The organism is Streptomyces sp. NPDC057963, assembly GCF_042887155.1.
GTDB lineage: Bacteria > Actinomycetota > Actinomycetes > Streptomycetales > Streptomycetaceae > Streptomyces.
In genome coordinates this window covers 1-43,557 of the sequence record NZ_JBHVPX010000006.1, presented here as the reverse complement: position 1 = coordinate 43,557, position 43,557 = coordinate 1, and the positions used below count along the sequence as shown (strand labels likewise).

The following is a 43,557-nucleotide window of genomic DNA, read 5'->3' as shown; positions in this document are numbered from 1 at the left end:
GGGTTTGTGCCCCTCTACGTTATGGTGGGGGGCCCCCCCCCCCGGCCCCCCCCGCACTTCTGTCCGCCCGTGCGCGGCAGATTCTTCACTCCGCGCACAGACAGAACGGGTTTTTCAGCCCGTACACAGACAGAACGGATGTCCCGCAGGGTCCGCGTACACGCGGAAGGTCCGCTTCCGGTCCTCCGCGTCCAGTACGGTCGCACCTCGCGCGAGCACCTCCCGCTCCGCCGCGTCCAGATCCGGCACGGTCAGGTCCAGGTGGAACTGCTGCGAGCCGTCCGTGCCCGGCCACCGCGGCGGTACGTGACCGGGCGCGGCCTGGAACGCGAGGAGCGTGCCCTCGGCCCCGGTCAGCTCCACCCAGCCGTCACCGCCATCCTCGACCTTCCCGCCGAGCAGCCCGGCGTAGAAGCCGGCGAGGGCGGCGGGGTCGGGGCAGTCCAGAACAACGGCACCCAGTGCGGCCACAGCCATGGCATGTCCTCCTTCGAGTCCTTGGAGCTCCTGCGAGCTCCGTCGGTTACCGCTATACCGTCTCAACCGGTAACCGTGACTGCATGCTGCCCCATCGGAGGTAACGTCGCAACCATGAATGGGAAGGATTCCGCGCCCGGTGGACTCGCCCTGATCGAAGCCCTGGTCAACACACTGGACGTCGAGACCGGTGCGGACACTCTCGACACCGCGGACGGGCGCGCCGCCTTCGGTCTCGCCGAGCCGGACATTCCGGACGCCCGCGTCCTGCGCGAGGCGCTCCGTACCGCCTGCCTCGCCCACGCCGGTCATCGCCCGCCGGACGGCTCCGCGGCGCCCCCGCTCGACCGGCTCCTCGCCGACGCCCCCCTGCGCGTCACCGTGGACGCGGCGGGTGCCGCCGCACTGCGGCCCGCCGCCGAACCGGCCGGGCTGACCGTCCGTGTCGCGGCAGCCATCGCCACCGCGGCGGCCGACGGCACCTGGCTCCGGCTCAAGGCGTGCGAAGCCGAGGACTGCCGATGGGTGTATTACGACCGCAGCCCGGCGGGGCGCCGCCGCTGGTGCTCCATGTCGGTGTGCGGCGCCCGCGCCAAGATGCGCACCTACCGCGCGAAGAGCGCGGAGAGCGCGGAGAGCGCGGAAAGTGTGAAGAGCGCGGAGAGCGCGGAAAGTGTGAAGAGCGCGGAGAGCGCGGAAAGTGTGAAGAGGGCCTGAGGGCGTCCACGGCCCCGGACGCGTCAGGCCTTCGGGCGTCCCATCGCCCGGTACGTCCAGCCGGCCCCGCGCCACAGCCCGCTGTCGAGCGCGTTGCGGCCGTCCAGGATGATCCGGCGCGCGGCGACCTCGCCCAGCGCCACCGGGTCCAGCTCGCGGAACTCCCGCCACTCCGTCAGGTGCAGCACCACATCCGCGCCGCGCACCGCGTCCAGCGCCGAGTCCGCGTAGCCGAGGGTGGGGAAGAGCCGCCGGGCGTTGTCCATGCCCTTCGGGTCGAAGACGGTGACCTGGCCGCCCTGCAGATGGATCTGCCCGGCCACGTTGAGCGCAGGCGAGTCCCGTACGTCGTCCGAGTCCGGCTTGAACGTCGCGCCCAGCACCGCCACCCGCCTGCCGAGGAACGAATCGCCGCCCACGGCCTCTCGGGCCAGTTCCACCATGTGGCCGCGGCGCCGCATGTTGATGGAGTCGACCTCGCGGAGGAAGGTCAGTGCCTGGTCCGCGCCCAGCTCACCGGCGCGCGCCATGAAGGCCCTGATGTCCTTGGGGAGGCAGCCGCCGCCGAAGCCGATCCCGGCGCGCAGGAACTTGGACCCGATCCGCTCGTCGTGGCCGATCGCCTCGGCCAGCTTCTTCACATCGCCGTCGGCGGCCTCGCAGACCTCCGCCATGGCGTTGATGAACGAGATCTTCGTGGCCAGGAAGGAATTGGCCGCGGTCTTCACCAGTTCGGCGGTCGGGAAGTCCGTCACCACGAACGGCGAACCCTCGGCGACCGGCACCGCGTACACCTCGCGCAGCAGCTTCTCGGCCCGCTCGCTCGTCACACCGACGACGATCCGGTCCGGGTGCAGGGTGTCCTTCACGGCGAAGCCCTCGCGCAGGAACTCCGGGTTCCAGGCCAGCTCCGCGTCCGCCCCCACCGGCGCCAGCTCCGCCAGCCGCGCCGCGAGCCGGGCTGCCGAGCCCACCGGCACGGTCGACTTCCCGACGACCAGAGCGGGCCGGGTCAGATGCGGTGCCAGCGACTCGAAGGCGCTGTCGACGTAGCTCATGTCGCAGGCGTACTCGCCGTGCTTCTGCGGGGTGTTCACGCAGACGAAGTGCACATCGCCGAAGGCCGCCACCTCTTCCCACGAGGTGGTGAACCGCAGCCGCCCGGTGGCGCCCTCGATGCCGTCCACGTGCTTGCGGAGCAGTTCCTCCAGGCCCGGCTCGTACATCGGGACCCGGCCCGCGCCCAGCATCTCGATCTTCTCTGGCACGATGTCGAGGCCGAGCACTTCGAAGCCCAGTTCCGCCATGGCCGCGGCGTGGGTGGCGCCGAGGTAGCCGGTGCCGATCACAGTGATCCTGAGGGCCATGGGTGCTCCTGGGAGATGCGGACAGACGTGCGGTGAACGAGCATAGTCGTGCCCTCGGAAGCCCGGTTTCCGGCTGCCTGCGCAGCTTCTCCCACCCCTGTCGCCAAGCTCACGCACGCAGTGCATAGGCCATTGCGGGAGCCGGGCCCTAAAATTGGGTTACTTAACGGTAGTTAGCTTCTTTGGGGAGTGAGCGTCTTGGCGGGTTCGACCGATTTCGACCTGTACCGTCCGGCCGAGGAGCACGAGATGCTCCGCGAGACGGTGCGTGCGCTCGCCGAGGCGAAGATCGCCCCGCACGCGGCAGCGGTCGACGAGGAGGCGCGCTTCCCGCAGGAGGCGCTGGACGCCCTGACCGCCGCCGACCTGCACGCGGTGCACGTACCGGAGGAGTACGGCGGCGCGGGCGCCGACGCCCTTGCCACGGTCGTCGTGATCGAGGAGGTGGCCCGTGTCTGCGCCTCCTCCTCCCTCATCCCGGCCGTGAACAAGCTCGGCTCGCTCCCGGTGATCCTCTCCGGCTCCGAGGAGCTGAAGAAGAAGTACCTGGGCCCGCTCGCCAAGGGCGACGGCATGTTCTCGTACTGTCTCTCCGAGCCCGACGCGGGTTCCGACGCGGCGGGCATGAAGACCCGGGCCGTGCGCGACGGCGACTTCTGGGTGCTCAACGGCGTGAAGCGCTGGATCACCAACGCGGGCGTCTCGGAGTACTACACGGTCATGGCCGTCACCGACCCGACCAAGCGCTCCAAGGGCATCTCGGCGTTCGTAGTCGAGAAGTCGGACGAGGGCGTCTCCTTCGGCGCCCCGGAGAAGAAGCTCGGCATCAAGGGCTCTCCGACCCGCGAGGTCTACTTCGACAACGTCCGTATCCCCGCCGACCGCATCATCGGTGAGGAGGGCACCGGCTTCGCCACCGCGATGAAGACCCTGGACCACACCCGCATCACCATCGCGGCCCAGGCCCTCGGCATCGCTCAGGGCGCCCTCGACTACGCCAAGGGCTACGTCAAGGAGCGCAAGCAGTTCGGCAAGCCGATCGCCGACTTCCAGGGCATCCAGTTCATGCTCGCCGACATGGCCATGAAGCTGGAGGCGGCCCGCCAGCTCACCTACTCGGCCGCCGCCAAGTCCGAGCGCCTCGACAGCGACCTCACCTTCTTCGGCGCCGCGGCCAAGTGCTTCGCCTCCGACGTCGCGATGGAGATCACCACCGACGCGGTCCAGTTGCTCGGCGGCTACGGCTACACACGGGACTACCCGGTGGAGCGGATGATGCGCGACGCGAAGATCACGCAGATCTACGAGGGCACGAACCAGGTCCAGCGCATTGTGATGGCACGGAACCTGCCGTAGCAGGGTTTTCGCAGGTCAGCGCCCAGGGTGGGTGCTGACCTGCACGCAAGTGCACGAACGGCCACACCCCTCCACGAGGGCGGCCCGCACTGCGGTCGCGTACTCGCAGGGAACCGTGGGGACACATCACGTCAGTGCTGCGACCGGGAAGGTCCACCGGGTCGCGGGTTTCCGCGACCCGGTGGAGCGGCCGTGGGACGAGGCCGATCTCGGCCCGGACGGTCTTGCGCGGGACGGTCTTGCGCGGGACGGGTCCGACGGCGATGTCCCAGCGGTCGGCGAGTGCCTCGACGATCAGCGGACCGCGTCCACTCTCCGTGTGCCGGTCGGGGGCGGACCCGGCCTGCTCCGCCCTCCCGCAGCAGCACCCCTCCTGCGCAACGTGACACTCAGGCTCCCACGTGTCACGTTCGCGGTGAGAATTGCCTTCTCCAGGTCGGCGACCCCCGCGTTGTGCAACGTGACACTGGCCCCACGACCTGTCACGTTCGCGGTGAGACCTGCCTTCTCCAGGTCGGCGATCCCCGTGTCGTGCAACGTGACACTGGCCCCACGACCTGTCACGTTCGCGGTGAGACCTGCCTTCTCCAGGTCGGCGATCCCCGTGTCTTTCCAACGTGACACTGGCCCCACCACCTGTCACGTTCGCACCGACACCTACCTCTCCTCCGCCGGCCATCCCCACGCCGTGCGTGGCCGGGGACGCTCCTGCCGCGCTCGGCGCAGAGGAGCTCGTTTGTGGGGCAGCGTTGCAGGCCGCGGAACCGTTCCAGTGCCCGCAGTGCGGAATTGGGTGTCGACCGGCAGCCCGGACAGGGCCGCGCAGCGGGCAGTGCCACCACTTCCCGGCACGTCAAGCAGCCCACCCCGCCCGCGTACGACGGCTCGTGTCAGCCCTCCTCGTCCTCGCCGTCGAAGCGGTCAAGGGCCGCCTCCGTGCGGGCACGGAACAACGCGGTCCGGCGATCGTCACGGAGGATGATCTCGTCGTGCGCGTACCAGCGTGAGCCCGGCTGCTGGCCGGTCGGGTATTCCGGGAACGGCAGGCGCTGGAAGGTGCCGGTGATGTCCTCGGGCAGGCCGGTGTCGCCGAGGGGTACCCATCCCATCAGGTCTTCATCGGCGCACAGGGCCTCGGAAAGCACGATCTCGATGAACGCGACGCTGACCCGGCCCAGCCACGCGGTCCAGTCATCGGCGGTGGGCCGGACGAGATCGGCGCGGGCCACGACAGGCGGGTCGTCCTGGTCGAGGTCCGTGACGCGTATTCCCCAATAGGCGCAGGACTGGTTCTCGACACGGAAGACCAGCACGCCGCGGTCCTCATCGAGGTAGAGGTCCTGCGGGGCGAGCAATGCATCGTGATTGTCCGTCAGGTCCACGCGTTGCCCGAGTAGTTGGTATGCCTCGCGCAGCGCTGCGGGCAGAGGCAGGCCGATCCGGGTCTGGGCCGCGTCGAGTTCGGCGGGGGTGCAGCCGTCGGTCCCGGTGAGGGGCCGTTGGCCCCAGTCGCGGGCGAAGGCGCGGATGAAGCGCCATGCCGCCCGTCTGTCGGGGTGCTCGCCGACGGCCGCGCTCAGCGCATCGAGGTCGAGCGCGAGGCCCGGGGGCTGTGACTCCTGTGCCATGCGTGTGACTATAGGCACCGCCGCCGACAAGGTTCCGCGCCCTCCTCCCTGTTGCTCGATGGGCCGGCCCTCGCTGCGTCCGCTCCAGGGGTGCGCGCTCCAGGGAAACGTGTTCCCGCATTCCCCGCACCTTCCTGCCGTGACCTCGGCACACTGGGTGCATGAGCGATCACTATCAGGCACCGTCGGATCACCTCGTCATCAACGTGCAGCACCGGGACGACCCGGTGTCCCTGGTCACCGAGGCGGACGCGTTCGCCTCGTCCCGGGCGTACGGGAAGATCGTGGTCCGCGGGCCGCTCTTCGGTATCGCCGAGCAGCGCCGGGGCGAGCGGCCGCGGTGGCGGCTGCTGACCGGCATGGACACCGGATATCCGCAGGACGCGCGCGACGAGCTGAACTCCCATCTCTGGTTCAAGGCCAAGGACGACACGGACGACCCCCGCGAGCGGCGCGTCCTGCTGGACGCGGTGGCCCGGCTGGAGACCGAGCCGCTGAATGAACTGACCGTCGGTGATACGCGCTACTGCGTCGTGCGCGCCGACGAGTTCGCCCGGACCGGCGGGGGGCGTCTGGAGCCGCCCAGGCCCACGGACGTCGACTCGGAGGGCTGGGACGTCCAGGACCGCACGCCCTCGACCACCAAGGGCTTCGTCGTCGACCACGCGGCGGCGGTGGGGCTGACGGAGGGCCTGGACCGGGTGGGCCTGCTGCCGCTCTCGTACACCTCGGAGCGCTTCCCGCCCGACGTACTGGCGGATTCGCAACGGGCGTTGCGGACCCATCCCGGCGTGGTGCTGCTGCCGGTCGTCTACCGGGTGATGGAGCGCAAGGAGAAGTCCTGGTCGATGGCGTCGAGCCAGCACCCCACCCCGCAGGCCGCCCGGCGCTCACTGGCCCGCTACCTGAAGGAGGTCGTGCCGCTGCTCGGTGAGGTGGACGAGGAGGAGGCCGCCGTGTACGCGCGGGCGGCGGAGGCGTTCACGCGGCGACTGCGGCCCAACGAGCTGAACGTACGGGGGCGTTGCTTCGAGATCGTCCGGATCGAGCGCATGATGCGCATCGGGCCCGCGGGCCCGGAGGGTCCACGGCGTTCGGACACCGACATCGAGGAGCCCATGCAGATCCACCCCGCGATGGACGAGTGGGGCAACGTCCGTTCCAACGCATAGCGGCGGGCCGGCATCCGGCCGGTCGTGCTTCCGGCGCCGACCCCGGCATGGTGGAGCCGACCCGGCGCGCCGCACCCGGGGCCGACGTCCGGTGCGGCACGCTTCCACAACTGGACGAGGACGGCGGGCTCGACGCCGTCGTGGCGAACTTCGTGCTCAATCACGTCGGCCGTCCGCTGGACGCCCTGGCCGAGCTGAGCCGAGACCGCGCGGCCGGGCCGGGTTTCCCGGGGCCGCCGCACGGAAAGCGGGGCCCGGACGGCGAACCGTCCCGGCCCCGCTCCGTGTCTGCCGTCAGTTGCCGGAGACGGTGACCTTCTCGTCGTTGTTGAGCTGGTCCACCAACTGCTTGACCTTGGCCTTGTCCCAGACCAGATTGCCGCCGGTGGAGCCCGAGATCGGCATGTTCATCGATGTGCCGTCGCCGCCCGTGACGCCCTTCATGGCGAAGAACATCTGCCCCAGGGACCAGAGCGACATGTCCTTGTCCACGATCAGGGTGTCCAGACCGGCGCCCATCGTCGGGTAGAACTTGAACGGGTTGAGGATCGTGGAGGGCGTCGCCGTCTGGCTCGCCAGCGCCGCGAGGAACTTCTGCTGGTTCTTCGTACGGGCCAGGTCCGACTCGGCGAACGCGTACCGGGTGCGGACGAAGGCCAGCGACTGCTCGCCGTTCAGCGTCTGCGTGCCCGCCTTGAAGTCGGCGCCGGACTTCTTGTCCTTGAACCCCTTGGGGATGTCCAGCTCCACCCCGCCGATCGCGTCCACGATCTTGGCGAAGCCGCCGAAGCCGATCTCGACGTAGTGGTCGATGTGCAGCCCGGTGTTGAACTCGACGGTGCGGACCAGCAGTTCGGGCCCGTCCATGGCGTACGCGGCGTTCAGCTTGGTGAAGCGGCCGCGGGCCGGGTAGAGCTTGCCGGAGTCGGAGCCCTTGAACGAGGGGATCTCGACGTTCGAGTCACGGGGCAGGGAGACGAGCGTCGGCCCGTTCGACCCGTCGTGCAGGATCATCATCGAGTCGGTCCGCTTGCCCTCGGCGGAGCCCGTGTGGAGCTTCTTCTTGTCCTCGGCGGTCATGCCCTGGCGGCTGTCGGAGCCGACGATCAGGTAGTTGGTGCCGTCGCCGGCCTTCGGCCGCTCGATGACCTTGGAGAGGTCCACCTCGCGCTTGAGTTTGGAGTCGGCCCAGAAGTACGTGCCGATGGAGACCGCGAGCACCACGACGACCAGGGACAGCGCGCCTATCTTGATCCGGCGGCGCCAGTCGGGCGCCGGACGCCCCTGGACGTAACCGCCGTCACCCCGGCCGCCGCCACCGTGGCCGCTGCCCCCGCCGCCGTAGACCTGGCCCGTGTTGTATCCGCTGCCGTACTGGCCGCCGTCGTGGCCGCCGGAGTACTGCGCAGACTCCGGCATGCGCTGCCGGGGCGGTGCGGGGCGCTGCTGCGGCGGCGCCGGGCGCCGCTGGACGTGCCGCATCGCGCGGGCGCTCTCGGGCCGGTCGCTGTCGCTGCCCTGCCCGTAGCGATTGCCGCTGCGGTTGTCGTCGGTCCAGCCCTCGGGCCTATCGTTCATGCGATCCAGTGTGCAGGCCGGGTGCCCTGCTATTACAGGGTGTACGGGAAATCGCATCAGGGCTGTTGCGAAGCTGATGCATTGCCGTCGGCCGGAAGCCCCCGCATAAGGTGGACGGTATGACAGATCAGGCCCCGCGCCCGGAGGGCGACCTTCCGGGCAAACCGACCGCCGCTTCCCGGACCACCCTCAGCCACATCATGACCGGCAGCGACACCAATCTGCTGGGTACCGTGCACGGTGGCGTGATCATGAAACTGGTCGACGACGCGGCGGGCGCCGTGGCGGGCCGGCACTCCGGCGGACCCGCGGTGACGGCCTCGATGGACGAGATGGTCTTCCTGGAGCCGGTCCGCGTGGGTGACCTTGTTCACGTCCGCGCCCAGGTGAACTGGACCGGCCGCTCCTCGATGGAGGTCGGCGTCCGGGTCATGGCGGAGCGATGGAACGAATCCACCCCCGCCCAGCAGGTCGGCAGCGCGTACCTCGTGTTCGCCGCGGTCGACGCGGACGGCAAGCCGCGTCCCGTACCGCAGGTGATCCCGGAGACGGAGCGCGACAAGCGGCGCTACCAGGAGGCGCAGATCCGCCGCACCCACCGCCTCGCCCGGCGCCGCGCGATCAAGGAACTGCGCGAGAAGCGCGTGGCGGACGGCATCGACGTCGGCTGAGCGCGGCCCGGCCACGACCACGGACCCGGCCACGGACCCGGTCACGGGCGATCGCGGGCGCGGGCACAGGCGGTCACGCGCGATGGCGGGCGGTCACGGGCACGCCACCTGGTCGCCCGTGACCGCGTCGAACTCGCCCCGGCTCGTCTCCTTGCCCTGTACCTGCCGCACCTGCTCGAAGTCCGTGCCCGCCGTCACCCTCATCGTGGCGCCCTGCCCCCGCACCGCCCGCAGTTCGGCCCCCGGCAACGCGCCCGCCAGGGACTTCGCGGACTGGTCCCAGCGGGGGTCGTAGCTGATCAGCGTGTGCCGGAGATCGCGCGGCTCCCCGTTCATGGGGGCCCGCGTGGTGTCGAAACCGGTGGTACGCAGTGCGTCGTCGACCGTCTTGCCGAGCCCGTCCTTCGGGGTCCCGTTGTAGACCTGGACCCGGATCTGCTGCGGGGCGACATCGACCTGCACGGCCTTGGGCCGGCCGGCCCGCACCGGGGCGAGCGGCTTGTCGTCGCGCAGCGCCTGGAAGAGTTTCTTCGACTTCTTCTCGTCCCACTTGACCGTGGAACCGATGCCCTTGACCGGGTAGGCGACGTTCCCCAGCGGCACGGAGGCGAACTCGGACGAGGCGGGGGAGAAGCCGCGCATCGCCTGGCCGAGCTCCAGCATCTGCTCCGTACCGAACCCCTTGTCGGCCCGGACCGAGCTCAGCGTCGTCGAGGCGACGTCCTGGAACTTCACCGGGTTCAGCAGCACACCGCTGCGGGTCATCTGCTTGATCAGTGAGGCGAGGAACTTCTGCTGGCGCTGCATCCGGCCGAGGTCGGCGGCCCCGTCGATGTGCCGGGAGCGTACGTACTGGAGCGCCTGCCCGCCGTCCAGGTCATGGGGGCCCGCGGCGAGGTCGAGACCGGTGTACGAGTCCTTCAACGGCCGGGCCGTGCAGATCTGCACCCCGCCCAGGGTGTCCACCGTCTTCATGAAGCTGGTGAAGTCGACCTCCAGGTAGTGGTCGATCTTGACGCCCGTCATGTGCTCGACGGTCCGCACGGTGAGTCCGGGCCCGCCCTCGGCGTAGGCGGCGTTCAGCTTCACCGCGTGCGCGGAGTGCGTCTCGCCCGTGTTCCGGTCCTTGTGCTCGGGAACCTCGGCGTAGCTGTCACGCGGCAGCGAGACGACGCTCGCACGCTCCTTGTCCGCCGACAGATGCACCAGCATGACCGTGTCGGTGCAGTTGCACGGCGCACCGCCCAGCCGGTACTTCTCCTTCTCCTCCTGGGTGATCCGGTCGCGGCCGTCGGTGCCGACGAGCAGCAGATTCATGCCGTGGCCGCCCCGGGGCCGGTTCTTCATGTCCTTGAACGGGTCGACCCGGTTGATCCCGGTCTCCAGGCTGGTCACCACCGCGTGACCGATCCCGCCGGCCCCGAGCACCAGCACGGAGATGCCGGTCACCACCCGCATGCCCCAGTGCGGCCGCTCGTCCTGCCTTCTGGACCTTCGCTGCGGCGGAACTGCGCGCGAGCGCGGTGAACGGGGGGAGGGGCGCGGCGTGGGCACGGGGGGAACCTCCGCGGTGCAAGGGGGACCGTTCGCACAGTAGGTCCATACGATCTGCACTCCGGTGAACGACCCGGCGGCGCGCGCCGGTGTCCCCCATTCGCGGTAACGTGGCGGCCGAATAACGCCGCCTGGTGGGGTGCGAACCCCCGGCGCCCCCGAGGACCACCCGAGGACCACCATGTCTGCCGCGCAGCACCCCGCCGTCTCCGTGATCATGCCGGTGCTCAATGAGGAACGTCATCTCAGGAACTCCGTCCGGCACATCCTGGAGCAGGAGTACGCCGGTGAGATGGAGGTGGTGATCGCGCTGGGTCCCTCCACGGACCGTACGGACGAGATCGCCGCGGAGCTGGTGCGCGAGGACCCCCGGGTGCACACCGTCCCGAACCCGACCGGCCGCACCCCGGCCGCCCTCAACGCCGCGATCAAGGCCTCCCGCCACCCCATAGTCGTGCGGGTCGACGGCCACGGCATGCTCTCGCCGAACTACATCGCGACGGCCGTCCGCCTCCTGGAGGAGACGGGCGCACAGAACGTCGGCGGCATCATGCACGCCGAGGGCGAGAACGCCTGGGAGGACGCCGTGGCCGCGGCCATGACGTCAAAGATCGGCGTCGGCAACGCGGCCTTCCACACGGGCGGCCAGGCGGGTCCGGCGGAGACGGTGTATCTCGGCGTCTTCCGCCGCGAGGCCCTGGAGAAGGCCGACGGCTACAACGTGGAGTTCATCCGGGCCCAGGACTGGGAGCTGAACTTCCGCATCCGCGAGGCGGGCGGTCTGATCTGGTTCTCGCCCGAGCTGAAGGTGCAGTACCGGCCCCGGCCCTCGGTCGGGGCGCTCGCCAAGCAGTACAAGGACTACGGCCGCTGGCGGCACGTCGTCGCCCGCTACCACTCCGGCTCGATCAACCTGCGCTACCTGGCGCCGCCGACCGCCGTCTGCGCGATCGCGGCGGGCATCGTGGCCGGTGCGGTCGTCACCCCGTGGGCGTTCGCCGTCCCCGCCGGGTACGTCGCGGCGATCGTCGCCGGCTCCTTCCCGGCGGGCAGGGGCCTCTCGCTGAAGGCGCGGGCGCAGATCCCGGTGGCCCTCGCGACGATGCACATGTCGTGGGGGTACGGCTTCCTGACCAGCCCGCGCTCGCTGGCGAAGAAGGTCATCGCCAGCCGGCGCCCGGCCGTCACGGTGTAGCAGCCGGCACAGCACGGTGTAGCAGCCGGCACGGCACGTTGCGGGGGCCCTCCGGTGTACCGGAAGGCCCCCCGCAACGTGCCGTGCCCGGTTCGGTGCTACCAGCCGAACCCCGGCTGGATGTCCATGCAGGCCGTTTCGTCGTCGCCGTTCAGGGCGCGTGCGCTCTCCGGAGTCTTCTCCGCGGCGCTCGGAGCGGGATAGTCCCCGCTCTCGCGCCAGTCGGCCCCCACGGTCAGCGTGATGCCGGAGACCGCGGTCGACTTCTTCACCGCCGACAGCGGGATGCCGAGCGCCTTGGCGACGGCCTGGGCATTGCCCTGCATGTCCACACTGGGGAAGAGCACCCCGGTCCGTGCCACCGCTTCGGTGTTCTGCGCGTCGACCGAGGCGCGGGTGAAGCCCTTCCCCGCGAGCAGCTCCTTGACCGCCGAGGCGCGGCCCTTGACCGGGTACGCGGTGCCGGTGCGGGTCCCGTTGCGGACGCTGACCGGGATCTCGGCCACGGGTGCCGTGGGCTTCTTGGCGACCGGGGCCTTGCGCTTGGACGCCTTGCCGTCGAGCGGGACGTCGTCGCGGACCATCTGGAAGAGCTGCTCTGCCTCGCCGGGCTTGGGGAGGACTCGCTCCCGGTTCACGCCCGTCCCGTAGACGTTCGGCATCGTCGTCATGGTGATGCGCTTGGTGGGCGCCTTCTTGAGCTCCTCCGCGAGGTCGTACAGCTTCTTGACCGTGTCGAGGTCCTTGTCGACCGTCAGCGCGTCGGTCGCCGCCTCGGCGAGACCCATCAGCTTGCCGGGGTCCGTGAGCTTGGTGCCCTTGCGCAGCTCACGGACCATCGAGTTCATGTACATGTGCTGGGCATGGGTGCGGCCGAGGTCGGTGCCGTCCTCGAAGCCGTAGCGGGTGCGCAGCCACTGGAGGGCCTGCTTGCCCTTGACCTTCGTGGTGCCCTTCTCCAGCTTCAGCCCGGAGCCCTTGCCCGCGCTCGTGTGGGAGTAGACATTGCCCTTGACGCAGACCGGGACGCCACCGATCGCGTCGGCCATCGAGACCACACCGGAGAAGTCGATCATCATGAAGTGGTCGATGGTGATGCCGGTGAGCTCGTACCAGGCGGCCACGGAGCATCCGGGGCCGCCGCGGCCGAGCGTCTCGTTGGTCATCTCCAGGCCCGTGGTGGCGGGGTAGACGTGCTTCGTCTTCGGATCGGTGCACTTCGGGATCTTCAGCAGCGTGTCGCGCGGCATGCTGATCACCGACATGTTGCTGCGGTCCGCGGAGAGATGGAGCAGCATCTGCACATCCGCGAGGGGCGGTGCACCGAAGGTGTCCTTGGCCCCGCCGAGCTTCTGGTTCGCCTTGGAGTCCCGCGCGTCCGAACCGATGAGCAGGATGTTCAGCGGGGTCTGACCGGCGGCGTTGGCCTTGTGGTCGGCCATCTTCTTGTCGCCGAGCGTCAGGTCCGCCTTCTTGAGGTTCCCGTTGAGGTGCTCGTAGTAGAGGTATCCGGCGGCGGCGCCGCCGACTATGACGAGCGAGACGACCGAGGCGACCCAGCGCAGCACGCGGCGCTTGCGCGTCTTGCCGTGCCGCTTCGCCCCGCCCTGCCCGGGGCCGCCGTCCGCCGCCCCGCCCTGCCCGTGGCCGCCGTCCGCCGCCGCGGCCGGACCGCCGTCGGCACCGGAGTCCGGACCCTTCTCCGGCGCGTCCTCGTAGAGGCCGTCGTCCCAGCCGAGTTGGCCGGCATGCCGGACGCGTGGTCGCGTCCCCTCCCCGGGCGTACTGCTCCGTCCCACCAGGACCCCCCTGTTGCTCAGACTCGTGGTTTGGCGCAGTGACCCGGTGTCACTTGGCGCACTCTGCCTTGTCGGCGTTTGCTTGCTGGATGTCGGCCGGCACCTTGGCCGGCCCGGTGATGGGAGTGCCCGCGCCCTTGAAGTCGTCCCCCAGGGTCAGGACCATCGCCTGGAGCCCTTCGGCGTCTGCGGTGCCCTGCTTCATGGCCGAGCCGGGCAGGCCCATCATGGCGGCCAGCGCACGGGCCTGGTCCGCCTGGTTCGGCGCGTACTCCAGCGTCGTCTTCGCGGCCTTCGCCGGGGCGTTGGCCTTGTTGGTGGACTTGAGCACACCCTGCTCGTTCTGGAGCCAGGTGACCGTCGCCTGCGCGGCTCCCGGGACCTTGCCGCCGTTGTACACATCGACGCGTACGTCGCCCGCGGCGGCCTTGGAGCCCTTGAGGAGCGCGTCCTGCTTGCCCTTCGCGGCCTTCTTCTTTGACTTCACCTCGGTCAGCGAGGTGTCGTCGCGCATCATGGCGAACAGCTGGTCGGACTTGGCCGGGTTCAGTACGACGGTGACCGGTGTCTTCTCGGCCGGGTTGTCGAGCACCGGCACCGTGGCGAAGGTGATGTTCTTGGTGTTGACCTTGCTGAGCTCCTGGGCCAGCGAGGCCAGCTTCTTCCCCGTGCCGATGCCGGTGTCGACGGTGAGTGCCTTGGTCGCCGCGTCCGCCAGCTTGTAGAGCTTGGTCGGGCTGGTCAGGGTGGAGTCGGACTGCATCTGCCGGATCATCGAGGCGATGAACTGCTGCTGGACCTTGATCCGGTCCAGGTCGCCATGGTTGCCGAAGCTGTGCCGGGTCCGTACGAACGCCAGGGCCTCCTCGCCCTGGATCCGGTGCTTGCCCTCCGGCAGGTCCAGGTGCGAGTCCGGGTCTTTGACCGGCTTGGCCAGGCAGATCTCGACCCCGCCGACCGCGGTGGACAGCTCCTTGACGGCGTTGAAGTCGACCATCATGAAGTGGTCGACCTTCAGGCCGGTGATCTCCTTGACCGTTTCCATGGTGCAGCCGGCGTTGCGGTCCTCCTGGCCGAGGCTCTGGTTGAAGCGGACGTTCTGCGTGCCCGGGACGACCTTCTCCGAGCCGTCCGGCTGCTTGACCTTGCACTCCGGGATGTCGGTGATCAGGTCGCGGGGGATGCTCAGCGCCGTCGCGTTGGTGCGGTCCTCGGAGACGTGGAAGAGGATGTTGGTGTCGGCGTGGCCGACGCTCCCCTTGTCGCCGTAGCCCTCGTTGCCCTTGCCGGTGCGCTTGTCGGTGCCGATGATCAGGATGTTGATCGGGGCGTCGTTGTCGAAGACGTTCTTGTTGCCGGCCCCGCCCACGTCGACCGTGTTCAGGTTGCCGTTGAAGTGCTGGTACAGCGCGTACCCACCCACCGACAGGCCGACCAGGACGAAGGCCATCGTGCCGCCGGTCCACAGCAGCGCCTTCTTGCGGCGCGCCTTGGGGGCCTTGCGGCTGCGGCGGCCCGCCGTCTCGCCACCGGAACTCTCCTGACCGCGCGGGCCATTGGCCGAACGGCGGCCGCGCTGCCCCGGCACCTCGCCGCGGCGACCGGACCCGCGTCCGTCAGGGGACTGGTCCCGGCGCTCGCCACCGCCGTCACGATTCGTGTTTCCGTGTTCGCCGTCACCGTCGCCGACCGGTTCTCTGCGACGGGGGATACGCGGGCCCGATGCCTGGGAAGCACCGGCCGAATCCCCTCCGGAATTATTCAGTCGCAGTTCGTAATCGCCGGTGTGCGGGTTGAGGACCCACTGGTCTGCGGGGTCGAATTCATCCGCCCGCCCACGGCTTTGCGCATCCACGGTTGCTTGGGTCCTCCGTCGGTGCCACGCGAGGCGCCTCCCCCGGTCAGGCGCTCGATCTTTCGCTCCAGAAGTGCGCGGCCTGGCGGCCGACAGCACCGGATCGCGTCACACTATCGGCCCGGTTCCGAGTCGGGCGACGAGCGTGACAAATTCCACGGTCCTTACAACTGGTCATTCTGCTCAATACACGCCGATCACCGGCTTCTGCTTGGGAATTGCTTTACTGCTTGCACAGGTCCGCCGCCGCGTTGTTGCCCGAATAGGTCGGTGTGGGACTCGGGCCGGAGGCCCCCGGCGTATCGGCCGAGGCATTGTTTTTCCCGTCGTTCTTCCCACTGCCGTCCCCGTTGTCGTCCCCGTCGCCCCGGTCGCCCTTGAGCCGGTCCGCGGGGACCACGGCGACGGGGGTGTCGTCGCGCAACCGCTTGAAGAGCCGGTTCGCATCGGGCTGGACCAGTTCGTCCCGGTTCGGGTCGGCGGTGTACGGCTGCCGGGGCACGGTCAGGAACTGCACCTTGTCGGTCGGTACGTCGCGCAGGCCGCGCACCAGCTCGTACAGGTCCTTGAGGCTGTCCAGACCCGGGTCCGTGGTCAGCGCCTTGGTCGCCGCGTCCAGCACCGGGTAGAGACGGGTCGGATTGAGCAGGACGCCGTTGCTCTGCACCTTGTTGACCAGCGCGCCCAGGAACTGCTGCTGGCGGTCCATCCGTTCGGTGTCGCTGCCGTTGCCGATGGACTTGCGGGCGCGTACGTACCCCAGTGCCTGTTCGCCGTTGAGCTTGTGGCGCCCGGCGGGGAGCTTGAGGTGGGCGTCGGGGTCGTCCACCGGCTTCTTGAGGCAGACCTCGACCCCGTGCACGGCGTCGACCATGTCCTTGAAGCCGTTGAAGTCGACGACCATCTGGTGGTCGATCCGGACGCCGGTGAGCTTCTCGACCGTACGGGTCGTGCAGGCGGTGCTGCCGAACTCGAAGGCCCAGTTGAACTGGGCGAATTGTTTCTTCGTGGCCGTACCGTCCGCCTTGTGGCAGGCCGGGATCCACACCATCAGGTCGCGTGGCAGGGACACCGCGGTGGCGCTCTTCCGGTCCGCGGCGAGGTGGAGCAGGATCGTGGTGTCCGAACGCTGGCTGCCGCCGTCGTCACGCCCGTACTCGCGGTTGTGGCCGGCCCGGCTGTCGGAGCCGATGAGCAGGATGTTCTCCGCGTCGTGCACCACGGAGGCGGGCCGCTCCCGCTCGTACACCTTGAGTTCGGCGGCCGCCGAGGTGTCGGTCCGGATGTTGCCTTCGAGCTTCCGGTACAGCCACCAGCCGCCGCCCGCCGCGACCAGGACGACGAGCGAGACGCCGAGCGCGGCCCAGCGCAGCCAGTGGTGCCGGTGCCCGGCGAGGGGCTCCGGACCGGCGCCGGAACCGTCCCCGGTCCGCGCCCTGTCCTCGCCCGCGGCCGAGTCGTCGGAGTCGTCCGGCGGGCCGGCGCTTTCGCTCACGTCTGCGTCCATCCTTCACGTTCGGCGGCGCGCTGGGCCGCCGGTCGCAGGAGTAGACGGCTGAACCTCACGCTTGGTTGTGTCCCGAGTGGTCTGTACCGCCGATGATGTACTGGAGTTGACGCACAGCCCCGAGGACTCGACCCGGTGTGGGCCGGACGAGTGAGCCTCAGGGCTCTTGTCATACCGCGGTGTTGGTGACCCGTTCACTCTCGACGCGCTGCGCGAGACCTTCCTCGCCCAGCTGTCCCAGGTGCCGGCACAGGACCACGGAACCCCCGGCGGCCAGCGGTGCGAACAGCCCCGCGCTCAGGCCCTCCCAGGTGTCGTACGCACGTCCCGTCAGCAGTCGCGATCCGGCGGTCAGGCCGAGACCGGCCGCGTCCTCGCGGGCCCGCGCCACCAGGTGCGCCGCCGTCAGCTCGACCCCGTCCACCGCCAGCGCGGGAGCGTCCGGATCCACCGGCGCGAACGGGGCGAACCGGTCGCCCTGGCCCGGCACCTCGACCGCGTAGTCCGCGAAACCCTCGGGCGGCTGCGGGAACCTGCCGCCCAGCGGGCGCAGGGCCAGGGCGATCCGCTCGCCGCGGCAGGCGCGCGCCGCCTCCAGCGAGTCCGGGCCGCTGACGACGAGGTCCGCACCGGCCGGGTCGCCCTGCACATCGGCGATCACGCCGACCGAGGAACAGGCGAGCAGCCACACCGCGGACTGCCAGTGCGCGGGCAGCAGAAGGGCGAGCCGGTCACCGGGCTCCGCGGCGAGATCGCCCTGGAGGAGGTTGGCGGTCTTGGCCACCCAATTGGCGAAGGTGGCCACCGACAATTCGACGCGTTCTCCGGTGGCGTCGTCGTAGAAAGTGACCAAGGGGCGGGCCGGATCCGCGGCGAGTGCGGAACGCAGCAGGTCGGCGGGGGTGCGGTCGGTGGCGTTCATCCGCGCAAGGGTACGCGGCGGTGCCGGGCCGGGTGGGGCGGACGGGCGCCGGGTACACCGGTTCGGCAGACGGCCCGTCAATGGTGCCGAGATGCACCGGTAGCCGGAGTTGTCGGATTGAGCCCAGGATCATGCGTATGCGTGCCTTCATTGCATCCTCGATCGGTGCCACCTGCGCGGCGGTTCTCGTGCTGCCGGCGGCCGTGCCCGCGGGCGCCGCCCCCACCGCCCCTGCTGTCCCCACCGCCCCTGCCGAGCCGGCCGAGTCCTCCGGGGCGGCCGAGCCCTCCGACATGCCGGGTTCGACACAGTCCCTGCCGATGTCGCCCCTGCCGGAGGCGTCCGGCCGGGGCGCCGACGAACCCGCCCGGACCACCGAGCCCGCCGAACAGGGGCTGCCCGAACGCGAGGTCCGCCCGTTCTCCCTGGTCGGTGTCGTCTGGGACGACGCCGGCTCCGAACTCCAGGGCACCGTCCAGGTCCGCACCCGCGCCGCGGGCACCACCCGCTGGTCGGACTGGCAGGACCTGGAGACGCACAACGCCGAGCACGCCGCCGACCCCGGGACCGACGAGCGCGAATCCGGCACCGTACGCGGCTCCACCGCCCCGCTCTGGGTCGGCGAATCGGACGGCGTCGCGGTCCGCGTACGCCCGGAGGCATCCGATCCGCAGGACCGGAACTCCCCCGCCGTACCATTGCCCACCGGCCTTCGCCTCGAACTCGTCGACCCCGGCAAGGACCCGCAACAGCTCCCCGCGGCGGGCGCCGAGGCCGCCGAAGACGCCAGGGATCCCGGAGACCCGGGAAACACCGGGTCCGGGGACCCGTCAGGCGCGGGAAACACCGGGTCCGGGGACCCGTCAGGCGCGGGAAACACCGGGACCGGGGACCCGTCAGGCGCGGGAAACACCGGGACCGGGGACCCGACAGGCGCGGGAAACACCGGGACCGGGGACCCGACAGACGCAGGCAACACCGAGAACAGCGGAGACACCTCGGACACCTCGGACACCGCCGACACCGACGGCCGCACCACACCGGTCGGGGCGAGCGTGCTCCCCGCCCTGAGCAAGGGGGAGTCCGAGGCACTCGGTGAGGCGGAGGCCGGACTCGCGCCCGGCGCCCAGCCGTACATCGGACCCCGCCCGCGCATCATCACCCGCAAGGGCTGGGGCGCCGACGAGAAGCTCCGGGAGCGGGCCTTCGTGTACACCAAGAGCGTCAAGGCCGCGTTCATCCACCACAGCGCCACGGGCAACAACTACACGTGCTCCCAGGCACCCTCGGTCCTGCGCGGCATCTACCGCTACCACGTCAAGAGCAGCGGCTGGCGCGACATCGGCTACAACTTCGCCGTCGACAAGTGCGGAAACATCTACGAAGGACGTGCCGGGGGCGTGACGAAGGCCGTCCTCGGAGCGCACACGCTCGGCTTCAACACCAACAGCATGGGCATCGCCGTGCTCGGCACCTTCACCGCGTCGGACCCGCCCGCCGCCGCAGTGAACGCCGTCGCGAAGCTCACCGCCTGGAAGCTCGGCCTGTTCGGGGCCGACCCGAGCGGCAAGGTCACGCTCGTCTCGGGCGGCGGCAACAAGTTCAAGAAGGGGACGAAGGCCCGGCTCAACGTCATCTCCGGCCACCGGGACGGCTTCGCAACCGAATGCCCCGGAGCGCGTCTCTACAAGAAGCTCGGCTCGACGCGGACCAGCTCGGCCCGCCTGCAGGGCCGCTGACCGGGGACGACCGTGCCGGTCTGCATACACTGGCCAGCCGAAACCAGGCCAGGCCCCACCAGGAAGCAGAGTCAGTGCTGTGACAGAGGCAAGAGAAGCGATCCTCCTGGTCGGCGGCAAGGGAACCCGGCTGCGCCCGCTCACGGTGCACACTCCCAAGCCCATGGTTCCGGCCGCGGGCGTCCCGTTCCTCACCCATCAGCTGGCGCGTGCCCGGGCCGCCGGGGTCGAGCACATCGTGCTCGCGACCTCGTACCTGGCGGAGGTCTTCGAACCGTACTTCGGGGACGGCTCGTCGCTCGGCCTCCACATCGAATACGTCACGGAACGCGAACCGCTCGGCACCGGCGGCGCGATACGCAACGTCGCGCCCCGTCTCACCGCGGGGCCCGACGAACCGGTGCTCATCTTCAACGGCGACATCCTCACCGGCCTCGACATCCGGGCGCTGGTCGCCTCGCACACCACCAGCGGAGCGGACGTCTCCCTCCATCTCACCCGGGTCGAGGACCCGCGCGCCTTCGGTCTCGTCCCGACGGACGGCAACGGCAGGGTCACCGCGTTCCTGGAGAAGCCCGAGACCCCCGAGGAGATCGTCACCGACCAGATCAACGCGGGGGCGTACCTCTTCCGCCGGTCGGTCATCGACACCATCCCGGCCGGCCGGCCGGTCTCCGTCGAGCGGGAGACCTTCCCCGGACTGCTCGCCTCCGGCGCACACCTCCACGGCATGGTCGACTCCACGTACTGGCTGGACCTCGGCACCCCGCAGGCCTTCGTACGCGGCTCCGCCGATCTGGTCCTGGGCCGCGCCCCGTCCCCGGCCGTCCCCGGCCGGTGCGGCGACCGGCTCGTCCTGCCGACGGCCTCCGTGGCCGCCGACGCCAAACTCACCGGCGGTACGGTGATCGGAGAGGGTGCCCTGATCGGCGAGGGAGCCCGGATCGACGGTTCCGCCGTGCTGGCCGGGGCGGTCGTCGAGCCGGGAGCGGTGATCACGGACTCGCTGGTCGGAGCCGGTGCCAGGATCGGCAGCCGTACGGTGGTCGAGGGCGCGGTCATCGGGGACGGGGCGCAGGTCGGCGCCGACAACGAACTGCGCGACGGCATCCGCGTCTGGTGCGGGGCGGTCCTGCCGGACGCGTCGGTGCGCTTCTCGTCCGACGAGTAGGACGAACGGCCCGACGCACAGCCGGTCAGCCGCCACTGCGCTTACCCTCGACAGGCACCCCCGACGACCGAGGACCTCACCGTGGCTGGACGATTCGCACCCCGCAGCGCCCCGCGCGGGGCCGTCCCGCAGCAGGCGGTGGCTCCGGCGACGGACGTGCTGACCCGCGACTGGACCCCGCCCGGCCCGCTCGACCTGCGCCTGGTTCTCGGACCGCTGCGCCGCGGCCCCGCCGACCCCACCTTCCGGACGACCCGGGACGGCACGGTCTGGCGGGCCGGCCGTACGCCCGCGGGCCCCGGCACCCTCCGCATCACGGCCCGGGGCGGCCGGATCGAGGCGGCGGCCTGGGGACCGGGCGCGCCCTGGCTGCTGGAGCAGTTGCCGACGCTGCTCGGCGCGGCGGACGACCCCGACGCCTTCCGCCCGCGCCACCGGCTGCTCGCCCTGACCCGGCACAGCCGCCCCGGCCTGCGCCTGCTGCGCACCGGCCTGGTCATGGAGTCCCTGATCCCGTCGATCCTCGAACAGAGGGTCACCACCGACGAGGCCTACCGTGCTTGGCGCTACCTGGTCCGCAAACACGGCACCCCGGCCCCCGGCCCCGCGCACGAAGCCGGTTTCACCGCCCTCGGCCTGCACGTCATGCCGGACGCCCGCACCTGGTCGCTGATCCCGTCCTGGGAGTGGCACCGCGCGGGCGTCGACGCCCAGCGCTCGGCCACGATCCTGCGCGCGGTGCGGGTGGCCCGCCGCCTGGAGGAGGCGGCGGCCATGGAGCTTCCGGAGGCCATGGCCCGCCTGGAACTGATTCCCGGCATCGGCCCCTGGACCTCGGCCGAGACCCTTCAGCGGTCGAACGGCGCGGCGGACGCGGTCACGGTCGGCGATCTCCACCTCCCCGGCATCGTCGGCCACGCCCTGGCGGACAACAGAGACGCCGACGACGAGGAAATGCTGGCCCTCCTCGCCCCCTACGAGGGCCAGCGCCACCGGGCGACCCGCCTCATCCTGCTCTCGGGCCGCATTCCGCCCCGCCGCGCCCCACGCATGACCAGAGGCGACATCGCCCGCCTGTGACGGCGGCGGCACCTCCACCCAGCCCCGCCTCACCGCACCGTGACGAACCCCTTCGCACCCAGCCCCGCCTCACCGCACCGTGACAAACCCCTCCGCACCCCGCTCCGCGCGCGCCGCAGGGGCAACCGCCGGACGCCCCACCGCGACCGCGCCCAGCGGATCCCACGACTCGGGCAGCTCCAGCACCTCCCGCACCACATCGCGGCAGAACATCGTCGACGACACCCACGCCGAGCCGAGCTGCTCGCCCGCCAGTGCCACCAGGAAGTTCTGGATGCCGGCCCCCGCGGCGACCACGAACATCTCGCGCTCCGCCGTGTCCCGCCGCTCGTCGCCGTACGTGTGGGAGCCGTCCATCACCAGGCACGGCACCACCAGATACGGCGCCCGGCGCAGCACATCGCCCCGCCGCACCCGCTTCGCGACCGACTCCTCGCTCCGCCCGTCCCGGCGCAGATCCGCGATCCAGGCATCCCGCATCGCGTCGAGCAGCCGGGTCCGCGACTCCTTGGACTCCAGCAGGACGAACCGCCACGGCGTCGTGTGGTGCGGCGCCGGCGCCGTCACCGCCGCGGCCACGGCCCGCCGCACCGCCCCCGGGTCCACCGGATCGCCGGTGAACTCGCGCACCGTACGCCGCAGGGTCACCGCCTCCCGCACCGCCTCGGACGTACCGAGCCGGAACATGTCGTCGGCCGCGACCCGCACCATCGCCCGTGCCCCGCCCGCGGCGTCCGCCGGGTCCACGACGTGGCCGAGGCCCCGCACCACCGCGACCGGCAGCCCCGCGGCCTTGCCCTTGACCAGATCTCCGGCGGAGGCCAGCTCGTCGGCGGTGGCGACCACGGTCGCGCTCAGCGGATTGCCGTACGTGTCCGTACCGCCGCGCAGATCGTCCAGCACCAGGACCCCGGACGCCCCGATCGCGACATCGGTCAGCCCGTTGCGCCACGGCCGCCCGAAGGTGTCGGTGACGACGACGCCGACCTCGACGCCGAGGGTGTCCCGCAGCCCGTCCCGGATCGCGCGCGCCGAGGCGTCCGGGTCCTCCGGCAGCAACAGCACCGTCCCGGCGGGGGTGTTCGACGCATCGACCCCGGCCGCCGCCATGACGAGCCCCTGCCGGTTCTCGACGATCCGCAGGGGTCCGCGCCGCGCCACCACCCGCACCGTCTCGGCGTCGATCGCCGCCTCCCGGTCGGTGGCCTCGACTGTCCGGCCCTCCGCCTTGGAGACGATCTTCGACGTGACCAGCAGGACGTCGCCGTCGACCAGCCCCGGTCCGGCCGCGGCGATCAGCTTCGCCAGGTCGTCCCCGGCCTGCACCTCGGGCATCCCGGGCAGCGCCCAGACCCGGTAGGACAGTGCTCCGCCCGAGGCCGCGTCGGCGCTCACGCCTGGACCTCCCCGGCCAGCACCAGCGCCTGCCGGGCCATCTCCGCCGTCGCGTCGGCATCGGTCATCATCAGCGGCACGGAACGGCAGCGGATGCCCGCGGCCTCCACCTCGTCGACCGCCCCGGCGTCCACCGTGTCGACGAGCCACCCGTCGAGCAGCCCGGAGCCGTAGTGCCGGGCCACGGCCGACGCCGTCGACTCGACGCCCACTGCGGCGAGCACCTTGTCCGCCATGCCGCGCACGGGCGCGCCCCCGACGATGGGGGAGAGGCCGACGACCGGCACCCCGGCCTCGGCGATGGCCTCCCGGATCCCGGGCACGGCAAGAATCGTCCCCACCGACACGACGGGGTTGGACGGCGGGAAGAGGATGACATCGGCCTCGGCGACGGCCTCCAGCACGCCCGGCGCCGGCTTGGCCTGCTCGGCGCCGACCGGCACGATCGCCCGGGCCTCGACCGAGGCACGCAGCTTCACCCAGTACTCCTGGAAATGGATCGCCCTGCGCTCGCCGTCCAGGTCGACCGCGACATGCGTCTCGACCCGGTCGTCGGACATCGGCAGCAGCCGGACCCCCGGCTTCCAGCGCGCGCAGAGCGCCTCGGTGACGGCGCTCAGGGGGTAGCCCGCGCCCAGCATCTGCGTACGCACGATGTGCGTCGCGAAGTCGCGGTCGCCGAGCCCGAACCACTCCGGCCCCACGCCGTACGCCGCAAGCTCCGCCTTGACGTGGAAGCTCTCGTCCGTACGCCCCCAGCCCTGCTCCTCGTTGATGCCACCGCCGAGGGTGTACATCACGGTGTCGAGGTCGGGGCAGACCTTCAGCCCGAACAGATGGATGTCGTCACCGGTGTTGCCGATCACCGTGATGTCCGCGTCGGGCGCGGCCTGCTTGAGGCCACGCAGAAAACGAGCACCACCGATACCGCCGGCCAGAACCACAATGCGCATGCACAGCAGTTTGTCAGGCGGGTACGACATCCACGGCCGCCGGGGCGCATTGCGCCGCGTGCATCGGCATCTCGGTCAGACCCGGGTAATAGATGTGCAGACTGACGGCCGGTTCGATGGAGTCGTTGACCACTTCGTGGACATAGCCGGGTGCGAAGACGCGCTGCGCACCGGGGTCCAGCGTCCGCGTGCCGCGTGCGGTGTGCTCGGTCAACCGGCCGTCCAGGACGGTCAGTACGCCGGAGGAAGGGCCGTGGTCGTGGCGCCCGCTGCCCTGACCGGGCACCCAGCTGAGCAGCCACACCTCGTACCCGGGCAGGACCTCCCCCGCCCGAGCGGAGCCGGGGGCCGGGGGAACGGAGCGCAGCCGGTGGTACCAGCGGCCGGCGGTGTCGTACCGGACGAGCGGTGCCCACTGCGCGCGGTCGGCGGCGATGGAGCGGGCGAGTCCGGCGAACTCGGCCACGGTGGAGGGGTGCTGGCGGGCCGGCTGCAGGAGGTGCTGGACCTCAAGGATGTCGCCGGCGATCTGAAGGTCGCTGTCGCTGTTCATGGAAGCGGTGGTTCCTCGGCATGGGGGTGCATGTGCGGGGTGTCGCGGAGGGGGACCGGAGAGCCGGGGATGCGCGGAGAAGGAGCCCTGCGGAGACACTCTGCGGTGAAACTCTGCGAAGAGGAGCTGGGTCAGAGCCGGTGCTCTACGGCATCAACAGCTGTGACAGCTGGAACAGCAACAGCGGGCCTGGACAGCGGTGCGGAACCCACGGACGTGGGTGGCGTACATCGCTGCGGTCGCTGGCATGCAGTCAAGGAGACCGGCTCGATCCGCCGCTGTCAACTCGATGCCCGATTTGGGGGTAATGTTTCACCTCATCCGGTTACTGGTGACGAGGAAAGGTTTGTGCGGTCACCGTGGCGGAGATGTGGCGCATCAACCGTGTCCGCAAACGCCGTTGGAACCTTGTGACCCGACTGTGATCTTGATCGCTTCGGTGATCGAATCGAAACATGAGGGTGGCCCCGGTCGTCTCACTCGGTGAGAGGAAGGGGTGCGGTGAGACCGATGGCATATGTCAGGTTTTTGGTGATTTGCACACTTTCCGCATACCCTTGGTTCCGCAGAGTGAATACCGGGGCCAATAGCAGATCTTCGCTTGACTGGCCTGGAGCTACACACTTGTAATTTCACTCGTGTCGTTCGGCCGCAATCAGTAACGGCTGCATCACGGGGACGCAAGAGACAGACGAGGGGCGCACATGACCGAGCTGTTCCAGCAACTGCTGGTCGAGGACGCGGACGAGGAACTCGGCTGGCAGGAGCGCGCGCTGTGCGCGCAGACCGATCCCGAGTCCTTCTTCCCCGAGAAGGGCGGATCCACCCGAGAGGCCAAGAAGGTCTGTCTCGCCTGTGAAGTCCGGTCCGAGTGCCTTGAGTACGCCCTTTCCAACGACGAACGGTTCGGAATCTGGGGCGGCCTTTCGGAACGTGAACGGCGCCGCCTGAAGAAGGCCGCCGTCTGACCGCGGGGCGCCGCGACCACCGAACCCCGTGCGCCGGAGCGCCACGAACGCGCACCGGAGCGCCACGACCCGCGCACCGTACCGGACCAACCATGGCCCGCCGCCTGCATCCTGCCCGCAGGCGGCGGGCCATCACCGTGTCCGACGTCCCTGCCGACGGCCCTACGACGTCCCTCCGCCGCGGCCCCGTCGCCGCCCTCGTCCAACCGCTCGGCGCCGCCGCGGTTGTCCGTACCGTTAGTGTGGGGCCCCGTCCGAGACGCGCCAACGCCCCGACGGAGCGCGCGTGTACACCGATGCAGCCCCCGGGGGGACATCCCCCGGACCCGGCCGGAGGGCCCGTACCTCGATGTCCGTGCACAGCCAACCGGCGGCGCCGTACGCGGCCGCCGCCGCCCCAGAGTTCCCCCGGCATGTCGTCACCGCCGTGCTCGTCTCCCACGACGGCGCACGCTGGCTGCCCGACGCGCTCGCCGGGCTGCTCGGGCAGGAACGCCCCGTACAGAACGTCGTCGCCGCCGACACCGGCAGCGCCGACGACTCCGCGCGGCTGGTCACCGAGGCGCTCGGCGCGGAACGCGTCCTCCACCTCGCGCGCCGTACGAGCTTCGGCACGGCCGTCGACGAGGCGACCCGCACGGCCGGCGTCCTCACCCCCGAGGACCTGCCGTACCTGAAGCGCCCCAGCAGCTGGGACCCCGTCAGCAGGACCTGGCGCGACGACGCGTACGACCTTCCCGACCTGCCGCACGGCGAGCCGGTGCAGTGGCTCTGGCTGCTCCACGACGACTGCGCGCCCGAACCCGACGCGCTCGCCGAGCTGCTGAGCGTCGTCGACGCCGACCCGCACGCCGCGATCGTCGGCCCCAAACTCCGCGGCTGGTACGACCGCAAACAGCTGCTCGAAGTCGGCGTCTCCATCGCCAACAGCGGCCGCCGCTGGACCGGGCTCGACCGGCGCGAGCAGGACCAGGGCCAGCACGACCAGGTCCGCACGGTGCTCTCCGTCTCCACCGCGGGCATGCTGATCCGCCGTGACATCTGGGAGGAGCTCGGCGGGTTCGACCGCAGGCTCCCGCTGATGCGTGACGACGTCGACCTGTGCTGGCGCGCGCACACCGCCGGGCACCGGGTGCTCGTCGCCCCCGACGCCGTCCTCCGGCACGCCGAGGCATCCGCCCGCGAGCGCCGCCCCATCGACTGCGCGGGACGCTCGGTCGCCTCCTCGCACCGCGTCGACAAGGCCGGCGCCGTCTACACGATGCTGGCCAACGCACCGGCCAAGGCCCTGCCCTGGGTGATGCTCAGACTCCTCGTCGGCACGCTGCTGCGTACCCTCGCCTATCTCGTCGGCAAGGTGCCCGGCCAGGCCCTCGACGAGGTCGCCGGGTTCTTCGGCACCCTGCTGCGCCCCGGCCGGATCCTCGCGGCCCGGCGCAGCCGCGGCAAGGGCATCGTCGACCAGGCCGAACTGCGCGGCCTCTTCCCGCCGCCCGGTGCCACCGTCCGCGCCACCGTCGAGCAGGTCGCCGGAAACTTCGGCGGCGGCTCCGACACCGACTCGGGCGGCTCACGGCACGGCGCCGTGGAGTCCGGACCCGGCGGTGACGACGCCGACTTCCTGGAGATCGAGCAGTTCGCGCGGCTGAAGCGGATCGGGCGCAAGCCGGGCCCGGTCCTCTTCGCCGTCCTGCTGTTCGTCTCGCTCGTCGCCTGCCGTGGTCTGCTCGGCGGCGGGGCCCTCGCGGGCGGCGCGCTGCTGCCCGCGCCCGCCGACGTCTCCGACCTGTGGGGCACGTACGCGGACGGCTGGCACACGGTCGGCACCGGCGGCACGCAGACCGCGCCGCCCTACCTCGCCGTGCTCTCGGCCCTGTCCGCGCTGTTCCTCGGCTCGACCGGCTTCGCGCTCACGCTGCTGCTGGTCTGCTCGGTCCCGCTCGCCGGACTCACCGCGTACTTCGTCTCCCGGCCGCTGCTCGAATCGAGGCTGCTGCGGGCCTGGGCGAGCTTCGCGTACGCCTTCCTGCCGGCGGCGACCGGCGCGCTGGCGACCGGCCGTCTCGGCACCGCCGTCCTGCTCGTCCTGCTTCCGCTGATCGCCCGCGCCGCCGTCTCCGCCCACGGCATGCGGGCCGGCGGGGACGCGCGCGGCAGCTGGCGCGCCACCTGGACGTACGCCCTGCTCCTCACCTTCACGATGGCCTTCACGCCCGTCGTGTGGCCGCTCGCCGCGGTCCTCGGCATCGGTGTGCTCGTACTGCGCCGCGACGACATCGCCGCGTACGGGCTCCGTTTCCTCGCCGCGATCGGCACGCCGCTGCTGGTGCTCGCGCCCTGGTCGCTCTCGCTCCTCACCAGCCCGTCCGGCTTCTTCGAAGAGGCGGGCCTGGACCTCGGTACGGGCACGGCCTCCGCACTCGACCTGCTCGGCATCAGCCCCGGCGGCCCCAAGGCCGCGGGCGGTGTGCTGCTGCTCGGCATCGTGTTCGCGGCGCTGGCGGCGCTGCTGCGCGGGGAGCGGCAGTTCGCGGTCCGCACCGCGTGGGCCGTCGCGCTCGTGGCGCTGGTCTTCGCCGCCCTCGCCAACGGTTCGGGCTGGGCGGGTCCCGCCACCCTCGTCTACGGCATCGCGCTGATCGCCGCCGCGCTGGTCGGCGCGGACGGCGCCCGGGTGCGCGTCGCCGAACTCAGCTTCGGCTGGCGCCAGCCCGTCGCCGCGCTGATCGCCCTCGCCGCGGGCCTCGCCCCGGTGCTGGCTGCCGCCGGCTGGATGATCGGCGGCGCCGCAGGCCCGCTGGAGCGTCGCGACCCGGTGCAGGTCCCCGCGTTCGTGGCGGAGGAGAGCACCACCCGCGACCAGCCGCGCACCCTGGTCCTGGGCGGCACCTCGCCCGCCGCCGTCTCGTACACCCTGGTGCGCGGCTCCGGCGCGCGGCTCGGCGACGCCGAACTGGTCGAGGCGGGCGGCAGCAACGGCCACCTCGACAAGGTCGTCGCCAACCTGGTCGCGGGCTCCGGCGCCGACCAGGGCAGCCAGCTCAGCGGCTTCGCGATCCGCTACGTACTGGTACGGGACGGCGCCCCGAAGGAGATGAGCCGGGTCCTCGACACGACCCCCGGTCTCAGCCGGCTGAGCCAGCTGGACGGCAGCGCGCTGTGGCGGGTCGACCGGCAGGTCGCCCGCGTCATGATCATCCCGTCCGGTGCCGACGGCGAACCGCTGCCCGTGGGTTCCCTCCCCGTCGAGGCACACACCGAGATCCCGGCGGGCGGCTCCGGCCGGGTGCTGCGGATCGCCGACGCGGCCGACCCCGGCTGGGAGGCCACGCTCAACGGTCACGCCCTGACCCGGAAGACCGTCGACGGCTGGGCCCAGGGCTTCGAGCTCCCGGCCGAGGGCGGCAAGCTGGACCTCACGTACAGCGCCCCGTTCACCCATACCGCCTGGATCTGGGCCCAGACCGCGCTGGCCGTGGTCCTGGTGGTCCTCGCCCTGCCGGGGCGCCGCCGGGAGATCGACGACGACCTGCCCGAGGAGGTCGCGACGGTCCCCGCGGAGCCGGTCACGGGCGAGGGGCGCCGGGCGCGCAGGCTCCGCGCGGCCGCCCAGGCGGAAGCGGAGCAGGAGCAGTCCGGGAGCGGGAGCGACGAGGAAGCACCGGACGCGGCGGGGGAGTACGTCCCCGCCCAGCAGGCCGCCGAACCGCAGCCGCAGCAACAGCCGCAGCAGGGCGACGACCAGGACGTCTTCGCCCCGCAGGAGGACAGCGGTCAGTACGCGGCGGTGCCGCAGCAGCAGTACGGCGAATGGGACGCGCAGCAGTACCAGGGCGCCGACTACCAGCAGTACCAGGGGGAGCAGCAGTACCAGGACGGCCAGTACGGCACGCAGCACGGGCACCAGGCCGCCGACCCGTACCAGCAGAACGCCTACGACCCGTACGGCTACGCCCAGCAACAGCAACAGCAACAGCATTACGACCCGCAGGCCCAGGCCCAGTACGCCCCGCAGGTCCCGCCGTACGACCCGCAGGCCCCGTACGCCCCCCAGGCCGGCTACGGCGGGCAGGGTCAGTACGACCAGAACCCCGACGAGAACCCCGCCCCGGGCCAGAACCCGTGGCCGACCGGCAACGCATCGCGAGGCGAGTCCGAGTGAAGTCCACCAGCCTGTCCCTCATCGCGGGCACCGTCGCCCTCGCCGCCGTCACCGGATTCGCCGCGCTCACCGCGCCCGGCGACGGGGGCACGACGGAGGCGAAGGCCGCCCCCCGCCTGCCGGTGGAACAGACCAGCCGGCTCTGCCCGGCGCCCGGTCTCTCGGAACTCGCGGAGACGACGTACACGTCCTTCACCCCGGCGGGCGGCAGCGGCGGCGGGTCCGGGACGGCCGAACTGAAGCGGTCCGCGTCCGCCACCGCCGACGACACCGCGGCCAAGGACGGGAAGAAGGACGAAAAGAAGGACGGGAAGGACAAGAAGAAGGACGACAAGAAGGCGGATCCCGGAAAGCCGGTCGTCTCCCTCAAGGAGCCCGGCGCACCGGCCACCGCCGATGCGTCCGGCTCCGACGCCCCCGCCCTGGTCGGCACCGCCACCGGCCGCCTGGCCCCCGGCTGGACCACCCAGCAGACCACCACGATCGAGGCGGGCGCCGCCCGCGGCCTGCTCGGCGTCAGCTGCACCGGCCCCGACACGGACTTCTGGTTCCCGGCCGCGAGCACCGCGAAGTCCCGCCAGGACTACGTCCACCTCACCAACCCCGACGACACCGCGGCCGTCGCGGACATCGAGCTGTACGGTCCGGACGGCGTCCTCAAGTCCGAGGCCGGCGAGGGCGTCACGGTGCCCGCCCGGTCGAGTGTTCCGGTTCTGATCTCCACGCTGACCAGCGAGGTGGCCGAGGACGTGACCGTCCACGTCACCACCCGGACCGGACGCGTCGGAGCCGTCGTCAGGACCGCGGACGAGGAGACCGGCAGTGACTGGCTGACCGCCTCGGCCGGCCCGGCGGGCACCCTGGTGCTCCCCGGCATTCCGGCGGACGCGACCTCGGTCCGGCTGGTGGTCTTCTCACCCGGCGACGGCGACGCCGATCTGACGGTGAAACTTCTCGGCAAGACCGGCGCGTTCTCCCCGGCCGGGCACGAGGCCCTGCACGTCAAGTCCAGGATGACCGCGGGGGTCGACATGAAGGACCTCACCAAGGGCGAAGCAGGCTCCCTGCTGCTGAGCCCGGCCAAGGGCGGAAAGGGCACCCCGGTGGTGGCCGCGCTGCGCGTGATCCGCGGCAAGGGCAACGGGCAGGAGGTCGGCTACATCCCGGCGACCGGCCCGGTGGGCGCCCAGGCGACCGCGGCCGACAACCGGGCCAAGGGGTCGACCCTCTCGCTCACCGCACCGACTGCCACCGCCACCGTGAAGGTCACCGCGTCCGCGGGCAGCGACGGCGGCGAACAGGCCGTCAAGACGTACACCGTCAAGGGCGGTACGACGCTCGCGGTGACCCCGCCCGTGCCGTCCGGGCTCAAGGGCGGCTACGCGTTGACCGTCCGGACGGAGTCGGGCGGCCCGGTGTACGCCGCACGCACGCTCAGCCTTCCGCAGGGCGGCGTCCAGATGTTCACCGTGCAGACCCTGCCGGACGACGGCGGAACGGTCGAGGTGCCCGCGGCCGAGCAGGACCTGTCGGTCCTGGACGACTGAGCGGACGGTACGGGCGGGTGGCGGCCGGTCGCCTCGCCGCGGCGGCCGGCCCTACTCCTGCCCGTACCGCGGATCCACCGACTCCGGAGAGAGCCCGAGCAGGTCCGCGACCTGCTCCACCACGACCTCGTGCACCAGCAGGGCCCGCTCGTCACGGTTCTTGGTACGGATCTCGACGGGCCGCCGGTAGATGACGATCTGTGCGGGCCGGTCCTTCTCCGCGGAGACCGCGCGCCCCAGCGGAACGGTCTCCTCCTGCGTCACCGGCACATCGAGGACCATGAAGTCGACGTCGGCCAGCTGCGGCCAGCGCCGTTCCAGCCGTTCCACCGAGTCCTGCACGAGATCGCGGAAGTTCTCCGCACGGCTGGCCGAGAGCGGCACCTGGGGCGGGGCGACGGGCCCGCGCATGCCGCGGCCATGGCGGTCGCGACGGCGTGGGCGCGGCTCGGGCGGGTGGGGCGGTACGGGACTGTCCATCACTGACGCAGGGTAACTCCCTGCGGCGCAGGCGGATCGACGCTCCCTGACAGGGCGTCGACATGTCCCATCCTGAACAATCCGGCCGGACGAAAGCTCGTTTCAGGCCCGGCTCCTGACCACCGATCTCTTCGTGAATGACAGCTTTTGTTCCGAGTGGTGACCGGAATCGCTGCCGGTGCGACCTGTGCCGCCGCCTTCCTCCGCAGGTCAGGAGGACTGTCCGGCAGGCGGTTGGGCCGGAGGTCATGGGGCGACACGGTGGGGTGACCTGAGGGAGAGTCGTCGCAGCCCGCTCAAGAGTGCGGTACCGTCCAACATCGTGAGCCCTGTACGTCGCTGTTCGCGCACCGCGTGCGGCCGCCCTGCCGTCGCGACACTGACGTACGTCTATGCCGATTCGACTGCGGTCCTCGGCCCGCTCGCCACCTACGCCGAGCCCCACTGCTACGACCTCTGCGCCGAACACAGCGAGCGGCTGACCGCACCACGTGGCTGGGAGGTCGTCAGGCTCTCCGACCCCTCCGCTCCCACCCGCCCCAGCGGCGACGATCTCGAAGCGCTCGCCAATGCCGTACGGGAAGCGGCGCGGCCGCACGACCGCGGCGGCGACGGCAGGAGCGGCGGTGGCCCGCAGACCGCGGATCCGAGAGAGGTCGCGCGCCGCGGCCATCTGCGCGTGCTGCGCTCACCGGACTCCTGAGCCCTGCGGTGTGCGGCGTTCCGCCCCGCACCTCGCTGTGATGCCGGACGCGCGGAGCGGTCCCGGTGCCGTCACCGGGTTCTCGGCGGGACGGTCTCCCGGCGGCGCCTGACGATCGCGGACGCGGCAGCAGCCCGCCCCGCCCACCACACGAGCCCCGGGCAGCGTCCGGCCGGGCAACCGCACGGCCACAAGGCCCCGCGGCCCGCGCGAGCCGCCGCCGGGTAGTTTGGGCGGTCCGCAGAAATCTCAGGAGGACCGGCCCGTGGCTGCTGATCTGTCGCAGATCGTGAAGGCGTACGACGTGCGCGGGGTGGTGCCCGACCAGTGGGACACATCGCTGGCCGAACAGTTCGGGGCGGCGTTCGTCGAGGTCACGGGCGCGGACGCGATCGTGATCGGCCATGACATGCGGCCCTCGTCGCCCGGCCTCTCGGGTGCCTTCGCACGCGGTGCGGCGGCGCGCGGCGCAGACGTCACATCGATCGGCCTGTGCTCGACCGACCAGCTGTACTTCGCCTCCGGCAGCCTGGGCCTCCCCGGCGCGATGTTCACCGCCTCGCACAATCCGGCGCGGTACAACGGGATCAAGCTCTGCCGGGCGGGCGCGGCGCCCGTGGGCCAGGACACCGGGCTCTCCGAGATCCGCGCCCTGGTCGAGAAGTGGTCCGAGACCGGAGTGCCGCGGCCGGCGGCCGCCCCCGGGACCGTCACCGAGCGCGAAACGCTGCCGGACTACGCCGCACACCTGCTGTCCCTGGTGGACCTCGCGTCGATCCGCCCGCTGAAGGTCGTCGTCGACGCGGGCAACGGCATGGGCGGCCACACCGTCCCCACGGTCTTCGCGGACCTTCCCGTCGACCTCGTACCCCTGTACTTCGAGCTCGACGGCACGTTCCCCAACCACGAGGCGAACCCCCTCGACCCGAAGAACCTCGTCGACCTCCAGGCCCGGGTCGTGGCCGAGGGCGCGGACCTGGGCCTGGCCTTCGACGGCGACGCCGACCGCTGCTTCGTCGTCGACGAACGCGGCGCCGGAGTCTCCCCGTCCGCGATCACCGCCCTGGTCGCGGCCCGGGAACTCGCCCGCAACGGCGGCAAGGGCACCGTCATCCACAACCTGATCACCTCGCTCACGGTTCCCGAGGTCGTCCGCGAGAACGGCGGCACCCCGGTCCGCACCCGCGTGGGCCACTCCTTCATCAAGGCGGAGATGGCCGAGCACGGCGCGATTTTCGGCGGCGAGCACTCGGCGCACTACTACTTCCGCGACTTCTGGAACGCCGATACGGGCATGCTCGCCGCGCTCCATGTCCTGGCCGCGCTGGGGGGACAGCCGGGCACCCTGTCGGAGCTGGTTGCCCAGTACGACCGCTACACCGGATCCGGCGAGATCAACTCCACGGTCACCGACCAGCCGGGCCGCACGGCGGCGGTACGCGCATCCTTCGAGAACCGCGACGGAGTCACGACCGACGACCTGGACGGTCTGACGGTCATGGCCCCGGACTGGTGGTTCAACCTGCGGGCCTCCAACACGGAACCACTGCTGCGGCTGAACGTCGAGGCCCGTGACGAGCGGACGATGGCGGCGGTGCGCGACGAGGTACTGACACTGATCCGGTCGTAGGGGCGGACTTCGTACAGGAGCGGCCGTCGTGCGGAAGCGGCCGTCGTGCGGGAGCGGCGGGGCTGGACGGATGGCGGCGGGGGCCGGGGAGGCGGGGGAGGCGCGGGCTGGGTCCGGACGGGGTGGACGATTCGTTTCTGCCCTGCCGGAAGCCGCCGTGTCGGCCCGTCCGGCGTTCGAGGACCGGGGTCCGGGGCGGAGTCCCGGCCCGCGCCCCACCGCCCGCACCCCGGCGGTAGGCTGACGTCGCCCGATCCGCGTGAACCCGAACCCGCTGGTTCGAATGCCCGAAGGGACTCACCCCATGCCGCTCGAAGCCGGCCTTCTGGAGATCCTCGCCTGCCCGGCCTGCCACTCTCCGCTCGACGACCGGTCGGCAGCCGACAGCCCCGAGCTCGTCTGCACCGGCACGGACTGCGGCCTGGCCTACCCGGTACGGGACGGCATCCCCGTCCTCCTTGTCGACGAGGCCCGCCGCCCCGCGTAACGGCACGGCGCCCCGCCCCGCGCGCAACGGCGTCCGCGCCCCGCACCGCCCAACGGCGCCCCGCGCGCAACGGCGTCCGCGCCCCGCACGGTGATCAGCACGTGATCGGAGGACCGTCCCCATGCTCGACGAGTCGCTGCTCGACGCCCCGGACGCCCTGGCCCGAGCCGACCGCCGCGGCCTGCTCCGCGGCGCCGCCGAGGCCGGGGCCCGGGTCCGTACCGCCGCCCGGCACGCGGTGGAGGCCGGGATCGCCGCACTGAACCCGGAAGGCCGCCCCCGCGCCGTACTCGTGGCGGGTTCCGGCACCGCCGCCTCCGGTGTCGCCGACCTGATCACCGCCCTGGCAGGCGCCTCCGCCCCCGTCACCCGCATCCACCCCACCGGGGTCGCCGCCGCCGCGGGCGCGATGCGCTGGACGCTGCCCGGCTGGGCCGGCTCCGTGGACCTGCTGCTGATCGTCACGGCCGACGGTTCCGAGCCGGGCCTCTCCCTCCTCGCCGAACAGGCGTACCGCCGCGGCTGCAGCGTCGTCGCCGTCACCCCCCACCGGTCACCGCTGCGCGAGGCGATCGACGGGGCCCACGGACTCGTCGTGCCGATGGCCACCGCCCCGCACGGGGAGTACGACGCCGAGACGTCGGCGGCGGGCCCCGGCACGCTCTGGGCCCTGTTCACCCCGCTGCTCGCGCTGCTCGACCGGGTCGGCCTGGTCACCGCACCCCCCGAGTCGCTGCAGAGCGTCGCCGACCGCCTGGACCGCACCGCGGAACGCTGCGGTCCGGCCATCGCCACGTACAGCAACCCGGCCAAGACCCTCGCCGCCGAACTCGCCGACAGCCTGCCCCTCATCTGGACGGAGGGCGAGTCGGCGGCCCCGGTCGGCCGCAGATTCGCCGCGGTCCTGGCCGAGCTGTCCGGCCGCCCGGCCCTCGCCGCCGAACTCCCCGAGGCGCTTCCCGCCCACGGCGCGCTGCTGGCGGGCACATTCGCCGCCGGAGCCGACCCCGACGACTTCTTCCGCGACCGGGTCGAGGAGACGGAGCCCCTGCACGCCCGTGTCGTGCTGCTCCGTGACCGTCCCACCGGCGGGCTGAGCGCCGGTCCCGCCGCCCGCGAACTGGCCCTGGGCCACGACACGGCGATCAGCGAACTCGAACCGGAGGAGGGCACCGGACTCGAAGCCCTCGCCGAACTCCTCGCGGTCACCGACTTCGCCGCCGTCTACCTGGCACTCGCGTCGGCGGCCCGCGCCTGACGCGTGCGCCCGCCCCCACCGGACCGCACTCCGCCGGTACCCCACCCCGATCCACGCACCTGACAAGGACCCACCCATGGACCGGCTCTCCAACACCGTGCGTCCCTATGCCTGGGGCTCCACCACCGCCATCCCCGAGTTGCTCGGCATCGCCCCCACCGGCGAACCCCAGGCGGAGATGTGGATGGGCGCCCACCCCGGAGCGCCCTCGCGCCTCACGCGTGCGAACGGCGCCGGAGAGACCCGCCCCGAGCAGACCCTCACCGAGGTCGTCGACGCCGACCCCGAGCGGGAACTGGGCCGGGCCACGGTCGAGAAGTTCGGCCCCCGTCTGCCCTTCCTCCTCAAACTGCTCGCCGCCGGCGCCCCGCTCTCCCTCCAGGTCCACCCCGACCTCGCACAGGCCGGGCGGGGCTACGAGGACGAGGAGCGCCGGTGCGTCCCGATCGACGCCCCCCACCGCACGTACAAGGACGCCAACCACAAGCCCGAGCTGATCTGCGCGCTCACCCCCTTCGCCGGCCTGTGCGGGTTCCGCAGGCCCACCGAGGCGGCGGAGGCGATGGCGGCACTCGGTGTCGACGCCCTTGAGCCGTACGTCGACCTCCTCGGCGCCCACCCCGAAGAGGCGGCCCTGCGCGAGGTCCTCACCGCGATCCTCGGCGCCGACCGGGCGGAGATGGCCGAAACGGTGAACCTGGCGGCCGCGGCCGCCGAACGCCTCGGCGGCGCGCACGCCCCGTACGCCCGGATCGCCCATCACTTCCCCGGCGACCCCGGCGTCATCGCGGCGATGCTGCTGAACCACGTGGAACTCCAGCCCGGCGAAGCACTCTTCCTCGGCGCCGGCGTCCCGCACGCCTACCTCGACGGCCTCGGCGTCGAGATCATGGCGAACTCGGACAATGTGCTGCGCTGCGGACTCACGCCCAAGCACATCGACGTACCCGAACTCCTGCGCATCGTCCGCTTCGAGGCGACCGACCCCGGTGTCCTGCGCCCCGAGGCGTCCCCGTCCGGCGAGGAACTCTACGAGACGCCCGTGGACGAATTCCGGCTCTCGCGCTTCGACCTGTCGCCCGGCGCCGCCCCCGTCGATGTGACCAGGGGCACCCCGCAGATCCTGCTCTGCACCGCGGGCACCCCGAAGGCGGGCCCCCTCGGTCTCACGCCCGGCGAATCGGTCTTCGTGCCCGCCGGCGAGAGGGTCGAAGTGTCCGGTACGGGAGCTCTGTTCCGCGCCACAGTGGTGGCCTGACGCACCGCCCGCATCAGCGGCTGCAACAATGTCCGGCCGTACCGCGGCGCCATGGCCGCAGCACCGAAGAAGGGACACCAGGCACCCATGAGTGCGTCAGGCGGAACCAAGGCGATCGTGGCGGCACTCGGCGCCAACCTCGCGATCGCAGTGGCCAAATTCGTGGCGTTCCTGTTCAGTGGCTCGTCGTCGATGCTCGCGGAGAGCGTCCACTCGGTCGCCGACTCGGGCAACCAGGGACTGCTGCTGCTCGGTGGCAAGAAGGCCAAGCGCGAGGCGACCCCCCAGCACCCCTTCGGCTACGGCCGCGAGCGCTACATCTACGCCTTCCTCGTCTCCATCGTGCTGTTCTCCGTCGGTGGCATGTTCGCGGTGTACGAGGGCTACGAGAAGATCAAGCACCCGCACGAGATCGAGGCCTGGTACTGGCCGGTCGGAGTGCTCGTCTTCGCGGTCGTCGCGGAGGGCTTCTCCTTCCGTACCGCCATCAAGGAGTCCAACGAGACCCGCGGATCGCTCTCCTGGAGGGAGTTCATCCGCCGGGCGAAGGCCCCCGAACTCCCCGTCGTGCTCCTGGAGGACTTCGGCGCGCTGATCGGTCTGGTGCTCGCCCTCGCCGGTGTTGGCCTGGCCGTCGCTACCGGCAACGGTGTCTGGGACGGTATCGGCACCCTCTGCATCGGCGTCCTGCTGATCGCCATCGCGATCGTCCTCGCCGCCGAGACCAAGTCCCTGCTGCTCGGCGAGGCCGCAGGCGCCGACCAGGTCGAGAAGATCAGGGAGGCGGCCGTCGACGGCGACACGGTCACCGGCGTCATCCACATGCGTACGCTCCACCTCGGCCCGGAAGAGCTGCTGGTCGCCGCCAAGATCGCGGTGCAGCACGACGACACGGCCACCGAAGTGGCCAACGCCATCAACGCCGCCGAGACCCGGATCCGCGCGGCCGTCCCGATCGCCCGGGTCATCTATCTGGAACCGGACATCTACAGCGAGGCGGCCGCCGCAGCCGGCACCAACCCCGGCAAGACCCCGGGCGCATCGGACACCCCGGACACCCCGGCCGACCCCGACCACTGACCCGCCCCCTACCCCACGGCCCCACCCACCACCGCACTCACGCACACCCCCGCCCCGATCGCCCGCTCCGGCGGCCCGCCACTCCCGCTCCCGGGACCGCCCTTCCGGCCACTTCCCTCCCGGGCGGGCTGGGAGCGACTGGGCCGGTCGGTGTAGATTCGACGGCAGTGTCAGACGTCGCTGCTGATGGCGGTCGATCGGTCCGTATGCGCGGACCGGCCGAGGGAGAGAGGGCCTCCGACGGACTGCGCTGCGAGCGCCCGGGCATTCGTGTGCCCGCCGCCGCAGAGCCAGCCGTGCCCACCTCGACACCCATTACGAGGAGCAGCCCGTTATGACGACGGTCGCCAATCGACAGGACTTCAAGGTCGCCGACCTCACCCTCGCGGCGTTCGGCCGCAAGGAGATCACCCTCGCCGAGCACGAGATGCCCGGCTTGATGTCGATCCGCAAGGAGTACGCCGCCGCGCAGCCGCTGGCCGGCGCCCGCATCACCGGTTCGCTGCACATGACCGTGCAGACCGCCGTGCTGATCGAGACCCTGGTCGCGCTCGGCGCCGAGGTCCGCTGGGCCTCCTGCAACATCTTCTCCACCCAGGACCACGCCGCCGCGGCCATCGCCGTGGGTCCGAACGGCACCCCGGACGCCCCCGCGGGCGTCCCGGTCTTCGCCTGGAAGGGCGAGACGCTCGAAGAGTACTGGTGGTGCACGGAACAGGCTCTGACCTGGCCGAACACCCCCACCGGCGGCCCGAACATGATCCTCGACGACGGTGGTGACGCCACCCTCCTCGTCCACAAGGGCGTCGAGTTCGAGAAGGTCGGCGCGGCCCCGGACCCGTCGACCGCGGACAGTGAGGAGTACGGCCACATCCTCACCCTGCTGAACCGCACCCTCGGCGAGTCCCCGCAGAAGTGGACCCAGCTGGCGTCCGAGATCCGCGGTGTCACCGAGGAGACCACGACCGGTGTGCACCGGCTGTACGAGATGCACCGCGACGGCACCCTCCTCTTCCCGGCGATCAACGTCAACGACGCCGTCACCAAGTCCAAGTTCGACAACAAGTACGGCTGCCGCCACTCCCTGATCGACGGCATCAACCGCGCCACCGACACCCTCATCGGCGGCAAGACCGCGGTCGTCTGCGGCTACGGCGACGTCGGCAAGGGATGCGCGGAGTCGCTGCGCGGCCAGGGCGCCCGCGTGATCATCACCGAGATCGACCCGATCTGCGCGCTGCAGGCGGCGATGGACGGCTACCAGGTGACCACCCTCGACGAGGTCATCGACAAGGCCGACATCTTCGTCACCACGACGGGCAACAAGGACATCATCATGGCCGCCGACATGGCCAAGATGAAGCACCAGGCCATCGTCGGGAACATCGGCCACTTCGACAACGAGCTCGACATGGCCGGCCTGGCGAAGATCGACGGCATCGTCAAGGACGAGGTCAAGCCGCAGGTCCACACCTGGACGTTCCCCGACGGCAAGGTCCTCATCGTGCTGTCCGAGGGCCGCCTGCTGAACCTGGGCAACGCCACCGGCCACCCGTCGTTCGTGATGTCCAACTCGTTCGCGGACCAGACCCTGGCCCAGATCGAGCTGTTCACCAAGCCCGAGGAGTACCCGACCGACGTCTACGTGCTGCCCAAGCACCTGGACGAGAAGGTCGCCCGTCTCCACCTCGACGCGCTCGGCGTGAAGCTGACGACGCTCCGCCCCGAGCAGGCTTCCTACATCGGTGTCGAGGTCGAAGGCCCGTACAAGCCCGACCACTACCGCTACTGATCGGCTCCTGATCCGGCCCGTCGGCGACCGCGCATCCCACCATCGGGAAGCGGCGTCCGGGCCGGTGACGGCTTCGGTCACCACGGCCGCCGACAGACGGAACAGCCTCAGCAGCAGCTACGGACGCAGGCCCCCGCACCCCCGTGCCGGGGGCCTGCCCCGTACCGCACCCGCTCAGCCCGAGGAACCTCGAAGGACCCCATGCCCCGCGGCCGATATTCGCTCCACGATCTCCACGATCACACCCTCCTCGGCGAAGAAGACTTCCAGTGCGCCCCCGGTCCCTCCGGCTGGCGCTACGTCTCCCGGACCACCGCCCCTTCCGGCGACCACCTCGGCTCCGTCGACCTGACCCTCGACGAACTGGGCCGCCCCATCCGCCTCGAACTCCACGCCGCGAGCTGGCAGGTCCGCGGCGCCGCCCTGGAAGGCGTCACCTGGGTCCGTACCGACCCGACCGGAACCCATGCCACCGAAGGCAATGTGCGCGCCCACGCCTTCACCGGCACGTCCCCCGCGTTTCTCGTCGCGACCTCGCGACTTCTGCGCCTCACCCCCGGTTCCCCCGCGACCCGCGTCCGCCTGGTCGCCTTCACGGACCCGGTCCTCGCCCCCCGTACCGTCGACCAGTCCTGGGCCCTGGTGAACAGTGAAGCGCACGCCACTGACAACGGCCCCCTGACTGTGGACGAGTACCAGGTCAGCGCCCTGGACACCGGCGAACAGCACACCGTTCACATCGCCGGCGACGTGGTCCTCTCGGCCCCCGGCATCGAGCTCGAAGACCTGGAATCCCCGCCCTCACCGCACTGAGGGCTGTCCCGTGGTCCCTGGCGGGCGTGCGACGACAGCCACGGCACCGCGCCGCGTTGTCGGAACGCCCGAATACACCCAGTAGTTCGGGCGTCAGTCCGCCTCGCGACGCACCGCATCCGACGCGGCGCGCCAATCCACCAGGGACTACGGGACAGCCCTCAGGCGGGCGGCGCGAACCCCGTCGCCGCGGGCGCCGCCCCGCCCTCCTTCACCGCTGGGACCACGGGAGCGCCCGCCCCCGTACCTCCGGCGAACGGCCCGGACCCCACCGGCGGGGCAGCAGCGACCCCACCCTCCACGGCCCCGCTTCCCACCTGCGCGCCACGGACCCGAGCAGCGCGATCCTGGGCGGCACCGTCCCGAGGGGCACCGTCCTGAGCGGCGACGAGCACCCGCCGCGCATCCCGCGCCTGCCGCTCGTTCACCACGGCCGCCAGATACGCCCCGGCCGGCACCCCCTCGGGCACCGGAGCGCCCGTCCGCGCCGCCAGCTCCCCGGCCAGCCGCGCCGCCATGGCCAGGCCCACCTGCGCGTCGAGCTGGTGCATCCGCGTCAGGTACTGCCGTATCGCCAGCCACAGACCGTCCGGTACCGCCGACAGATCCAGCCCCGCGAACCGCCCGACCAGCCACGGCGGCGGAGGCGGCACGGCCACCGCCCGCCCCGCCGGCACCCGCTCCCGTACGACGAGCGTTCCCGCGAACACATCCCCGAGCCGCCGTCCCCGCGCCGACACCAGCGAAGCGATACAGGCGACGACCCCGAGCGTCATGAGGATCTCGACGACCCCCATGGCCCCGCGCACCAGCGCATGCCGGAACCGGATCGGCCCCCCGTCGTCCCGGACCACGCGCAGGCCGCACGCCAGCTTCCCCAGCGAACGCCCATGGCTGAGGGTCTCCACCGCGATCGGCCCGCCCACCAATACGAGCAGAAAGGCCGCCACGGACACCGCCGCGAAGGCCGCGTCGTCCAGCGTCGCCGTCGCCATGGCCAGGCCGATCGACACCAGGACGAACGCCGCCCCCACCACGGCGAGGTCGATGGCCAGCGCCAGTGCCCGACTCGGCAACTTCGCGGGCCGCAGCCCCAGTACCACCGCGTCCCCGGTCACGAGCTCCGTCATCGCCGCCCCATCCCTCGCCGGTCTTCCCTGCCCCTCGGGACCTCAGTCTGCCAAGCTGACCCGCAACGCGCCGCCGTAGTACGAACCCGTCCGCCCCCATGCCTGGAGCAGCAGCCGACCATGGACCTCGACGTCTTCGTCACCGCCCACCGCACCGAGTGGGACCGTCTGGACCACCTCCTGCACCGCGGGCGCCGTCTCACCGGCGACGAGGCCGACGAGCTCGTCGAGCTCTACCAACGCACGGCCACCCATCTCTCGCTCCTCCAGTCCGGTGCTTCCGACCCGATGCTCACCGCGCGCCTCACCCAGCTCGTCGCCCGTGCCCGATCCACGGTGACGGGCACCCGCCGAGCCTCCTGGCGCGACGCCGCACGCTTCCTGACAGCCGGCTTCCCGGCCGCGGTCTACCGATCCAGGCATTGGTGGATACCCGCGGCCGTCCTCTCCACGCTGCTGGCCGCCGTCATCGGCTGGTGGATCGGCACACATCCGGAAGTCCAGTCGGCCATCGCGGCACCGGAGGATCTCCGCCGCCTGACCGACCCGGGCGGGGAGTACGAGACCTACTACTCCAGCCACCCCGCCGCGTCCTTCGCCGCCCAGGTGTGGACGAACAACGCCCGGGCCGCAGCCATGTGCCTGGTCCTGGGAGCGTTCCTGGGCATCCCCGTGGTCTGGATCCTCTTCCTCAACGTGCTCAACCTCGGGGTCGGTATCGGCCTGATGTCCTCAGCCGGCCGCCTCGACACCTTCCTGGGGCTGGTCCTCCCGCACGGGCTGCTGGAGCTCACCGCCGTCTTCGTCGCAGCCGGTACGGGCCTGCGCCTCGGCTGGACGGTCATCGACCCGGGCCCGCACACCCGCCGCTCGGCCTTGGCGCAACAGGGCCGCGCCGCGATCGGCATGGCCATCGGCCTCGCCCTGGTCCTGTTCGTCTCGGGCCTCATCGAAGGCTTCGTCACCCCTTCCGGTCTCCCGACCTGGGGACGCATCACCATCGGCATCACGGCCGAGCTGGCCTTCCTCGTGTACGTCTACGTACTGGGCGGCCGCGCAGCCCGAGCGGGCGATCGGGGCGACATCGATCCCACAGAACGCAGCGCCGAACTCCCGGCCGCAGCCTGATGTGCGTACACCCCCGCTGACCTGCTAGTCTCCTCTTCGCCCCGAGAGACCGTTGACATGGTTGATCTGGGGAGGTAGATTTTAACGGTTGCGTCGGACTGGACAGGTCCGATCCCAACGGTTAGTGTCTTCTTCGCTCTCAACGGAAATGGAATTTCCGCAGAGCCATTGATTCTCTCATTCCGGAGCATGCAGCCGATCAGTTCGGCCAAATGATTCTGGTAAAGTCGAGTCAGCCGAGAGGCAAGGCCACTCCAAAGGCCGCCGGAATTCAAATTCGGACCGGAAACGGAACGGAAAAGAGTCTGGTAAGGTTGGAACCGCCGGAAAGGGAAAGCGCGAAAGCGAAGAACTGGAAAGCAACCCCGCTTCGACCGGGAATCGGACACGAAAGAGTCTGATAGAGTCGGAAACGCAAGACCGAAGGGAAAG

Annotated in this window: 34 protein-coding genes and 1 pseudogene; 20 read left to right on the top strand and 15 right to left on the bottom strand. The window is 71.2% G+C overall.

The window, feature by feature from the left end:
- Positions 1 to 114: 114 nt before the first annotated feature.
- Positions 115 to 477, bottom strand: a complete 363-nt coding sequence (locus ACFVT1_RS15785) for a VOC family protein (protein WP_389795559.1) — start codon at positions 475 to 477, stop codon at positions 115 to 117.
- Positions 478 to 591: 114 nt separating this feature from the next.
- Here ACFVT1_RS15785 and ACFVT1_RS15780 point away from each other — a divergent pair, with 114 nt between their 5' ends.
- Positions 592 to 1,194, top strand: coding sequence for a CGNR zinc finger domain-containing protein (locus ACFVT1_RS15780; protein ID WP_389795557.1), 603 nt, complete (start codon positions 592 to 594; stop codon positions 1,192 to 1,194).
- Positions 1,195 to 1,217: 23 nt separating this feature from the next.
- Here the strand turns inward: ACFVT1_RS15780 and ACFVT1_RS15775 are convergent, their stop codons facing one another.
- Positions 1,218 to 2,561 (bottom strand): UDP-glucose dehydrogenase family protein, encoded by a 1,344-nt coding sequence (locus ACFVT1_RS15775; RefSeq protein WP_389795555.1) that lies wholly within the window; start codon positions 2,559 to 2,561, stop codon positions 1,218 to 1,220.
- A 198-nt stretch (positions 2,562 to 2,759) separates the two neighbouring features.
- On the opposite strand from ACFVT1_RS15775, the gene ACFVT1_RS15770 reads away from it, so the two are divergent.
- Positions 2,760 to 3,917: an acyl-CoA dehydrogenase gene (locus ACFVT1_RS15770; protein WP_389795554.1), complete on the top strand. Its 1,158-nt coding sequence runs from the start codon at positions 2,760 to 2,762 to the stop codon at positions 3,915 to 3,917.
- Between the two features lie 232 nt (positions 3,918 to 4,149).
- Here the strand turns inward: ACFVT1_RS15770 and ACFVT1_RS15765 are convergent.
- A pseudogene (locus tag ACFVT1_RS15765) lies at positions 4,150 to 4,239 on the bottom strand (ATP-binding protein); the annotation flags it as partial.
- 568 nt (positions 4,240 to 4,807) lie between these two features.
- A complete protein-coding gene (locus tag ACFVT1_RS15760; RefSeq protein WP_389795553.1) occupies positions 4,808 to 5,545 on the bottom strand; it encodes an SMI1/KNR4 family protein in 738 nt (245 codons plus the stop codon).
- Between the two features lie 161 nt (positions 5,546 to 5,706).
- Here ACFVT1_RS15760 and ACFVT1_RS15755 point away from each other — a divergent pair, with 161 nt between their 5' ends.
- Positions 5,707 to 6,717, top strand: a complete 1,011-nt coding sequence (locus tag ACFVT1_RS15755) for a DUF5954 family protein (protein WP_389795551.1) — start codon at positions 5,707 to 5,709, stop codon at positions 6,715 to 6,717.
- 294 nt (positions 6,718 to 7,011) lie between these two features.
- On the opposite strand, the gene ACFVT1_RS15750 is transcribed toward ACFVT1_RS15755, so the two are convergent.
- A complete protein-coding gene (locus tag ACFVT1_RS15750; protein WP_389795550.1) occupies positions 7,012 to 8,295 on the bottom strand; it encodes an LCP family protein in 1,284 nt (427 codons plus the stop codon).
- 119 nt (positions 8,296 to 8,414) lie between these two features.
- On the opposite strand from ACFVT1_RS15750, the gene ACFVT1_RS15745 reads away from it, so the two are divergent.
- Positions 8,415 to 8,966, top strand: a complete 552-nt coding sequence (locus tag ACFVT1_RS15745; protein ID WP_389795548.1) for an acyl-CoA thioesterase — start codon at positions 8,415 to 8,417, stop codon at positions 8,964 to 8,966.
- Positions 8,967 to 9,059: 93 nt separating this feature from the next.
- On the opposite strand, the gene ACFVT1_RS15740 is transcribed toward ACFVT1_RS15745, so the two are convergent.
- The gene (locus ACFVT1_RS15740) at positions 9,060 to 10,424 is read right to left on the bottom strand and encodes an LCP family protein (protein ID WP_389795547.1); all 1,365 of its coding nucleotides are present in this window, start codon (positions 10,422 to 10,424) and stop codon (positions 9,060 to 9,062) included.
- 277 nt (positions 10,425 to 10,701) lie between these two features.
- Between ACFVT1_RS15740 and ACFVT1_RS15735 the strand changes: the two genes are divergently transcribed.
- A complete protein-coding gene (locus ACFVT1_RS15735) occupies positions 10,702 to 11,715 on the top strand; it encodes a glycosyltransferase family 2 protein (protein WP_389795545.1) in 1,014 nt (337 codons plus the stop codon).
- A 98-nt stretch (positions 11,716 to 11,813) separates the two neighbouring features.
- Here the strand turns inward: ACFVT1_RS15735 and ACFVT1_RS15730 are convergent, their stop codons facing one another.
- The 4 genes from ACFVT1_RS15730 to ACFVT1_RS15715 all read right to left on the bottom strand — a co-directional run bounded on the left by ACFVT1_RS15730 (position 11,814) and on the right by ACFVT1_RS15715 (position 17,798).
- Positions 11,814 to 13,514, bottom strand: a complete 1,701-nt coding sequence (locus ACFVT1_RS15730) for an LCP family protein (RefSeq protein WP_389795544.1) — start codon at positions 13,512 to 13,514, stop codon at positions 11,814 to 11,816.
- 49 nt (positions 13,515 to 13,563) lie between these two features.
- Positions 13,564 to 15,369 carry an LCP family protein gene (locus tag ACFVT1_RS15725; RefSeq protein ID WP_389795542.1) on the bottom strand — a complete coding sequence of 602 codons (1,806 nt, stop codon included), beginning with the start codon at positions 15,367 to 15,369 and terminating at the stop codon, positions 13,564 to 13,566.
- Positions 15,370 to 15,592: 223 nt separating this feature from the next.
- Positions 15,593 to 16,864, bottom strand: coding sequence for an LCP family protein (locus ACFVT1_RS15720; protein ID WP_389795541.1), 1,272 nt, complete (start codon positions 16,862 to 16,864; stop codon positions 15,593 to 15,595).
- A gap of 181 nt (positions 16,865 to 17,045) precedes the next feature.
- Entirely contained in the window at positions 17,046 to 17,798 is a 753-nt protein-coding gene (locus tag ACFVT1_RS15715) for a TIGR03089 family protein (protein ID WP_389795539.1), read from the bottom strand.
- Positions 17,799 to 17,935: 137 nt separating this feature from the next.
- Here ACFVT1_RS15715 and ACFVT1_RS15710 point away from each other — a divergent pair, with 137 nt between their 5' ends.
- The 3 genes from ACFVT1_RS15710 to ACFVT1_RS15700 all read left to right on the top strand — a co-directional run bounded on the left by ACFVT1_RS15710 (position 17,936) and on the right by ACFVT1_RS15700 (position 21,788).
- Positions 17,936 to 19,537, top strand: a complete 1,602-nt coding sequence (locus tag ACFVT1_RS15710; protein WP_389795538.1) for an N-acetylmuramoyl-L-alanine amidase — start codon at positions 17,936 to 17,938, stop codon at positions 19,535 to 19,537.
- A gap of 79 nt (positions 19,538 to 19,616) precedes the next feature.
- Entirely contained in the window at positions 19,617 to 20,708 is a 1,092-nt protein-coding gene (locus ACFVT1_RS15705; protein ID WP_389795536.1) for a sugar phosphate nucleotidyltransferase, read from the top strand.
- A gap of 81 nt (positions 20,709 to 20,789) precedes the next feature.
- Positions 20,790 to 21,788 carry a DNA-3-methyladenine glycosylase family protein gene (locus ACFVT1_RS15700; protein WP_389795534.1) on the top strand — a complete coding sequence of 333 codons (999 nt, stop codon included), beginning with the start codon at positions 20,790 to 20,792 and terminating at the stop codon, positions 21,786 to 21,788.
- 69 nt (positions 21,789 to 21,857) lie between these two features.
- Here the strand turns inward: ACFVT1_RS15700 and ACFVT1_RS15695 are convergent, their stop codons facing one another.
- Genes ACFVT1_RS15695 through ACFVT1_RS15685 form a run of 3 tightly spaced genes read right to left on the bottom strand, consistent with a single transcriptional unit; the run spans position 21,858 to position 24,689 of the window.
- Positions 21,858 to 23,183, bottom strand: coding sequence for a coenzyme F420-0:L-glutamate ligase (locus tag ACFVT1_RS15695; protein WP_389795532.1), 1,326 nt, complete (start codon positions 23,181 to 23,183; stop codon positions 21,858 to 21,860).
- Positions 23,180 to 24,136, bottom strand: a complete 957-nt coding sequence (gene cofD / locus ACFVT1_RS15690) for a 2-phospho-L-lactate transferase (protein WP_389795530.1) — start codon at positions 24,134 to 24,136, stop codon at positions 23,180 to 23,182. Before cofD ends, ACFVT1_RS15695 begins: the two co-directional genes overlap by 4 nt.
- Positions 24,137 to 24,149: 13 nt before the next feature.
- Positions 24,150 to 24,689: a cysteine dioxygenase gene (locus ACFVT1_RS15685; protein ID WP_389795529.1), complete on the bottom strand. Its 540-nt coding sequence runs from the start codon at positions 24,687 to 24,689 to the stop codon at positions 24,150 to 24,152.
- A gap of 704 nt (positions 24,690 to 25,393) precedes the next feature.
- On the opposite strand from ACFVT1_RS15685, the gene ACFVT1_RS15680 reads away from it, so the two are divergent.
- From ACFVT1_RS15680 to ACFVT1_RS15670, 3 genes are all read left to right on the top strand, one after another.
- Entirely contained in the window at positions 25,394 to 25,657 is a 264-nt protein-coding gene (locus ACFVT1_RS15680) for a WhiB family transcriptional regulator (RefSeq protein ID WP_030927001.1), read from the top strand.
- Between the two features lie 349 nt (positions 25,658 to 26,006).
- Positions 26,007 to 29,819 (top strand): glycosyltransferase, encoded by a 3,813-nt coding sequence (locus ACFVT1_RS15675; RefSeq protein ID WP_389795527.1) that lies wholly within the window; start codon positions 26,007 to 26,009, stop codon positions 29,817 to 29,819.
- Complete coding sequence (locus tag ACFVT1_RS15670; RefSeq protein ID WP_389795525.1) at positions 29,816 to 31,366, top strand: DUF5719 family protein; 1,551 nt, start codon at positions 29,816 to 29,818, stop codon at positions 31,364 to 31,366. Before ACFVT1_RS15675 ends, ACFVT1_RS15670 begins: the two co-directional genes overlap by 4 nt.
- Before the next feature lie 51 nt (positions 31,367 to 31,417).
- On the opposite strand, the gene ACFVT1_RS15665 is transcribed toward ACFVT1_RS15670, so the two are convergent.
- The gene (locus ACFVT1_RS15665; RefSeq protein WP_389795523.1) at positions 31,418 to 31,846 is read right to left on the bottom strand and encodes a metallopeptidase family protein; all 429 of its coding nucleotides are present in this window, start codon (positions 31,844 to 31,846) and stop codon (positions 31,418 to 31,420) included.
- Between the two features lie 322 nt (positions 31,847 to 32,168).
- Here ACFVT1_RS15665 and ACFVT1_RS15660 point away from each other — a divergent pair, with 322 nt between their 5' ends.
- The 8 genes from ACFVT1_RS15660 to ACFVT1_RS15625 all read left to right on the top strand — a co-directional run bounded on the left by ACFVT1_RS15660 (position 32,169) and on the right by ACFVT1_RS15625 (position 40,867).
- On the top strand, positions 32,169 to 32,549 hold the full coding sequence (locus tag ACFVT1_RS15660) for a DUF3499 domain-containing protein (protein ID WP_362207310.1): 381 nt from the start codon (positions 32,169 to 32,171) through the stop codon (positions 32,547 to 32,549).
- A 265-nt stretch (positions 32,550 to 32,814) separates the two neighbouring features.
- Positions 32,815 to 34,179 (top strand): phosphomannomutase/phosphoglucomutase, encoded by a 1,365-nt coding sequence (locus ACFVT1_RS15655; RefSeq protein ID WP_389795521.1) that lies wholly within the window; start codon positions 32,815 to 32,817, stop codon positions 34,177 to 34,179.
- Between the two features lie 304 nt (positions 34,180 to 34,483).
- Entirely contained in the window at positions 34,484 to 34,666 is a 183-nt protein-coding gene (locus ACFVT1_RS15650; protein WP_030927015.1) for a Trm112 family protein, read from the top strand.
- Positions 34,667 to 34,787: 121 nt separating this feature from the next.
- A complete protein-coding gene (locus tag ACFVT1_RS15645; RefSeq protein ID WP_389795519.1) occupies positions 34,788 to 35,924 on the top strand; it encodes an SIS domain-containing protein in 1,137 nt (378 codons plus the stop codon).
- A 76-nt stretch (positions 35,925 to 36,000) separates the two neighbouring features.
- On the top strand, positions 36,001 to 37,182 hold the full coding sequence (manA, locus tag ACFVT1_RS15640; RefSeq protein ID WP_389795518.1) for a mannose-6-phosphate isomerase, class I: 1,182 nt from the start codon (positions 36,001 to 36,003) through the stop codon (positions 37,180 to 37,182).
- 87 nt (positions 37,183 to 37,269) lie between these two features.
- Positions 37,270 to 38,262, top strand: coding sequence for a cation diffusion facilitator family transporter (locus ACFVT1_RS15635; RefSeq protein WP_389795517.1), 993 nt, complete (start codon positions 37,270 to 37,272; stop codon positions 38,260 to 38,262).
- A gap of 334 nt (positions 38,263 to 38,596) precedes the next feature.
- Positions 38,597 to 40,054, top strand: a complete 1,458-nt coding sequence (gene ahcY / locus ACFVT1_RS15630) for an adenosylhomocysteinase (protein ID WP_389795516.1) — start codon at positions 38,597 to 38,599, stop codon at positions 40,052 to 40,054.
- A gap of 201 nt (positions 40,055 to 40,255) precedes the next feature.
- Entirely contained in the window at positions 40,256 to 40,867 is a 612-nt protein-coding gene (locus ACFVT1_RS15625) for a hypothetical protein (protein WP_389795515.1), read from the top strand.
- 161 nt (positions 40,868 to 41,028) lie between these two features.
- On the opposite strand, the gene ACFVT1_RS15620 is transcribed toward ACFVT1_RS15625, so the two are convergent.
- Positions 41,029 to 41,997 carry an RDD family protein gene (locus ACFVT1_RS15620; protein ID WP_389795514.1) on the bottom strand — a complete coding sequence of 323 codons (969 nt, stop codon included), beginning with the start codon at positions 41,995 to 41,997 and terminating at the stop codon, positions 41,029 to 41,031.
- A 120-nt stretch (positions 41,998 to 42,117) separates the two neighbouring features.
- Between ACFVT1_RS15620 and ACFVT1_RS15615 the strand changes: the two genes are divergently transcribed.
- Entirely contained in the window at positions 42,118 to 43,125 is a 1,008-nt protein-coding gene (locus ACFVT1_RS15615) for a stage II sporulation protein M (RefSeq protein ID WP_389795512.1), read from the top strand.
- Positions 43,126 to 43,557 lie beyond the last annotated feature (432 nt).

Bases quoted from the DNA above. Each gene is read 5' to 3' on its own strand.
- ACFVT1_RS15675 (WP_389795527.1), top strand. From the start codon at position 26,007: ATGTCCGTGCACAGCCAACCGGCGGCGCCGTACGCGGCCGCCGCCGCC.
- ACFVT1_RS15615 (WP_389795512.1), top strand. From the start codon at position 42,118: ATGGACCTCGACGTCTTCGTCACCGCCCACCGCACCGAGTGGGACCGT.
- ACFVT1_RS15650 (WP_030927015.1), top strand. From the start codon at position 34,484: ATGCCGCTCGAAGCCGGCCTTCTGGAGATCCTCGCCTGCCCGGCCTGC.
- ACFVT1_RS15745 (WP_389795548.1), top strand. From the start codon at position 8,415: ATGACAGATCAGGCCCCGCGCCCGGAGGGCGACCTTCCGGGCAAACCG.
- ACFVT1_RS15715 (WP_389795539.1), bottom strand. From the start codon at position 17,798: ATGAACGCCACCGACCGCACCCCCGCCGACCTGCTGCGTTCCGCACTC.
- ACFVT1_RS15710 (WP_389795538.1), top strand. From the start codon at position 17,936: ATGCGTGCCTTCATTGCATCCTCGATCGGTGCCACCTGCGCGGCGGTT.
- ACFVT1_RS15780 (WP_389795557.1), top strand. From the start codon at position 592: ATGAATGGGAAGGATTCCGCGCCCGGTGGACTCGCCCTGATCGAAGCC.
- ahcY (WP_389795516.1), top strand. From the start codon at position 38,597: ATGACGACGGTCGCCAATCGACAGGACTTCAAGGTCGCCGACCTCACC.
- ACFVT1_RS15620 (WP_389795514.1), bottom strand. From the start codon at position 41,997: ATGACGGAGCTCGTGACCGGGGACGCGGTGGTACTGGGGCTGCGGCCC.
- ACFVT1_RS15735 (WP_389795545.1), top strand. From the start codon at position 10,702: ATGTCTGCCGCGCAGCACCCCGCCGTCTCCGTGATCATGCCGGTGCTC.
- ACFVT1_RS15750 (WP_389795550.1), bottom strand. From the start codon at position 8,295: ATGAACGATAGGCCCGAGGGCTGGACCGACGACAACCGCAGCGGCAAT.
- ACFVT1_RS15635 (WP_389795517.1), top strand. From the start codon at position 37,270: ATGAGTGCGTCAGGCGGAACCAAGGCGATCGTGGCGGCACTCGGCGCC.
- ACFVT1_RS15760 (WP_389795553.1), bottom strand. From the start codon at position 5,545: ATGGCACAGGAGTCACAGCCCCCGGGCCTCGCGCTCGACCTCGATGCG.
- ACFVT1_RS15740 (WP_389795547.1), bottom strand. From the start codon at position 10,424: ATGCGGGTGGTGACCGGCATCTCCGTGCTGGTGCTCGGGGCCGGCGGG.
- ACFVT1_RS15625 (WP_389795515.1), top strand. From the start codon at position 40,256: ATGCCCCGCGGCCGATATTCGCTCCACGATCTCCACGATCACACCCTC.
- ACFVT1_RS15685 (WP_389795529.1), bottom strand. From the start codon at position 24,689: ATGAACAGCGACAGCGACCTTCAGATCGCCGGCGACATCCTTGAGGTC.
- ACFVT1_RS15785 (WP_389795559.1), bottom strand. From the start codon at position 477: ATGGCTGTGGCCGCACTGGGTGCCGTTGTTCTGGACTGCCCCGACCCC.
- ACFVT1_RS15755 (WP_389795551.1), top strand. From the start codon at position 5,707: ATGAGCGATCACTATCAGGCACCGTCGGATCACCTCGTCATCAACGTG.
- ACFVT1_RS15645 (WP_389795519.1), top strand. From the start codon at position 34,788: ATGCTCGACGAGTCGCTGCTCGACGCCCCGGACGCCCTGGCCCGAGCC.
- ACFVT1_RS15665 (WP_389795523.1), bottom strand. From the start codon at position 31,846: ATGGACAGTCCCGTACCGCCCCACCCGCCCGAGCCGCGCCCACGCCGT.
- ACFVT1_RS15775 (WP_389795555.1), bottom strand. From the start codon at position 2,561: ATGGCCCTCAGGATCACTGTGATCGGCACCGGCTACCTCGGCGCCACC.
- cofD (WP_389795530.1), bottom strand. From the start codon at position 24,136: ATGCGCATTGTGGTTCTGGCCGGCGGTATCGGTGGTGCTCGTTTTCTG.
- manA (WP_389795518.1), top strand. From the start codon at position 36,001: ATGGACCGGCTCTCCAACACCGTGCGTCCCTATGCCTGGGGCTCCACC.
- ACFVT1_RS15680 (WP_030927001.1), top strand. From the start codon at position 25,394: ATGACCGAGCTGTTCCAGCAACTGCTGGTCGAGGACGCGGACGAGGAA.